Genomic DNA, 46,574 nt, shown 5'->3' with positions numbered 1-46,574 from the left:
ATGCGCAAGCTGCTGACTATCCTGAATGCGATGCTCAGAAAGAACGAAGAATGGAATGAATCGTATCATCACGTTGCTCCATAAAAATAACGTTCAAGACAGTTGCTTATTCCGTCCGCTACTGATGCCGGGCCAGACAGGGACGCCGCAAATCCCGGTCACCTTACCCACATGGGATGAGGTTATCGGCCCCGCCGTTCAGGCGCAGTCGTTCAATACCTGGATTATCTCCCGTATGTTGCAGGACAAAGGCACGCCGGTATATACCATCCATGCGGAAGTCGAAGGTATTGTCCATCAGCCGCTGTTTGAAGATTTGCTCGTTCGTGCACGTGACGCGGGGATCACCTTTTGTCCTCTGGGCGAACTGCTGCCGACATCGCCTGAGTCTCTGCCGTTGGGGCAAATTGTACGTGGGCACATCCCTGGCCGTGAAGGTTGGCTGGGGTGCCAACAGGCAGCGAGCGCCTCATGATGAAATCGATACGCTATTATCTGGCTTTCGCCGCATTTATCGCGCTCTACTATGTTATTCCTGTCAATAGCCGCCTGCTCTGGCAGCCGGATGAAACGCGCTATGCCGAAATAAGTCGGGAGATGCTGGCGTCTGGCGACTGGATCGTGCCGCATTTTCTGGGATTACGTTATTTTGAAAAACCGATAGCCGGTTACTGGATAAACAGTCTGGGTCAGTGGCTTTTTGGCGCTACCAATTTTGGCGTGCGGGCCGGCGCTATTTTAACGACATTGCTGGCCGCAGCGCTGGTGGCGTGGCTGACGTTCCGCTTATGGCGGGATAAACGTACCGCGTTGCTCGCCTCCGTTATCTTTCTCTCCCTCTTTGCCGTTTACAGTATCGGGACGTATGCGGTACTCGACCCGATGATCGCCCTTTGGCTTACGGCCGGGATGTGTTGTTTCTGGCAGGGGATGCAGGCCACGACCCGAACGGGCAAGATTGGGATGTTTTTGCTACTGGGCGCAACCTGCGGTCTGGGTGTATTAACTAAAGGCTTCCTCGCCCTGGCCGTACCGGTGGTGAGCGTGCTGCCGTGGGTCATTGTTCAGAAACGCTGGAAGGACTTTTTGCTTTACGGCTGGCTGGCGGTCTTGAGCTGCTTTGTGGTTGTCCTTCCCTGGGCGATCGCCATTGCGCGACGCGAAGCCGATTTCTGGCATTACTTTTTCTGGGTGGAGCATATCCAGCGATTCGCCATGAGCGATGCCCAGCATAAAGCCCCTTTCTGGTACTATCTGCCGGTACTGCTCGCGGGAAGTTTACCGTGGCTGGGGTTACTGCCTGGCGCGCTTAAACTGGGCTGGCGCGAGCGAAACGGCGCATTCTATTTGCTCGGATGGACGATCATGCCGCTTCTCTTTTTCAGCATTGCGAAAGGGAAACTGCCCACCTATGTTCTTTCCTGTTTCGCACCGATAGCGATACTCATGGCGCGCTTCGTCCTGCATAACGTAAAAGAAGGCGTCGCCGCGCTACGTGTCAACGGCGGGATCAACCTGGTGTTCGGGATAATCGGGATCGTCGCGGCGTTTGTCGTCTCCTCATGGGGCCCGCTGAAATCGCCGGTGTGGACGCATATCGAAACCTATAAAGTGTTTTGCGTCTGGGGCGTCTTTACTGTTTGGGCGTTTGTGGGCTGGTATAGCCTCTGTCATAGCCAACAATACCTATTACCCGCGTTTTGTCCGCTGGGACTGGCGCTGCTGTTCGGCTTTTCCATCCCCGACAGGGTGATGGAGTCCAAACAGCCCCAGTTTTTTGTCGAAATGACCCAGGCGCCTTTGGCATCAAGCCGCTATATTCTTGCCGACAACGTGGGCGTCGCCGCCGGGCTGGCCTGGAGTCTGAAACGAGACGATATTATGCTCTACGGACACGCGGGCGAACTCAGGTATGGCCTTAGCTATCCTGATGTGCAGGATAAATTCGTTAAAGCCGACGATTTTAACGCCTGGCTCAACCAGCATCGTCAGGAGGGCATTATTACGCTAGTACTTTCAATAGCCAAAGATGAAAACATCAGCGTTCTTTCCCTTCCCCCTGCGGACAATATTGATTATCAGGGGCGTCTGGTGTTAATTCAGTATCGGCCTAAATGATCGGCGTCGTTCTGGTGCTTGCCAGTCTGCTCAGCGTTGGCGGTCAGCTCTGCCAGAAGCAAGCGACACGGCCATTGACGACGGGCGGACGTCGCCGCCACCTGATGCTGTGGCTGGGCCTGGCGCTGATATGCATGGGCGCAGCGATGGTGCTGTGGCTGCTGGTGCTACAAACCCTGCCGGTGGGAATTGCTTACCCGATGTTGAGTCTGAATTTTGTCTGGGTCACGCTGGCGGCATGGAAAATCTGGCATGAACAGGTTCCGCCCCGCCACTGGTTGGGCGTCGCATTAATTATCAGCGGCATTATCATTCTGGGGAGTGCGGCATAATGGGCGTAATGTGGGGACTGATAAGCGTTGCGATTGCCTCCCTCGCCCAGTTGAGTTTAGGATTCGCCATGATGCGACTGCCATCGATAGCGCATCCACTGGCGTTTATTTCCGGGCTGGGCGCATTTAATGCCGCGACCCTGGCGCTATTCGCCGGTTTGGCGGGGTATCTGGTTTCCGTCTTCTGCTGGCAGAAAACATTACACACGCTCGCGCTCAGCAAAGCCTATGCGCTGCTGAGTCTCAGTTATGTGCTTGTCTGGGTAGCCTCAATGTTGTTACCCGGTTTGCAAGGCGCTTTCAGCCTAAAAGCGATGCTCGGCGTATTGTGCATTATGGCGGGGGTAATGCTGATTTTTCTGCCCGCCAGATCATGATGGCTTGCGCGTCAACCGCTGCCATTCGTCGCAGGAATAACAGCGTGCATCAACGATTTTTAAGGTCTGGTGTTTTTCCCGATTAATACAATACTGCGCATCCTGTAAAGGCGACAGGATATCGCCGGGACTCAGTAATATCATGGAATTCGCCTCGGCGATCATTTTTAGCGAACCGCCGCTATCGCACAGCACCAGAACATGGCACGCCCTCTTTTTGACATAATGCGATTTCTTAACCAACCATTCCATAGCGCCCCCGTTTCACGCTGATTGTTCATAACACGTTACACATCAACGGATAAACAAAACGGCAATAGCGATGGAATGGTTGTATATTAACCTAACATTAATTTTTACAGTTCTCACACACCCACTGCTGGAGCGCACGGCGAGATATTTTAATCCCTCCGTTTTTCAGTTCTGACGGCAGCGTCAACCAGCGAACCGGCTGCTGAAAACGCGCCAACTTATCGCGGACCCATTCAGCGAGGTTCACGTCTCCGGCCTGCGATGCATACTCCACAACCGCAACGGGACGATGGCCAAACTCTTTATCTTCTACCGGCACGACGAAGGCTTGTTGCACTAGCGGATGCGCATTAATAACGCGTTCGACTTCCTCCGGCTGAATGCCTTCGCCGCCGCTAAAGAACAGGTTGTCCAGCCGCCCGGCGATGGTTAGCCTGCCGTGGTTCAACTCGCCGCGATCGCGCGTGGCAAACCAGCCCTCGTCATTAACCAGCGGGATCAGTTTGCCATCACGCCAGTAACCTTCCGCCATACTGGCGGCGCGCAGCCAGACTTCATTATCGACGATTCTGATCTCTCTGCCGGGAAGCGGCGCGCCAACATCATCCGAACCATCGGCCTCTTTGGCGCATACCGTAGACGCGAACTCCGTGAGCCCATACCCGCACCAGCAGCGAATCCCTTGTTTGCTGGCCTGGTCGGTGAGTTCAACCGGAATCACCGCGCCGCCGAGCAAAACGGCTTTCAGCGTCACCGCCGCCCGATTCGCCAGCAGCCGCCACAGCTGCGTCGGCACCAGCGAAGCATGAGTACACCCTGCCAGCATCTGCTCCAGCGGTTGCTTATCGCGTACCGTCATGCGCGCCCCGGCGAAGAGCCAACGCCACATAATACCCTGCCCGGATACATGAAACAGCGGCAGCGATAGCAGCCAGTCATCCTGCGGGCCAAACGGCATTAGCGAAAGCACCCCCTGCGCGCTGGCAAGATGCGCCTGGCACGTATGTACAGCCGCTTTTGGCAATCCTGTGGAACCCGATGTCAGCGTCATGGAAACCAGACGCTGCGGTTGCCAGGCCACGGCATACGCCGCTGTGCTCTTTTGTATCTGCAACGCGGTTAATCCGGAAAACGCGTTTTCGCCTTCCAGTGTCAGCGCAAAACGCAGCGTTAACTTCGGCGCCAGCGCCTCCAGCAATGTCTGGGGCAACTGCGGATTGACGGGCAGAACCCGCGCGCCGCACTGCATCAGCGCAAGCCATGCCAACAGAGTGCGCGGCTGATTCCCGGCGCGCAGCAGGACACCGTCGCCCTCCCGTACGCCCTGCGCGGCAAACCCGTCCGCCAGCGCATCAATACGCTCACAAAGGGCGCGCCAGCTTAGCACTTCATCGTTCAGGCGCAGAGCGGGCGCCTGACTGCGAACCTGACGCCAGTGGCGCCACGGCCAATCCGTGAATGTCATAACAGTCGTTCCAGCTCCTCACGCTTCAGACAAGGCAACGCGCTACCGGGCCAGGGACAAACCTGTTGCGCCTGCATCAGATGCAAGGTATCCAGTCCGGGCAGCGTTCCCGGCGTCAACCAGGCGGCAATCCGCGCCAGTTGCGTCAGGCCGAGGCTGGACTCGATCGAAGAGCTGATGACCGCCGTCAGTCCCAACGCATGGGCGGCAGCGACTTGCTCACGCACTTTATCAAGCGATCCGGTCAGCGTAGGTTTGATAACCACAGCCCTGACGCCCTCTTCGGCTTCAAAGGTGAAATCCGCTTCGCGCAGACTTTCGTCCCAGGCAATCGCGATGCCGGTTTCACGGGCAAAGGCGCGGGAATCATCCCGCGTCTTACACGGTTCTTCGAGAAAGGCGATACGAGCGCGGTAATCCGGATTAACATACTTTGCGAACTGTTGGGCTTTTAGCGGCGTCCAGGCGCGATTCGCATCCAGACGCAGATGCAGATCCGGGATCGCCTCCAGCAGCAAATTAACCACCATGCCGTCGCGTACCGCTTCATAAAGACCCACTTTGACCTTAGCGATTTTCTCGCCGGGCATATCGGCAAGCCGCAGCACCAAATCGTCAGGATCGCCAGTGCATAACGGCGCAGCGCGATAGTCCGCCGCCTCCGGCAATACGCCTGTCAGTTCCGCCAGCGCGCAGCTTGCGCCAAACGCGACCGAAGGCATCTCCGGTAATCCCTCGCTCCCCTGAAGCCAGTCGTTCACCCACGTCAGGAGCGCCGTCTGCGCCTCTTCCCACGTTTCCTGACTGAAGCCCGGCAGCGGAGAGATCTCTCCCCATCCCTCACGCTCGCCGTCACGCAGACAAACATACAGCCCGTCGCGAGTTTTTAACCGCCTGTCGCGCAGAACCACCCCCGCGTCCATGGGGATCTGCCAGCGGTATACCTGCGCGCTACGCATTATGGGTTCCGTTTGAATTTGCTGAAGTCAGGCTGACGCTTCTGGTTAAAGGCGTTACGGCCTTCCTGCCCTTCTTCGGTCATGTAGAACAGCATGGTAGCGTTGCCCGCCAGCTCCTGCAGCCCGGCCTGACCGTCACAATCGGCATTCAGCGCCGCTTTCAGGCAACGCAGCGCCATCGGACTGTTTTGCAACATTTCGCGGCACCAGCGCACGGTCTCTTTTTCCAGATCCGCCAGCGGAACGACGGTGTTAACCAGCCCCATGTCCAGCGCCTGTTGCGCATCGTACTGGCGGCACAGGAACCAGATTTCACGCGCTTTCTTCTGACCAACGATACGCGCCATATACGAAGCGCCCCAACCGCCGTCAAAGGAGCCGACTTTCGGACCGGTCTGGCCGAAGATGGCGTTTTCCGCCGCGATGGTCAGGTCGCACATCATGTGCAGCACATGACCACCGCCGATGGAGTAACCCGCGACCATCGCGACAACCGGTTTTGGACAGGTGCGAATCTGGCGCTGGAAGTCCAGCACGTTCAGGTGATGCACGCCGGAGTCATCCTGATAACCGCCGTAATCGCCGCGCACCTTCTGGTCGCCGCCCGCGCAAAACGCTTTATCGCCTTCGCCGGTCAGAATAATCACGCCCACGTTGTCGTCGTAACGGGCATCCGCCAGCGCCTGAATCATCTCTTTGACGGTCAACGGACGAAATGCATTGCGCACCTGCGGACGATTAATAGTGATTTTTGCAATACCGTCGGTGGATTTTTCATAACGAATGTCGGTGTAACCCTCCGAGCAGTCGTGCCATTCTACCGGTGCGTAAAGCATTGTTTCATCAGGATAGATCATAGTGTGTCCTTTAGTCAGAGACGCAGAATCTGAGCCAGACTGTCTACCACGCCAGCGGGGTTTTCCCGATGCGCGTTGTGTCCGGCGTTACGAATAACATGGCATGTCGCCGCCACTTCCTGCGCCAGGGCGCGGAATTTGCTGTCGCGTTCGCCACATAAATAATAAAACGGAAATGCCAGCGCGTTGAGCGCCTCGCGTAAATCCGGCTGGACGGCAAGCGATGTCGCCTCCAGCATCGCAGCCAGCGTTTCGCCGTTATTCTGGCTACGCAGCGCCGTTAGCGCCTGCCTTTGCTGCGCCGTCAGCGAGGCGAACACCGGCTGCTGATACCAGTCGTGAAAAACCTCAGTCAGGGGTTCACGACGAAAACGCTCTGCCCAGCGCCCGTCGGACAATCGTCTTTCAACGCGCGCCTGTTCATTTTGCAGCCCCGGATGACCACCTTCGACCACCAGGCCGCACAGGCCTGGTATTCCCTGGCAGGCTGCCATCATCGCCACCCGGCCGCCAAGGGAGTATCCCACCAACCAAAACTTTAGTATGTTGTAACTAATTAACGTGGCGCGCAGTAATCTGATGACATCGGCAAATCCGCCGACCGGAATAGCCGCAGATCCGCCATGTCCCGGTAAGTCAATATAGAGCCGCGAACAGCCGTGAAACTGTTCGCCAACCGGCTGCCATTCGCGGCAATCGCCAGAAAAACCGTGCAGGAAAACCAGCGAGGGCGTCCCAGGCTGTCCGGGCATGTGCTGCGCGTGCAACATCATAGATGGCTTACCTGAGCCAAAAGTTGCTGCAACGTCTGCGCGCCGTCCGTATCGTTTACCACCAGCTCAATCACCGTTGTCGCCGGGGTTCGCCACGCGCCAGCCAGCGCAGACTCCAGCTCTTCCCAGTTTTCCGGGCAATGATAGCGCAGGTTAAACATGGCGGCCGCATGATCAAAATGGACGTTTTGCGGCATCAAATAAAAGCGCTCACGTTTGCTTTGCGGCGTCGGCAGCAGGGAAAAGATCTGCCCGCCGTTATTGTTGACCACAATCAACACAAACGGCGCGGATACCTGACGTAGTAACGCCAGCGCGTTAAGATCGTACAGCGCGGATAAATCGCCGACGATAGCCAACGTCGATTTGGCGCTGGCGCGCTGCACGCCCGCCGCTGTGGAAAGCAGGCCGTCAATGCCGCTCGCCCCGCGATTGCTGTATACCGGATAGCCAGCCGGCAACTGTGACAGCGCGTCGATCAGACGCACCACCAGACTATTGCCCACGAACAATTGCCCCTGCTCCGGCAGATAGTCGCGGATACGGTGCGCCAGCTGCGCTTCGCCAAAGGTGTCTCGCTGCGCGACCACCCGTTGCCACGCCAGTTCCGCCAGACGCGGGATCTCTACACACCACGGTTTACGTTTTTCCGCCGGATGCATCTCCAGCCAGTCGGCGATTTTCGCTACCAGTCTGCGTCCACGATGGTGCGCCGGGTCCAGACGACCTTCAATATTATCGATTACCCAGTACTCTTCCGGCTCGCAGGTTGCCTGCCATTGCAGTAAGCGTTTTCCGGTAAGGCTACTGCCAAACTGGACGACAATCTGCGCCTGCTGTAGTTCGGTAACCGCTTTGGCATTGCCGAGCCACAGGTCGGCGCACGGCAGCGGCTGCCCGGTTTGCGACAATACGTCGCCAATTAATGGCCATCCCAGAGTTTGCGCCCACTGCGCCACTTTTTTGCCTTCTTCCGCGCTCATACGCCCGGCGACGACAACGCCGCGTTTTTGTCGCCAGAAGAACCAGTCGCGCTGTTTGTCGCTTTCCAGTCGACGCGCTTCGCGCAGCCAGGGTTTTTCATCCTGCCACCAGTCGCCGAGACGCTGCTGCCAGACCAGACCTGTGTCATTCATATCGCCATACAGCGGTTCGGCAAAAGGACAGTTAATGTGCAGCGCGCCCGCATGAAGCATGGCGAGCGCATTGTCGATGGTCGACACCAGCCAGCGCGCCGGAATGTCCTGCGTGGGACGCGGCAACGACAAAGTTTGGGAGGGGTGCGAGGCAAACATCCCCGCCTGACGGATCGCCTGGTTGGCGCCGCAGTCAATCAGCTCTGGCGGGCGATCGGCGGTAAGTAAAATGAGCTTCTCGCCCGTCAGCCCCGCCTCAATCAACGCCGGATAGAGGTTCGCCACGGCGGTACCTGAAGTGACAATAACGGCAACCGGCTGTTGGCTGACTTTCGCCAGCCCTAACGCCAGATGACCAAGCCCACGCTCATCAAAGTGCGTATGGTGAATAAAAGCAGGATTCTCTGCCGCCGCCAACGTGAGCGGCGTGGAACGGGAACCAGGGGCGATACAAACATGCCTGACGCCATGACGGGTTAAGGCTTCCAGGATGACCGCCGCCCAGCGCCGGTTAAATGCACTTACTGACATGAGTTTGTCCGGTATCAATCATTGGGACTAAGTATAAAGAGCTGCAAAAATGGATTATTGATATGGGTCGGGAATATGTGACTCATTACGCATCCATCTGCAATAAGGTACGTAACCCGGCCGCTTTATTATCTATTTCCTGCCATTCCTGTTCCGGATCGGAGCCGCGGACGATTCCCGCGCCGGCATACAATCGCACCACATTGGCCGTCACTTTGGCTGAACGTAACGTCACGCAAAACTCACTTTGCCGCGTGGAGAGATAGCCTGCCGACCCGGCATACCATTCACGTTCGAACGGCTCATGTTGTTCTATAAAACAACGCGCGGGTTCACGAGGGATCCCGGCGACCGCTGCGGTAGGCTGTAACTGGTGCAGGCAGAGCGTGTCGTCCGCCTGATTAAGCGCCGTCCAGATACAGCGGCGCAAATGCTGTACCTTGCGCAGCCTGAGCACCTGCGGCGGCAGCACATCCAGCGAGTGGGTGCAGTTTTGCAGTCGCTGGCAGATGTCTTCGACAACCAGCATATTTTCTCGCTGGTTTTTATCGTCTTTCATTAACCATTCGCCAAGCTGCCAGGCTTTATGGTTATCCGGATGGTTCGCCACCGTCCCGGCCAGCGCTTCGGTACGCAGCGCCGTTTCACGCCGCCGCCAGAGCCGCTCCGGCGATGATCCCAGAAAGGCGGTATCGGCGGAAAAGGCCATAAAAAAGTGGTAGCAGTTGAGATTTAAACGACGACTGGACGCCATCATCGCGGCGGCATTGACCGGACGGGAGAATTGTAAGTCGGTGGCCCGCGCCAGCACAACTTTATCAAACGCCTCTTGCGCAATGGTGTGGGTGGCCTGCTGAATCAGCTTCACCCAACCGTCTTTGTCCGGCCAGTGTTGTTCGCTCGTGAGCGAAAGGCGTAGCGCCGGAACAGGCTTAATGCCGACCAGAGAAGCGAGAAACGCTTTCGCCTGGCGCGCATCATCGCGTAGCGAAACGTCACTGTGCAGATGTAAGCGTAAGGTCGCCGTACCACCGCTACGTCGCCACTCCAGCCGCGGCAGCAATAAGTAGCCCTCTTTCGGCTCGAACGCATTCAGCCCCCAAATACGCAGGTCAGGCTGCGCGTGCTGACGTAAAAACCGTTGCGCCAGATCGAGCGATGAAAATACGGTGATGGCCCCGAGAACGGCAGCTTCTTCGTCGCCATTGCGCTGTTGCCAGTAGAATTGCGGAAAGGATGACTGGCTGGCCAGCCAGCTCAATGCATCGAAGGCATCGTTTAAAGGGAAAGGCGCATCGAAAACGCAAAGCCCTGGCGTCGCCGGTATCTCTTGCGATAGCTGACGCGTCAGATTTTCCAGCGCAGTAGTAATAGAATGCACGCGGACCCTCCCTGTTAAAAACCCCACATTATACGGGGTACTGCCCTAAAAAAGCAGTACCTCATTTAGGGAGGGTTGCGATTCTGTTCAGTGGGAGGGATTTAGCGCCGCGCCAGCAGCAGTCCAAGCACCAGTCCTACCGCCGCGCCTACGCCAATACCCTGCCAGGGTTTTTCATGAACGTAGTCATCCGCTTTATAAACGGCCTGCTTTGCCCGGTAATAATAGCTATCCGACGCATGGCTTACGCGGTTTTTCACCTCTTCCAGCGCTTGTTCCGCGCGGGCTTTCAGCTCAATGTATTTTTGATCGGCGGGATCGCCTGAGGAACGTAAAACCTCTTCCAGCGTTTCGCTGAGCAAAGTCAGATCATCATCAACACGTGATTCACCAAATTGATATGACATTCTCATTCTCCGTTGTGTTAACACCTGCTCCTAACTATAGTCAACGGTTTCGGTTTATGCCTGATGAACCTCCCGCGCCATTCCCCGGTGCGGAATGCCGTCTTCGTCATAAACATCGGTGACGGGAATAAAACCAAACCGCGCATAAAAAGGTTGCAGATGCGCCTGCGCTCCCAGATATAGCGGCTTATCCGGCCAGTGCCGCCCACAAGATTCCAGCGTTTTCGCCATTAATTGCTGGCCCAGTTTCGCCCCTCGCCAAGCATCGCTGACGATCACCCGGCCAATAACAACCGGGTCTGATTCGTTATCGCTTTTCAGAATCCTCGCATACGCCACCAGCTCATCCTGATGCCAGCCCAAAATATGACGATTGTCGCCAACTAAATCATCGCCATCCACATCCAGGTAAGGACAGCGCTGTTCTACCACAAAGACCGCGCAGCGCAATTTGAGTAACGCGTAAAGTTGAGGAACGGTAAGTTCGCTATGGTGGAGATCCTGCCAGTCAATCATGATGCGCTCCTGTGTTGTGGTAATCTTGGGTTAAACGATAACCAAACGTGTATGGACAAGATGGAATTAATTTTTTTAGGTACGTCCGCAGGCGTTCCCACGCGCTCACGCAATGTAACGGCAATTTTATTACATCTGCAACATCCAACGCAGCCGGGAGTATGGCTTTTTGATTGCGGCGAAGGGACGCAGCATCAAATGCTTAATACCGCGTTTCATCCCGGTAAGCTTGAGCGCATTTTTATCAGCCATCTTCACGGCGATCATCTGTTTGGCCTGCCGGGTCTGCTATGCAGCCGGTCGATGGCGGGGAATCCCCATCCGCTAACCGTATACGGGCCTCAAGGCGTGCGTGAGTTTATTGCAACCACACTGCGCCTTAGCGGTTCATGGACCGATTTTCCGTTGCAAATTGAAGAAATTAGCGCAGGCGATATTCTTGACGACGGTCTGCGTAAAGTGACCGCGTTCAGGCTGGAGCATCCACTGGAGTGCTACGGATATCGCGTTGTTGAACATGACAAGCCTGGCGCGCTGAATGCCAGGGCGTTAAAAGCCGCAGGCGTTACGCCCGGCCCGCTGTTTCAGGCGTTGAAGGCAGGAAAAACCGTCACGCTTGCCGATGGAAGGCAGATCAATGGCGCCGACTACCTTGCTCCCGCCGTGGCCGGGAAATCAGTGGCGATTTTCGGCGATACCGCGCCCTGCGAGGCCGCCCTCGCGCTGGCGCAAGGCGTGGATGTGATGGTCCATGAAACCACGCTGGATGCGTCAATGGAGGAGAAAGCCAACGCTCGCGGACACAGCTCCACCCGTCAAACCGCGACGCTGGCGCGGGAAGCTGCCGTCGGTCGGCTGATCATGACCCATATTAGCTCACGCTATGACGATAAAGGCTGTCAGCGCTTACTGGCGGAATGCCGCGCTATTTTCCCGGCGACGGAGCTGGCTTACGATTTTTCTGTTTTCCCGGTTTAGCGCTCCATTTTTTGTCCTCATTGCCGATAACACTAAAAAAGGCAGGCTTTCATAATGAGGTTAGGATGGACAATTTTCAGAAAGATATTGATGACAGGGCCAATTTAACCCTGTCCAACCGTTTTGAGCTGCTGTTATTCCGTCTTGGTACATCGCTGCATGAACAGAAGTCAGAGCTGTTCGGTATCAATGTATTTAAGCTGCGCGAAATCGTACCAATGCCCGCCTTTACGCGCCCGGCAGGCATGAAAGCGCCGCTATTGGGCATGGTCAATATTCGGGATCAGGTCATTCCGGTGATTGATTTGCCAGCGGTAGCGGGCTGCAAGCCGGAAACCGGGCTGAATATTTTGCTGATCACCGAATATGCGCGCAGCGTACAGGCATTTGCCGTCGAGTCGGTGGAAAATATTATGCGTCTTGACTGGCAACAGGTGCATACCGCCGAGAAAGCCGTCAACGGTCGCTACATCACCAGTATTGCCTGCCTGGATGACAACAAAGAAACCAACAACCTGGCGCTGGTGCTCGATGTTGAGCAGATCCTTTATGATATTGTCCCCTCCAGCCACGATCTACGCGCCACCAATCTGAAGACCAATAAATTTTATATTACCCCCGGCGCGGTAGCCATTGTGGCGGAAGACTCCAAAGTCGCCCGCGCGATGCTGGAAAAAGGGCTGAACGCGATGGAAATTCCGCATCAGATGCATGTGACCGGCAAGGATGCCTGGGAGAGAATCCAGCAACTGGCGCAGGAAGCGGAGGCCGAAGGTAAGCCAATTAGCGAGAAAATCGCGCTAGTCCTGACAGACCTTGAGATGCCGGAGATGGATGGCTTTACGTTAACGCGTAAAATTAAAACCGATGAACGGCTGAAAAAGATCCCGGTTGTTATTCACTCTTCCCTTTCCGGCAGCGCCAACGAAGATCATGTGCGTAAGGTGAAAGCCGACGGCTACGTGGCCAAGTTTGAGATTAACGAACTCTCTTCAGTGATACAGGAAGTGATGGAACGCGCGGCGCAAAACATCAGCGGCCCGCTGGTAAGCCGGCAGTTGCTAAGTTAAATTCCGGTCGCTGAGACCTTACAGGCCGGATGGCGGCGCAAGCGCCTTATCCGGTCTACCGTCCTGAGTCATTTTAAAGAATGACATCAGGTAATAAAAAACCCGCTTCGTGAAGCGGGTTTTTCGTTTTTACTTATTGCTTACATCAACGGCGTCGCTAACTGCACAAGGCTAATCAGCGGCTGCGGCCAGACGCCCAGTACCAACACCAGCAACGCGGAGATCAGCACCACGATACCGCCTGCGCTGTACTGCCAGTTTGTCGGCGCGTCGCGTCCCGGTTGCTGCGGCGCGTGCAGGTAGAGACTCACCGCAACGCGCAGGTAGTAGTACAAACCAATCGCGGAACCCACCACCACGGCGGCGACCAGCCACCACAGGCTGGCCTGAACGCCGACCGCCAGCACGTAGAATTTGCCGATAAAGCCCAGCGTCATCGGAATACCTGCCAGCGACAGCATCATCACCGTCATCACCGCGGCAAGAACCGGACGGTGCCAGAACAGACCACGGTAAGAGTACAGGGAATCGGCATCCGGGCCGCGGAACGGGCTGGACATCAGGCTGACCACGCCAAACGCGCCGAGGCTGCTGAACAGATAACCGGCCAGATAAACGCCTACCGCTTCCATCGACATCTCGCCGCTCTGCAGGGCAATCAGCGCCACCAGCAGATAGCCGAGGTGAGAGATAGAAGAGTAACCGAGCAGACGTTTGATGTTGGTCTGGCTCAGCGCCATCAGGTTACCGAAGATGATAGAGGCAAAGGCGATAATGCCCAGCACCACGCGTACCGCTTCGCTGTCGCCTACCGGCGCATAGAGGAACAGACGCATTACCACGCCGAAGATAGCGATTTTGCTCGCCGTCGCCAGGAAGGTGGAAACCGGCGCAGGCGCGCCCTGGTAAACGTCTGGCGTCCACAGGTGGAACGGCACCAGAGAGAGTTTAAAGCCCAGACCGACAATCATCAGGCCAAAGCCCGCCAGCAGCAACGGCTCGTGCAGCATACCATCGCCGAGGCTCTTACCGAGCGCTTCGAAAGACAGGTTGCCGGACTGCGCATAGACCAGCGCCATCCCGAACAGCAGGAAAGACGAGGCGGCGGCGGAGAGGATGGTGTATTTGATACTGGCTTCCAGCGAGCGTTTCTGGCGGAAAGCATAACCAATCAGGCCGAACAGCGGCAGTGAGATTAGTTCGATACCGAGGAACAGCGCCGCCAGGTGGTTGGCGTTCGCCAGCAGAATTCCCCCCAGGCTGGCGATTAACACCAGCAGGTAAAACTCTTCCTGGTTATCGTTATAGCCTTCCAGCCACGGGTAGGCAAAGGTACAGGTGGCGAGGCTCGCCAGCAGCACCAGCCCGGTGTAGAGCATCGCAAAGCCGTCAACGCGCATCAGCGGCGTGACGTCCATTGCCCCGGCCTGGCCGACAAACCAAAGCGAAACCAGAGCAGCGTTAAGCCCAATGACCGACAGCGTGGCATTGAGGAAGTGATTGCGTCGCCACGCAATGGAGAGCATCACAACCACCACCGTCAAGCCGACGATCAGCAGCGGTAGCAGCGCAATCAGGTGTTGTGGAGTTATTGTCATGGCGATTTACGGCCTTGTAGTAGTAACGGAATTAACAAACCACTGCTGGATGTTGCTCATCGCAGAATGCGAGGTATCCAGAATCGGCTGCGGATAGAAGCCAAGCAGTACCAGAAGCACCACCAGCAACAGAATGATAAACAGCTCGCGCAGCGACATCCCTGGCAGTTCCTGGCTGGCAATCTGGCTCTTCGCTTTACCGAAGTAAGCGCGATGCAGCATCGCCAGCGAGTATACAGAGGCGAATACCAGCCCAAAGGTGGAGATCACGGTAATCATCGGCACCACCTGGTAGCTGCCGAACAGAATCATAAATTCGCCAACGAAGTTACCGGTGCCCGGCATCCCGAGCGTCGCCACCGCAAAGAACATGGACAGCGCAGGCAACCACTTCATCTTGCCCCACAGGCCGCCCATCATACGCATGTCACGCGTATGCAGACGTTCGTACAACTGGCCACACAGAATGAACAGACCCGCCGCGGACAAACCGTGCGCAATCATCTGAATCACCGCGCCCTGGTACGCCAGTTGGCTGCCGGTGTAGATAGCGATCAGCACGAAGCCCATGTGGGAAACGGAGGTATAAGCAATCAGACGCTTGATGTCGTATTGGGTAAAGGCCATCCACGCGCCGTAGAAAATGCCGATAACGCCAAGCCACATGGCGATAGGCGCAAACTCCGCCGACGCGTTCGGGAACAATGGCAGGGAGAAACGCAGCAGACCGTAAGCGGCGGTTTTCAGCAAGATACCGGCCAGGTCGACGGAACCGGCGGTCGGCGCCTGGGAGTGCGCATCCGGCAGCCAGCCATGCAGCGGAACCACCGGCATTTTCACCGCGAAGGCGATGAAGAAGCCCAGCATCAGCAGATATTCCACACCGTGGGACATCGGCGTATTCAGCAGCTCTTCATAGTTGAAGGTCCACACGCCGGTCGCGTTGTAGTGCACAAAGACCAGCGCCAGGATGGCAATCAGCATCACCAGACCACTCGCCTGGGTGTAGATGAAGAACTTGGTCGCCGCCGTGATACGCGTTTTCCCGTCAGAAGCTTTGTGGCCCCACAGCGCTATCAGGAAGTACATCGGCACCAGCATCATTTCCCAGAAGAAGAAGAACAGGAACATGTCGATGGCCAGGAACACGCCGATAACGCCGCCTAAGATCCACATCAGGTTCAGGTGGAAGAAGCCCTGATATTTTTCGATTTCTCGCCAGGAGCAAAGCACCGCCAGAACGCCGAGCAGGCCGGTCAGCACCACCATTAGCAGCGACAGTCCGTCGAGCGCCAGATGGATAGAGATGCCAAAACGCGGGATCCACGGCAGAACAAATTCAGATTGCCACTGCGGAATACCGGCGGATTGCGTCAGTGAATAGCCGCCCTGCAACCACAATTGCAGACCGAGCGCCAGCGTCAGCCCCATGGTAATCAGCGCTATCCAGCGCGGCACCTTCACGCCAAAGCGTTCGGTCTGCCAGCACAGAAAGCCGCCGATAAAGGGAATTAATATTAGCCAGGGTAGTAACATGGCGATTTTTATTCCTTGTTAAAGTCCCTAAGGGACCGATTTTCAATGAATTCGACTACATTCACGTTTGAGTGCGGTTTGTTGTGTCGGGTGGCGCTAATGCTTACCCGACCTACGTTCTCGTAGGCCCGGTAAGCATTAGCGCCACCGGGCAAAACCGAGCACTCAAATCAACGCAGTACCATCAACAGCGCCAGCACCACAACCGCGCCAATGCTCATTGATGCCACATACCAGCGCAAATAACCGTTCTCGCTCAGTACCAGGCCTTTGCCTGCAAAACGGGAAAGGATAGCCGGAATGTTCATCAACGCATTAAGCGGGTCGCGCTTCAGCAGCCAGGCGATACCGAGGAATGGCTTGACGAATACTTTGTCGTACAGCCAGTCAAAGCCCCAGGCGTTATACCACCAGGTGCCCAGCAGACGGCCCGGCGCGCTGTTGGCGATCGACGTCACCAGCGTGCGTTTACCCAGCCACAGCCATGCGGCAATCAGGATGCCCGCAATCGCCACTACGCCAGAGGTAATTTCCAGGGTCAACACACGACCATGCGCCAGTTCAGTTGTCTGCGGCAGCACCCCCTGCAGAGGCGGCACAATCAGCGCGCCAACAAAGGTAGACAGAATCATCAGGACAATCAGCGGCAGATGATGGGTAATCCCCTTCCCTGCATGAGCATGAATTTGTTCTTTCCCGTGGAATACGATAAAAATCATCCGGAAGGTGTACAGCGAGGTCATGAACGCGCCGACCAGACCCGCCACCATCAGATTGATATGACCGTTCGCCATCGCGCCAGCCAGGATCTCATCCTTACTGAAGAAGCCCGCAGTGACCAGCGGCAGCGCCGACAGCGCCGCGCCCCCCACCAGGAAGCAGGCATACACCAGTGGAATCGACTTACGCAGACCGCCCATCTTAAAGATGTTCTGTTCGTGATGGCAGGCCAGAATTACCGAGCCGGACGCCAGGAACAGCAGCGCTTTAAAGAAGGCGTGCGTCATCAGATGGAAAATCGCCGCATCCCACGCCTGCACGCCCAGCGCCAGGAACATGTAGCCAATCTGGCTCATGGTGGAATAGGCCAGCACGCGTTTGATGTCGGTCTGCACCAGCGCGGCGAAACCCGCCATGACCAGCGTAATCGCCCCGATAATGCCCACCAGATGCAGAATTTCCGGGGTCATCAGGAACAGGCCATGGGTACGAGCGATCAGGTAGACACCGGCGGTCACCATCGTCGCGGCGTGGATCAGCGCGGAGACCGGCGTCGGGCCGGCCATCGCGTCGGCAAGCCAGGTCTGCAACGGTAGCTGCGCAGATTTACCGACCGCGCCGCCCAGCAGCATCAGGGTTGCCCACATCAGCATGTTGTTGCCGTCAGCAAAGTGCGCTGGCGCCAGCTCGACCATTTCGCGGAAGTTCAGCGTGCCCAGTTCGTTGTAGAGGATGAACAGCGCGAAGGCGAGGAACACGTCACCGACACGGGTCACCACGAAGGCTTTCATTGCCGCTGCGCCATTCTTCGGATCGCTGTAATAGAAGCCGATCAACAGATAAGAGCACAGGCCCACGCCTTCCCAGCCGAGGTACATCAACAGCAGGTTATCGGACAGCACCAGAACAACCATGCTGGCGATAAACAGGTTGGTATAAGCGAAGAAGCGGGAGTAGCCCTCTTCCCCACGCATGTACCAGGACGCGAACATGTGGATCAGGAAGCCGACGCCGGTGACCACAGAGAGCATGGTCAGCGACAGGCCGTCCAGCACCAGGTTAAAACCGATGTTGAAGTTACCGACCGACATCCACGTCCACAGCGGCTGGCTGAACGCCTGTTTGCCGTTGGCGAAGAAATCCATCCCGACAAACGCTGTCACCAACGCCGCCAGACCAACGGAGCCCACGCCAATGGTCGCGGAGAGATTTTCCGACCAGCGTCCGCGAGAGAACGCCAGCAGTACAAAGCCAATCAATGGCAGAATAATGGTTAAGGCAAGCATGTTCATCCACGCATCTCACTTACTGAATCGATGTTCAGGTTCTGGCGACGGCGATGGAGTTGCAGCAACAGCGCAAGTCCAATACTCGCTTCCGCAGCCGCAAGGCTGATGGCGAGAATGTACATCACCTGACCATCGGTCTGGCCCCAGTAGCTCCCGGCGACCACAAAGGCCAGCGCGGAGGCATTAATCATGATTTCCAGCCCGATCAGCATAAACAGCAGATTGCGGCGGATAACCAGACCGGTTAAACCCAGGACGAATAAAATCGCAGCGAGGATCAGTCCGTGTGTTAAGGGGATCATGCGCGCTCCTCCGTTTTTCTTTTCGCGCGGTCATCGGCGCGGTTGCTTAGCACTTCACCCGCACGCTCTTCACGACCGACGTGGAACGCCACCACCAGGCCTGCCAGCAGCAGCATAGACGCCAGTTCGACCGCCAGAACATAAGGCCCGAACAGCGTAATGCCCACCGCTTTCGCGCTAATCGGCGTGCCGTCGATGCCCTGGTCGTTAACGCCCAGAATGGCGTACACAATGACCGCCAGCATAATGGCCGACAAAACCGCCGGACCAATCCACACCTGCGGCTTCAGCCACTGGCGTTCCTGTTCGATTTCGCTGCCGCCGAGGTTGAGCATCATCACCACGAACACAAACAGCACCATAATGGCACCCGCGTAGACGATAATTTCCAGCGCACCGGCAAAGTAAGCGCCCAGCGAAAAGAACACCCCGGAAATCGCCAGTAGCGATATCACCAGATACAACAGCGCGTGTACCGGATTGGTATGGGTGATCACTCGCAGGGTCGCGAGGATGGCTATCAGGCCACAGATATAAAAAGCGAATTCCATTGCCCTCTCCTTACGGTAACAGGCTCTTGACGTCGATAGGCTTGGCTTCGTTCTCTGCTTCGCCTTTATCTTTGCCGTCGATTGCCATACCCGCCATCCGGTAGAAGTTATATTCCGGGTATTTGCCCGGACCGGAAATCAGCAGATCCTCTTTTTCGTACACCAGATCCTGACGTTTGTATTCGCCCAGTTCGAAGTCCGGGGTCAACTGAATCGCCGTGGTCGGGCACGCTTCTTCGCACAGGCCGCAGAAGATGCAGCGTGAGAAGTTAATGCGGAAAAATTCCGGATACCAGCGGCCATCTTTGGTCTCCGCTTTTTGCAGAGAGATACAGCCTACCGGACAGGCTACCGCACACAGGTTACAGGCAACGCAGCGCTCTTCACCGTCCGGGTCGCGCGTGAGCACGATACGACCACGGTAACGGGGCGGTAAATAGACCGGCTCTTCCGGATACATCCGCGTTTCGCGTTTGGCGAACGCATGCAGGCCGATCATCCAGATACTGCGTACCTGAGTGCCGAAACCTACTAATAATTCTTTTAAGGTCATGGTCTTTGTGTCCCTTATTGCGCCTGCCACAGAATGACAGCCGCCGTTACCAGCAAGTTGATGAGCGTCAGCGGCAGGCAAACTTTCCAGCCGAAGGACATTACCTGGTCATAACGCGGACGCGGTAACGACGCACGAATCAAAATGAACATCATCATGAAGAACGCGGTTTTCAGCGCGAACCAGACGAATGGCGGTAAGAACGGGCCATGCCAGCCACCGAAGAACAACGTTACCATCAGCGCGGAAACGGTGACGATGCCGATGTACTCCCCCACGAAGAACAGACCGAATTTCATACCGGAATATTCGATGTGGTAACCGTCCGCCAGTTCCTGCTCGGCTTCCGGCTGGTCAAACGGGTGACGGTGACAGACCGCTACGCCCGCGATGGCGAAAGTAACAAACCCAAAGAATTGCGGAATCACGTTCCACAGATGCGCCTGGTTATTGACGATATCGGTCATATTAAATGAACCGGCCTGCGCCACCACGCCCATCAGGGAAAGACCAAGGAACACTTCATAGCTCACCGTCTGGGCAGACGCGCGCATCGCGCCGAGCAGCGAGTATTTGTTGTTGCTCGACCAACCGGCGAATAACACCGCGTAAACCGCCAGACCGGCCATCATCAGGAAGAACAAAATCCCGATGTTTAAATCGGCCACCACCCAATTAGGGCTAACCGGCACAATGGCGAAGGAGAGCAGCAGCGAAGTAAACGCGATCATCGGCGCCAGGGTAAAGATGACGCGATCCGAGAATTTCGGGATCCAGTCTTCTTTAAAGAACATCTTGATCATATCCGCGACCAGCTGGAGCGAGCCGCCCCAGCCAACGCGGTTTGGTCCATAACGGTTCTGGAACAGACCCAGCAGACGACGTTCGCCAAAGCTCATGAAAGCCCCGCAGGTGACGACCACCAGCAGAATCACCACCGCTTTGAGAATGCTCAGCAGGATCTCAATCAGATCCGGTGTAATCCAACTCATTGTTGCGCCTCCCGCAGATCCTCAAGACGCGCGCCAGCCAGAACCGGCGCGATGCCAGGCATACCCATCGGCAGCCCTACCTGCCCTGCCGCTAACCCTTCAGAGATTTCAACCGGCAGCGTCACCGTATTGCCATCGTAGCTAAAGGAGACGCGCGTCCCGGCATTGACGCCCAATTTCGCGGCATCCGCCGGGTTAAGTTTGATATACGGCTGCGGCATACGGCTCTGGAAGACCGGAGAACGCTGAGACAATTCGTCGCTGCCAAACAGGTGGTAATACGGCGCAATACGCCACTGACCGTCCTGCGCCTGGAAGCTTGCCGGCACGGTAGTGAAATAATCCAGACCGCCCTCAGTCGCTTCAATCAAACGCACGCCCGGATCGCCGTGACGCAGTTTGCCGCCCACTTCATCCTGGAATTTGTTCCACGCCTGCGGGGAGTTCCAGCCCGGCGCCCAGGCGAACGGAATTTCAGATCGCGGGGCAGTCGGTTGGTTATTCCCTTCCATCGAGAAGGCGAACATGGTGTCTTTATCCTGCGGCTGACGTGGTTCATGCACGCTGATATTGGCGCGCATCGCCGTACGACCGCTGTAACGATGCGGTTCGCGCGCCAGCTTCTGCCCACGAATGCGGAAGGTCGCATCCGGCGCGGCGTCTTTAATGCCGGCAAATTGCGGCATGGCGGCAATGACCGCGTCGATCACGTGGTCAAGCTGAGTCCAGTCCACTTCGCGGTTTTCGACGGTGCTGTGCAGCGAATGCAGCCAGCGCCAGCTTTCCAGCATAATCGTCTTGTTATCGTAGTAGGCCGGATCATAAACCTGGAAGAAGCGCTGCGCGCGGCCTTCGTTGTTGATGACCGTACCATCGCTTTCGGCGAAGCTTGCCGCGGAAAGCACCAGATGCGCGTTTTCCATAATCGCCGTGCGCTGATGGTCAACCACCATCACCAGCGGCGCTTTGGCGAGCGCGGCGTTCACGCGCGTAGCGCTTGCATGACGGTGGAGATCGTTTTCCAGCACCACCACCGCGTCCGCGCTGCCGGTTTCCAGCTCGCCCAACGCATCGTCAAGCGAACCGCCGCCCATCATACCCAGCCCCATGCTGTTCACGGAGCGGGCAATCATAGTAATACCGACGTCGGCGCCACGGCCTTTCAGCGCTTTCGCCACGTTGGCGGCCGCCTGAATCACCTCACTGCTACCGGCGTTAGTGCCGGAGATAATCAGCGGTTTTTTCGCGCCGGCCAACGCCTGCACAATGACATCAATTTTGTTTTGCAAGTCGCTGTCGATACCGTCAACCGCAGGCGCTGTATTGTCCAGCGCATGGGCAATCGCAAAGCCCAGGCGCGCCTGATCTTCTACCGGCGCGCGATAGGTCCAGGCGGCGATATCATCCAGACGGGTGTCGTCCACGTTGGTCACGAACAGCGGATGTTTGGCACGCTGGCCGATGTTAAGGATGGCCGCAATCTGCCAGTCGGCCACTTTCTGCGCCGCCGCCATTTCACGCGCTTTACCTTTCACCGCCTGGCGTACCGCCAGCGCAACGCGCGCGCCGGTCTGAGTGACATCCTCACCCAAGACCAGTACCGCGTCATAAGATTCGATCTCCCGCAGCGCCGGGGTGTAAATTCCGCCTTCACGCAGCACTTTCAGCGCCAGTTGCAGACGTTCCTGCTCGCCGCGCGCGATACCGGTGTAGAAGTTTTCCGCACCAACCAGCTCACGCAGCGCAAAGTTGCTCTCAATGCTGGCGCGTGGCGAACCGATACCGATCACTTTCTTCGACTGGCGCAGAATATCCGCCGCGCCCTGCATCGCCTGCTCGGCGTTGAGAGTAATAAAGTCATCGCCGCGGCGCTGAACCGGCTGACGCGGACGGTCTTTCAGGTTCACATAGCCATAGCCGAAACGACCGCGGTCGCAGAGGAAGTAGTGGTTAACGGTACCGTTGTAACGGTTTTCGATACGGCGTAATTCGCCATAGCGCTCGCCCGGGCTGATGTTACAGCCGATGGAACACTGCTGGCAGATGCTCGGCGCAAACTGCATGTCCCATTTACGGTTGTAACGCTCGGAGTGCGTTTTATCGGTGAATACGCCGGTCGGGCAAATCTCGACCAGGTTACCGGAGAATTCGCTTTCCAGCGTACCGTCTTCCGGACGCCCGAAGTAGACGTTGTCATGCGCGCCATAGACGCCCAGATCGGTGCCGTCGGCATAATCTTTGTAGTAACGCACACAACGGTAGCAGGCGATGCAGCGGTTCATTTCGTGCGAGATGAACGGCCCCAGATCCTGGTTGCGGTGGGTACGTTTGGTGAAACGGTAGCGGCGGAAACTGTGCCCCGTCATCACGGTCATATCCTGAAGATGGCAGTTACCGCCCTCTTCACAGACCGGACAGTCGTGCGGGTGGTTAGTCATCAGCCACTCCACCACGCTTTCACGGAACTGTTTCGCTTCTTCGTCGTCAATAGAGATAAAGGTACCGTCGGTGGCTGGCGTCATACAGGACATCACCAGGCGACCACGCGTATCTTCCGCGTTTTGGTATTGCTTCACCGCACACTGGCGGCAAGCACCGACGCTTCCCAGCGCCGGGTGCCAGCAAAAATACGGAATATCAAGGCCGAGGGACAGACATGCCTGTAGCAGGTTGTCCGCGCCGTTGACCTCGTATTCTTTGCCGTCTACATGAATCGTAGCCATTAGCATGCTTCCAAATTAAAAATCGTTAACTCACCAGCGCTCTTTGAGCAGGTTCGGCTGAATACCATTGATTAAATGGGTATTGCTGAACGGCTGCTTGATGCCAGCTTCGAATTCTTCGCGGAAATACTTAATTGCGCTTTGCAGTGGCTCAACCGCGCCCGGCGCATGCGCGCAGAAGGTTTTACCCGGTCCGAGGAAACGACACAGTTGCTCAAGTGTCTCGATATCCCCCGGCTGGCCTTCGCCACGCTCCAGCGCGCGCAGAATTTTCACGCTCCACGGCAGCCCGTCGCGGCATGGCGTACACCAGCCGCAGGATTCGCGGGCAAAGAACTCTTCCAGGTTACGCACCAGCGACACCATGCCGATTTCGTGGTCTACCGCCATCGCCAGCGCGGTGCCCAGACGGCTGCCTGCTTTACCGATGCTTTCGAACTCCATCGGCAGGTCAAGATGCGCCTCGGTCAGGAAGTCGGTTCCCGCCCCGCCCGGCTGCCAGGCTTTGAATTTCAGGCCATCGCGCATACCGCCGGCGTAGTCTTCAAGGATCTCGCGCGCGGTGGTGCCGAACGGTAATTCCCACAGGCCCGGATTCTTCACGCGGCCTGAGAAGCCCATCAGCTTGGTACCCGCATCTTTGCTTTTCGAAATGTTCTGGTACCACTCCACGCCGTTGGCGAGGATTGCCGGGACGTTGCACAACGTTTCGACGTTATTCACACAGGTCGGTTTGCCCCATACGCCGGAGGTCGCCGGGAAGGGCGGCTTGGAGCGCGGGTTCGCGCGGCGGCCTTCGAGGGAGTTAATCAGCGCCGTTTCTTCACCACAGATGTAACGCCCTGCCCCGGTGTGGACAAACAGTTCGAAGTCGAACCCGGTGCCCATGATATTTTTGCCAAGCAGCCCGGCCTCGGTTGCTTCCGCAATCGCGCGACGCAGGTGCTGCGCTGCTTCGATATATTCTCCACGCAGGAAGATGTAGCCGCGGTACGCTTTCAGCGCAAACGCGGAGATCAGCATGCCTTCCACCAGCAGGTGCGGCAGTTGTTCCATCAGCAGACGGTCTTTATAGGTGCCCGGTTCCATTTCATCGGCGTTACACAGCAGGTAACGGATGTTCATGGATTCATCTTTCGGCATCAGGCTCCACTTCAGACCGGTGGAAAAGCCCGCGCCGCCGCGCCCTTTCAGACCGGCGTCTTTTACCTGGCTGACGATTTCATCCGGAGACAGGCCGGTCAGCGCCTTACGCGCGCCTTCGTAGCCGTTTTTGCTACGATATTCATCCAGCCAGACCGGCTGTTTGTCATCGCGCAGACGCCAGGTCAGCGGATGGGTTTCGGGAGTACGGATAACGTTTTTCATTTATACCGCTCCAGTAGTTCAGGAATGGCTTCCGGGGTCAGATGGCTGTGAGTATCCTCATCAATCATCATGTTCGGCCCTTTATCGCAATTCCCCAGGCAGCAGGTCGGCAGCAGCGTAAAGCGACCATCAAAGGTCGTCTGCCCCGGTTTGATGTTGAGATTTTTTTCCAGCGCGGCCTGAATCCCCTGATAGCCGGTGATATGGCACACCACGCTGTCGCAGTAGCGAATCACGTGGCGACCGACCGGCTGACGGAAGATCTGGCTGTAGAATGTGGCGACGCCTTCGACGTCGCTCGCCGGAATACCCAGCACATCGGCAATAGCGTAGATCGCGCCGTCCGGCACCCAGCCACGCTGCTTCTGAACGATTTTCAGCGCTTCAATGGACGCCGCACGCGGGTCTTCGTAGTGGTGCTTCTCGTGCTCTATCGCTTCACGCTCTGCCGCACTCAGCTCAAAAGCCTCGGTTTGTGGTTGTTGATTCTCGTGCATAATTAGCGGTCCACATCTGACATAACAAAATCGATACTACCCAGATAGACAATCAGGTCGGAGACCAGGCTACCGCGGATCGCCGAGGGAATCTGCTGCAGGTGCGCAAAGCTCGGCGTGCGCACGCGGGTACGGTAGCTCATAGTGCTACCGTCGCTGGTCAGGTAGTAACTGTTAATCCCCTTCGTCGCTTCCACCATCTGGAAGGACTCCTGCGCCGGCATCACCGGGCCCCAGGAGACCTGCAGGAAGTGGGTGATCAGGGTTTCGATATGTTGCAGCGTGCGCTCTTTCGGCGGCGGCGTGGTCAGCGGGTGATCCGCTTTGAACGGCCCTTCCGGCATGTTATCGAGGCACTGCTGAAGAATGCGCAGACTCTGGCGCAGCTCTTCCACTTTCAGCATCACGCGGGTATAGCAGTCGGAAACGCCGCCGCCCACCGGCACTTCAAAGTCAAAGTTTTCGTAGCCAGAGTATGGACGCCATTTACGTACGTCGAAGTCGATCCCGGTCGCGCGCAGCCCTGCGCCGGTGGTGCCCCACTCCAGCGCCTCTTTCGCGCCGTAAGCGGCAACGCCCTGCGAACGCCCTTTCAGAATAGTGTTACGCAGCGCGGCTTTCTCGTAAGAATCCAGACGCTTCGGCATCCACTCAAGGAACTCTCGCAGCAGGCGATCCCAACCGCGCGGCAAGTCGTGCGCGACGCCGCCGATACGGAACCAGGCCGGGTGCATACGGAAACCGGTAATGGCTTCCACCAGGTCATAAATTTTCTGCCGGTCGGTAAAGGCAAAGAAGACCGGGGTCATCGCGCCGACGTCCTGAATAAAGGTCGAGATGTACAGCAGATGACTGTTAATGCGGAACAGTTCGGAGAGCATCACGCGGATGACGTTCACACGATCCGGGACGGTGATCCCTGCCAACTTTTCTACCGCCAGCACGTACGGCATTTCATTGACGCAACCACCGAGGTATTCGATACGGTCGGTATAGGGAATGTAGCTATGCCAGGACTGGCGCTCGCCCATTTTTTCGGCGCCGCGGTGGTGATAGCCGATATCCGGCACGCAGTCGACGATTTCTTCACCGTCAAGTTGCAGGATAATACGAAACGCACCGTGCGCAGACGGGTGGTTCGGGCCGAGGTTGAGGAACATAAAGTCCTCGTTGTCAGTCCCGCGCTTCATCCCCCAGTCTTCCGGCTTAAAGGTCAGCGCTTCCATTTCCAGATCCTGCTTGGCTTTGGTCAGCTCAAACGGGTCGAATTCGGTCGCGCGCGCCGGATAATCTTTACGCAGCGGATGGCCTTCCCAGGTTTGCGGCATCATGATGCGCGTCAGGTGCGGGTGGCCTTCGATATCAATACCAAACATCTCCCAGGTCTCACGCTCGTACCAGTTGGCGTTAGGGAAAAGTTTAGTGAAGGTCGGCACGCGCAGGTCGTTTTCAGACAACGCCACCTTGAGCATGATATCGCGATTACGCTCAATGGAAATCAGGTGGTAGAAAACGGAAAAATCCGCGGCGGGTAACCCGTCACGGTGCGTACGCAGGCGTTCATCCATGCCGTGTAAGTCAAACAGCATGACGTAAGGTTTCGGCAGTTTCTTTAAGAAATCGCCAACCTCCAGTAGTTGTTCACGCTTGACCCAAACAACGGGGATACCGGTGCGGGTCGCCTGAACGGTAAAGGCATCCGGCCCAAAACGGTTGCGCAGTTCGCCGATAACCGGATCATCAAGATGATCGCGGGTACTCCATGCAGCGTCTTGCGCGGTTAAGTCGGTCATATTGTTCACCATTGCAAATGGTCCGTGGTGGTCGGCAGTGCTTCGCGCTATTAAAATAGTGGTTAGCGAAGTGAAGTGCTGCTGCCGACAGGCGCAAATTAAATCTCGTCCGGGGTACGCAGGTTCGTGACGGCAATACGCTCGCCGCGTTTACGTTCGCGTTCTGGCTGCATATTGGCGCGATACACGCCCTGATCGCCCACCACCCATGAGAGCGGACGGCGCTCTTTGCCAATCGATTCTTGCAGCAGCATCAACGCCTGCATATACGCTTCCGGACGCGGCGGACAGCCAGGGATATACACATCCACCGGGATGAACTTATCAACGCCCTGCACTACCGAATAAATATCGTACATGCCGCCGGAGTTGGCGCAGGCGCCCATAGAAATGACCCATTTTGGCTCCAGCATTTGGTCATACAGACGCTGAATAACCGGGGCCATTTTGGTAAAGCAGGTACCGGCCACCACCATCAGGTCAGCCTGACGTGGCGACGCACGCAGCACTTCCGCGCCGAAACGGGCAACGTCATGCACTGCGGTAAAAGAGGTCACCATCTCTACATAGCAGCAAGAAAGGCCGAAGTTGTAGGGCCAAATTGAGTTTTTACGGCCCCAGTTAACCATGTCATGCAGTTTGCCCATGAACACGTTTTTGTTAACTTCCTGCTCCAGGGGGTCGGTTACGATCTCCTGTTTTTGCAGGGGGTAACGGTCATTCTCACCGTTAGGATCTATGCGGGTGAGCGTATAATCCATCTTAATGCCTCGCGGTTAGCGTTGACGATTAGCGATACTGTTCGTTTCCGGGTTCATACGCTCGCGGCGTGAACGCGCGGGCGTCCAGTCCAACGCGCCAATACGCGCCAGATAAACCAGACCAGCCAGTAACACAAAAATAAAAATTGCAGCTTCCACAAAGCCAACCCAGCCGCTTTCGCGGATAGAAGTCGACCATGCGAACAGATACAGCGCTTCAACGTCGAAGATAACGAAGAACATGGCTACCAGGTAAAACTTGGCAGACAGGCGTAAGCGGGCGGTGCCGACCGAGTCGATACCTGATTCAAACGGAACGTTCTTGTGCCTCGCGCGTGCGCGACCGCCCAAAAACCAACCGCCTACCAGCATCAGGCAGCACAGGCCAATGGCAACGATAAGAAAGATAGCGAATGCCCAGTGATGAGCGATGACTTCAGTGGATGTTGACATACTCATTGCTTACTCATCAAAAGTAGCGCCAGTTCCTCTGCTCTTTACGGCAGATGGACGCCACATCGATTCATGGGGAGGAATAAAAAAAACCCTACAATTACTGTAGAAAATGATAAAAACAGCTAATTGATGTGGTTTTTTACTCCTTTCTATAACCTTTTGTCAACTTTAACAAAAGTTCCTTCACATTAATTTACATCAATTCATCATCATTAACATTAAGTGCCATCCTGGAGAAAATGACTCTTCGACCAGGGGGGATTTTATGTTGTTGAATCGTGTCCGTTGTGAAGCAAAAGAAATAACACACACCTATTTTGACAGGAATTTGTGAAGATGCCTCCCCCTAAATGGGAGTATTTTCTTGATCTGTGACACGCTTTTGTTAATTCACCCCCTAAAACAGCAACAATTTCTCTAGTTTTTTAACATGCAAATTCATAAAATGGATGTTCTGGTTATTTTTTGCCCACATTGAACTGCGAATTGCTACTGGCTGATTTACCGCAACTTTTACAATTTGTGCGGTTAAGCGCGTACAGATGGGCACAAAAAAAGAGCCACTGAGCGTTTTTTCATCGCCAGCGGCTCTTTTTTACATTTACGACTTAGCGCCTTTTGCCTGCGAGCTACTCAAAACCCCCTTCCACCATCAGCGGATCATCTCCGCCCTCTGCAGAAAACTGGTTGTAATGCCATGGGTTTTGGTAGCTTTCCATCGCATGGAAAATCACCATCGCCAGCTCGTTCTGGCTATTGGGATCGCGGCACAACAGATATTCCGTATCCGGCAAAGGCGGTAATCCGTCTGCGGCGCCCAGCACGCGAAGGTCGGGACTCATCATTTCGACAGGTCGAGCCGTTACGCCAAGACCGGCTTTAACGGCCGCGCGTACCGCCGGTAAAGTAGACGCCACATAGGCCAGCCGCCAGGGAATACCCGCTGCATTTAGCGTCTCCAGCACCATATCGCGGAATGGGCTGGGATCGTCCAGCAGGACTAGTGGTACGGGCTCTCCCCTTTGCAAAACATACTCAGCCGCACAATACCAATGGGTGGGCGAGGTCCGCAAATTCAGACAGTCCAGCGAATGAGGTTGGTTAGTCGTCACCACCAAATCTACTTCCTGCGATTTAACCATGTCCACCATATAGGCGTTGCGTTTTACCCGTACATCAAGCGCGAGTTTCGGATAAACCGAGCTGATTCGGCTAAGCAAAAAAGGCAGGATAGTATCAGCTGATTCATCAGAAGCGCCGATTGTTAACACTCCCTGAAGATTACTGAACATTAATGATGAACACGCCTCATCATTAAAACGCAGGATTTTTCTGGCGTACCCCAGAAGCTGGATACCGTGTTCGGTCAAAAGTTTGTTACGGCCATGGCGGGCGAACAATTCCTTTCCCACGAGTTGCTCAAGACGCTGCATTTGCTGACTGACCGCAGACTGAGTACGACATACCGCCGCCGCCGCCGCGGCGAAGGTGTTCAGATCGGCAACGGCCACGAACGTTCTCAGCAGATCGAGATCGAGGTTAATTATCGGACGATTTGCATTTATCATAATTTTTCACTTACTGGCGGGTCATATCGGGCTGACCTGGTTAATGCTGTGCATTCAGAAACAAGCAATTCCATTTGTAATGTGCATCCTTCGCAGTACCGCCTGGTTACCCAGGTAAATGTTAGAATGTAATTGAAAATACGACCAAAACACTTCTCTTACTTACTGATATAATACCAAATGCAACCGATCTGGATATATCAAAGAGAATGTGTCATACCTTTAGGCGTCTACAGATTTCTGCTAATGATGGACGTGTAAATCTTGTAACAGCGTCAAATAGTTTACCGAGACGCACAGATACAAAAACAATATATTGAACAATAGGTTATGTATAAAATCGCGTCATGATAATTAGCAGACAACGCAGACTACGCCCCCGTTTCGGATCATTATCTTAACCTAAAACCGCTATATTTATAAGTATTATTACGAATAATCTTAACCTGGGATATGTTATACTAATCGGACCAGAAAGATATTATTACGACTTTAGTAAATGCTTTTTAAATATTAAATAATAATTAATTAAGATTTCTACCATTCATTAATTATACTTAACAATAGTTTCACACCCCCCGCCGCCGGAAAGGTCTAACCTTCTCATTTTACCTTTAATACTCAGTATTTCCGAAATAGCCAGCGCGACACTAATGATGAATGCTTATCTCTCATAAAACAGATAATTTCTGACAACATAAAAAACCACATTACACGCAATCACATAGAACAAAACACTATACATACAGACAAAAATAGAAAATGCATCTAACCAAATGATTTTATGAAGTTTTAAACAGTACGAAAGCGCGTTAAAAATAAACAAAATCTTCTTCTGTTCACTCTTCAAAACTCACCGTCGTGGGAGTACATTGTTTCGTGCTGACTTCCACGGCAGGGAGTGGCAATAACAGCTAAAAGGTCAAGATTCATGTCCCCCATTGAAAAATCCAGCAAACTCGAAAATGTCTGTTATGACATTCGTGGCCCCGTTCTGAAAGAAGCGAAACGCCTTGAGGAAGAAGGTAATAAAGTTCTTAAACTGAATATCGGCAACCCCGCCCCCTTCGGATTCGAAGCGCCGGACGAAATTCTGGTCGATGTCATTCGTAATTTGCCGACGGCGCAAGGATATTGCGACTCGAAAGGGCTTTATTCCGCCCGTAAAGCGATTATGCAGCATTATCAGGCCCGTGGAATGCGCGATGTAACCGTGGAAGATATCTATATCGGTAACGGCGTTTCCGAGCTGATCGTTCAGGCGATGCAGGCGTTGCTTAACAGTGGCGATGAAATGCTGGTTCCCGCGCCCGATTATCCGTTATGGACAGCGGCGGTATCGCTCTCCAGCGGCAAGGCGGTACATTATCTTTGCGATGAATCTTCCGACTGGTTCCCGGACCTTGACGATATCCGCGCCAAAATCACCCCACGTACGCGTGGTATTGTCATTATTAATCCAAACAACCCTACTGGCGCCGTCTATTCTAAAGAATTGTTGATGGAAATTGTCAACATTGCGCGCGAGCATAATCTCATCATCTTCGCCGATGAAATTTATGACAAGATTCTCTATGACGATGCCGAGCATCACTCTATCGCCGCACTGGCGCCTGATCTGCTGACCATCACCTTTAATGGTTTGTCTAAAACCTATCGCGTCGCCGGCTTCCGCCAGGGCTGGATGGTGCTGAACGGGCCGAAAAAACATGCGAAAGGCTATATTGAAGGGCTGGAGATGTTAGCCTCAATGCGCCTGTGCGCCAACGTCCCGGCGCAACATGCTATTCAGACCGCGCTCGGCGGCTATCAAAGCATTAGCGAATTTATTCTGCCGGGCGGTCGACTGTATGAACAGCGTAACCGCGCCTGGGAGTTGATTAACGATATTCCCGGCGTTTCCTGCGTAAAACCGCGCGGCGCGTTGTACATGTTCCCCAGGATCGACGCTAAACGTTTTAATATTCACGACGACCAGAAGATGGTGCTGGACTTCCTGCTACAGGAAAAGGTGCTGCTGGTGCAAGGTACCGCCTTTAACTGGCCGTGGCCGGATCACTTCCGCATTGTGACGCTACCGCGTGAAGATGACCTGGAGATGGCCATCAACCGTTTTGGGCGTTTCCTCTCAGGTTACCATCAATAATCTTAAATTCAGGCTACTTCGGTAGCCTGAATTGCATCTTCATCTCCCTCCCCGCACAATGAAGTCTGCCGCAGTGAAAACAAAAGGTAATCTATGAAGCAGAGCCATTTTTTCGCCCATCTCTCCCGCATGAAGTTGATTAACCGCTGGCCGCTGATGCGTAACGTGCGTACGGAAAACGTCTCCGAACATAGTCTGCAGGTGGCGATGGTCGCCCATGCATTGGCGGCGATAAAAAACCGTAAATTTGGCGGTCAGCTCAATGCTGAACGCATCGCACTTCTGGCGATGTATCATGATGCCTCGGAAGTACTGACCGGCGATCTGCCGACGCCGGTAAAATATTTTAATTCCCAGATAGCCCAGGAATATAAAGCGATCGAAAAAATCGCCCAGCAAAAGCTGGTTGATATGGCGCCGGATGAATTACGCGATATTTTCGCACCACTTATTGATGAGAATGCCTGGAGCGAAGAAGAACAGGCAATCGTAAAACAGGCCGATGCGCTTTGCGCCTACCTGAAATGCCTGGAGGAGCTCTCAGCGGGAAACAATGAGTTTGGACTGGCAAAAACGCGGCTGGAAAAAACGCTGGAATTACGTCGCAGCCAGGAGATGGACTATTTTATGGCGGTGTTCGTACCAAGCTTCCATCTCTCTCTGGATGAAATTAGCCAGGATTCACCGCTTTAGTTGCCGGATGGCGGCTAACGCCTTATCCGGCCTACCGTTCTTCCCGTAGGCCTGATAAGCGTAGCGCCATCGGGCCTTTTCCAGCCTGGGTTAAAACGGAAATAACATCGGAATCATCACAATACAAACCGCCATCACAATAAGCGTGAACGGCACGCCAAGCTTCACAAAATCGCTAAAGCTATAGTTTCCCGGCCCCAGAACCAGAGTATTCACCGGCGATGAAACCGGCGTCATAAAGGCGGCGGATGCCGCCATCGCCACCGCCATCGCAAACGGATAGGGCGACACCCCCATCGATTTCGCCGCCGCCAGCGCAATCGGCGCCATCAGCACCGCCGTTGCCGTGTTAGAAATGAACAGTCCTATGACGGCACACAGCACGAACAGGCATCCCAGCATCATATACGGCCCATAGCCGCCGCCGATATCCATTAATCCTTGCACGACCAGAGAGACGCCGCCGGTTTTTTGCAACGCCAGCGCAAACGGCATCATACCCACAATCAAGATAATACTCGGCCAGTGGATCGCTTTATACGCGCTTTCAGCATCAATACAGCGAAATTTCCCCATCAGCAGGCAGGCGATAATCGCCGCGATCGGGTTGGGAATTTCATCGGTCAACATCAGCGCCACCATCAGTACCAGGCAGAAAATGGCGTGCGGCGCCTGGCTGTGCGCAGGAGAGGCTTCGCTGACCTCGACCGGCATATTCAGCACCACAAAGTCGCGGCCTTTTTGCCCCAGCAGGCTGATTAACTTCCAGTTCCCCACAACCAGAATGATATCGCCCATCAATAACGGTTCATCGGCCAGCGATCCTTCCAGCGCGACGCCGTCGCGTTTCAGGCCGACCACATTCAGCCCGTAACGTGTACGGAAGGCGATTTCACGCACCGACTTGCCTATCAGTTCAGACTCCGGAATAAGCGAAATTTCCGCCATCCCGACATCCAACGCCTGATCGGAAAAATATTCTCCACGCAATACCATCGGTTCCAGCAGTTGCTCGGCGCAGAACTCTCTGAGGTCAACCTCCGCCGCCGACATATCAATCAGCAGAACGTCGCGAGCGCGAAACTCCGATACGCCGTTCACATTGACGATAACCCGCCGAAAGCGCCGCCAGCGTTCAACGCCGATGACATTGGCGCCGTAACGTTCGCGCAGTTTAAGGTCGTCCAGCCGCTGTCCCACCATCGGCGAACCGGGGCGAATCGCCAGACGCCGAGCGCGCCCCGTCAGACGGTACTCGCGGATAAGATCGCGGAAAGTGCGACGCTTACCGGCCTGTTGTCCGGGCGCATCGCCTTTTAGCATGAAGCGCATCACCAGCATATAAACAATGCCGAGCGCCAACACCACTATCCCCAGCGGCGTCACGCTAAAAAAGTTGAACCCGTGCAGGCCTTCACGCAGCAGTTCACTGTTAACCACCAGGTTCGGCGGCGTCGCCACCAGCGTCATCATTCCGCTGATAAGCCCGGCAAAACTCAGCGGCATCATCAGGCGCGAAGGCGAGGTCTGCATATGCATAGAAACGCTAAGAACAACGGGGATAAAAATCGCCACCACGCCGGTTGAACTCATGAAAGCGCCAAGTCCGGCGACGGTGATCATCAGTAAAACCAGCATTTTGATTTCACTGCTGCCCGCCATTTTAACCAGCCAGGTACCGACCACCGTCGCAACGCCGGTGCGCACGAGGCCGTCGCCAATAATAAATAAGGCGGCGATAAGAATGACATTCGGATCGCTAAAGCCGGAGAAGGCTTCCGGAAGGGTCAAGGTACCGCTAAGGACAAAAGCAACAATGACGAATAAAGCCACCGCATCCATACGTACTTTGCCCGTCGCAAACAACACGACGGCAATCGCCAGTAAAGAGAGAACCCAAATCAATTCACCGTTCACAACATATCCTTGTCAGATGAGAAGATAACGCGATTCTGCCATAAATATGCCCCGCCAAAGCGGGGCGATATCATGATCAGGTCTTTCTTAACACCACCACATCGCCGTTTGGTTGTTTAGCGACCGATAATTGCGTCAGGCTATCCAACGCAAAATCAACATCCGCCAGACGCGGCGTGTCGGCCGGCGCATTGACCGCAATGACGTGGCAGCCCGCAGCCAGTCCGGACAGCACGCCAGCCGGGGCATCTTCTACTACGACGCACTCCTGAGGGGCCAGGCCAAGCAGTTGTGCGCCCAGCAAATACGCATCCGGCTCCGGTTTGCCGCGTTTGACTCGTTCGGCGGTGACAAACACCTCTGGCGCTGGAAGGCCCGCGACCTGATGGCGCGCACGCGCGACCGGCATTGAACCAGAGGTGACGATAGCCCACGGAATGCCCGCTTTATTCAGGTGATTGAGTAAATCGACTGCCCCCGGCAACGCGGTGATCCCTGCGGTTTCAGTGGCTTCTATTTGCTCCAGGCGCGTAAACTCAGCGGCAATTTCCGCCTCCGATTTACCCGCCATAAAATGCCGCAACGAGGTGATCGCCTGTTTGCCATGAATAAAGCCCAGCACCTCATCATGAGCAAGGTTAAAACGATCGGCCCAGCTACACCACGCGCGTTCGACGGCAGGTAATGAGTCAACCAACGTTCCATCCAGATCAAACAGAAAACCTTTACACTGCACGCGAGCCTCCTCAGGCATTAATGATTTGATTGATTTCATTCGCGCTCAGGTGGTACTGACGCGGGCAGGCATGCCAGACATTCAACATCCGCTGGTATTTTTCCCACATCGGCGTCTGGGCATTAAAGCCGTGCGTCCCGGCGTCAAAGTGAGTGTAGCGTCCTTCTATATTCACCATAAAACGGACATAGCCGAGGTAACGCGCTTCCGTCGCGGCGTCAAACCCCAGGAAGGTGACGCGACGTTCGTCGATGGCTTGCGTATCTTTGAGGTTGGTCCAGGAGACGTGCAGCGCATGGTACATCTCCATAATATCGATGATGGTACGACAGGTCTCTTCCGTCAGCTCGCCAAACTCGCGATCCAGCTCGCGCATCTGCAGGCCGTAGCCGCGTTCAATAATTGTTTGTAAGCGACGGTAACGCTCGGCGTTGGTGGGATCGAGCATCGTCATCATTTTGTACTGGTTAGACAAAATCAGACGTTGCGCGTTGGTCATTTCCATTTTGAACTCCTGTATCACGCTATAGCGATGAAAAAAAGAAGGCATTGGTATGCCTTCTTTTATATGCGTAATCCGGGGTCAATTACAAATCATCCAGGAAAGTTTTATCCAGTTGTTTGAAGGCGCGCTTAAGCGTGTCAGCTAATGCCTGGTAATCCGGCTTTCCTTCTACCGGCGCCAGCGCTTGTCCAGCCTCCTGCAATTTACCGCGAACTTCGTAAAACCAGTTAAGGATTGAAGGCGGCAATGGCGTCACAGAACGTTTCCCTAACCACCATAATCCCTGCATAGGCAAGCTCAGGGCGAACAGGGCGGTCGCCACGGCCGGACCTAACTGACCGCCCAGCGCTATCTGCCAGCATAATGTAAAGACGGCGACAGGCGGCATAAATCGTATGGCATAGCGCGTCATACGAATGACGCGGTTTTCGACGAAAACGGGCGCCAGCCGCTTTTCCATCGGCCACGTCTTCGCGTAGTGCTGCCCCCGGCGAAATAAGCTAAAAAAATTTACGGAGCGATTATCCGGTGTCGACATGGCCTACCTCAACTTCACATATAAAATTTAAAAAATTTGTGCAAAACAACAACTGCGAGGGACAACGTTCAAAACATTTTGTCTTCGATACCCACTATCAGGTATCCTGTGTCGGCCTGTCAAAGGCCGGTAGTTTAAAATCATTGAGTCGTCAATATTACACATAGTATGCCATTGGCTGAAAAATACGCAAAATGGCATAGACTCAAAGGTATTTCTTCCATCATGCCCAAAAAAACTCCTGCGCATGATGTTAATCATAAATGTCAGGGCTATCATGCGCTACGCTCTATGGCTCACTGACGTTTTTTTAGCCACGTATCATAAATAGGTACTTCCATGTCGAGTAAGTTAGTACTGGTTCTGAACTGCGGTAGTTCTTCACTGAAATTTGCAATTATTGATGCAGTTAATGGTGATGAATACCTTTCTGGTTTAGCCGAATGTTTCCATCTGCCAGAAGCACGCATCAAATGGAAAATGGACGGCAGTAAACAAGAAGCGGCTTTAGGTGCAGGCGCCGCTCACAGTGAAGCGCTGAACTTTATCGTTAACACTATTCTGGCACAAAAACCAGAACTGTCTGCGCAGTTAACTGCAATTGGTCACCGTATCGTACACGGCGGCGAGAAGTATACCAGCTCCGTAGTCATTGATGAGTCCGTCATTCAGGGCATCAAAGATTCCGCCTCTTTCGCACCGCTGCATAACCCGGCTCACCTGATTGGTATCGCCGAAGCGCTGAAATCTTTCCCGCAGCTGAAAGATAAAAACGTTGCCGTGTTCGACACCGCGTTCCATCAGACCATGCCGGAAGAATCTTACCTGTATGCCCTGCCGTACAGCCTGTATAAAGAACACGGCGTTCGTCGCTATGGCGCACACGGCACCAGCCACTTCTATGTAACTCAGGAAGCGGCAAAAATGCTGAACAAGCCGGTAGAGGAACTGAACATTATCACCTGCCACTTGGGCAACGGCGGTTCTGTTTCCGCTATCCGTAACGGTAAATGCGTGGATACCTCTATGGGTCTGACCCCGCTGGAAGGCCTGGTCATGGGTACCCGTTCCGGCGATATCGACCCTGCGATTATCTTCCACCTGCACGACACTCTGGGCATGAGCGTGGATCAGATCAACAAAATGCTGACCAAAGAGTCCGGTCTGCTGGGTCTGACTGAAGTGACCAGCGACTGCCGTTATGTTGAAGACAACTACGCCACCAAAGAAGACGCAAAACGTGCGATGGACGTTTACTGCCACCGCCTGGCGAAGTACATCGGTTCTTACACCGCTCTGATGGACGGTCGTCTGGATGCAGTCGTGTTCACCGGCGGTATCGGTGAAAACGCCGCGATGGTTCGCGAACTGTCTCTGGGTAAACTGGGCGTACTGGGCTTTGAAGTCGACCACGAACGTAACCTGGCGGCCCGCTTCGGCAAATCTGGTTTCATCAACAAAGAAGGTACCCGTCCGGCGGTGGTGATCCCAACCAACGAAGAACTGGTTATCGCGCAGGACGCGAGCCGTCTGACTGCCTGATTTCACACCGCCAGCCTCGCTGGCGGTGCTGTTTTGTAACCCGTCCCCAAAAGACGGTAACGAAAGAGGATAAACCGTGTCCCGTATTATTATGCTGATCCCTACCGGAACCAGCGTCGGCCTGACCAGCGTCAGCCTCGGCGTCATCCGTGCTATGGAACGCAAAGGCGTTCGTCTGAGCGTCTTTAAGCCTATCGCCCAGCCTCGCGCTGGCGGCGATGCGCCTGACCAGACCACCACTATCGTTCGCGCGAACTCTACCCTGCCGGCGGCTGAACCGCTGAAGATGAGCCACGTTGAATCTCTGCTCTCCAGCAACCAGAAAGACGTGCTGATGGAAGAGATCATCGCGAACTACCATGCGAATACCAAAGACGCGGAAGTGGTGCTGGTTGAAGGTCTGGTTCCGACCCGTAAACATCAGTTCGCTCAGTCTCTGAACTATGAAATCGCGAAAACGCTGAATGCGGAAATCGTTTTTGTCATGTCTCAGGGTACCGACACGCCAGAACAGTTAAACGAGCGTATCGAACTGACGCGCAGCAGCTTCGGCGGCGCGAAAAACACCAACATCACCGGCGTTATCATCAACAAACTGAATGCGCCGGTTGATGAACAAGGCCGTACTCGCCCGGATCTGTCGGAGATTTTTGACGACTCTTCCAAAGCGCAGGTGATCAAAATCGATCCTGCTAAACTGCAGGAATCCAGCCCGCTGCCGGTTCTGGGCGCGGTGCCGTGGAGCTTCGATCTGATTGCGACCCGCGCTATCGATATGGCGCGTCACCTGAACGCCACCATCATTAACGAAGGCGATATCAAAACCCGCCGCGTTAAATCCGTTACGTTCTGCGCGCGTAGTATTCCGCATATGCTGGAACATTTCCGCGCAGGATCGTTGTTAGTGACCTCCGCTGACCGTCCGGACGTGCTGGTCGCAGCTTGCCTGGCCGCGATGAACGGCGTAGAAATCGGCGCCCTGCTGCTGACCGGCGGCTATGAAATGGACGCGCGCATTTCTAAACTGTGCGAACGCGCATTCGCCACCGGTCTGCCGGTCTTTATGGTGAACACCAACACCTGGCAGACTTCGCTGAGCCTGCAAAGCTTCAATCTGGAAGTCCCGGTTGATGACCATGAGCGCATCGAGAAAGTTCAGGAATACGTCGCGAACTACGTTAACGCTGAGTGGATCGAGTCGCTGACCGCCACTTCCGAGCGTAGCCGTCGTCTCTCTCCGCCGGCGTTCCGCTACCAACTGACCGAGCTGGCGCGTAAAGCCGGTAAACGCGTAGTGCTGCCGGAAGGCGACGAACCGCGTACCGTCAAAGCGGCGGCAATCTGCGCTGAACGCGGCATCGCCACTTGCGTACTGCTGGGCAACCCGGATGAAATCAACCGCGTCGCGGCATCTCAGGGCGTTGAGCTGGGCGCAGGTATTGAAATCGTCGATCCGGAAGTGGTGCGTGAAAGCTATGTCGCTCGCCTGGTTGAGCTGCGTAAGAGCAAAGGCATGACCGAACCGGTTGCCCGCGAACAGCTGGAAGACAACGTGGTGCTCGGCACGCTGATGCTGGAGCAAGACGAAGTCGACGGCCTGGTTTCCGGCGCGGTTCATACCACCGCCAACACCATCCGTCCGCCGCTGCAGCTTATTAAAACGGCGCCGGGTAGCTCCCTGGTCTCTTCTGTGTTCTTTATGCTACTGCCGGAGCAGGTTTACGTTTACGGCGACTGCGCAATCAACCCAGACCCGACTGCAGAGCAGCTGGCAGAAATCGCGATTCAGTCTGCGGATTCCGCCATTGCCTTCGGCATCGAACCGCGTGTGGCAATGCTCTCCTACTCCACCGGCACCTCTGGCGCGGGCAGCGACGTAGAGAAAGTACGTGAAGCGACGCGTCTGGCGCAGGAAAAACGTCCTGACCTGATGATCGACGGTCCGTTGCAGTACGACGCCGCGGTCATGGCTGACGTAGCGAAATCCAAAGCGCCGAACTCGCCGGTTGCGGGTCGCGCTACCGTGTTCATTTTCCCGGATCTGAACACCGGTAACACCACCTACAAAGCGGTACAGCGTTCTGCCGACCTGATCTCCATCGGGCCGATGCTGCAGGGTATGCGCAAGCCGGTGAACGACCTGTCCCGTGGCGCGCTGGTTGACGATATCGTCTATACCATCGCCCTGACGGCGATCCAGGCTTCCCAACAGCAGCAGTAACAGTAAAAGCTAATGCCGGATGGCGGCGTGAACGCCTTGTCCGGCCTACAGGTGAGATACCGTTGTAGGCCGGATAAGACGCGTTAGCATCGCCATCCGGCATTCTGCTATTTACCCTGCAAAGCGGAATTTTTTGCTTAACTGCGCTGCATCAATGAATAACTATTCCCTTCTTCTCATACTTAGCCTCTTTGCTTTGCAACAGGGATAGTCTGTCATGTCTGTCGTTACAGAATCAAAAACAGCCAGAAAATGGGCAATGCCCGATACGCTGGTCATCATCTTTTTTGTCGCCATTTTAACCAGTATCGCCACCTGGGTCGTACCCGTTGGGATGTTTGATAGCCAGGAAGTGCAGTATCAGGTCGATGGTCAGACAAAAACCCGCAAAGTCGTCGACCCGCACTCTTTTCGCATTGTGACCAATGAGGCCGGGGAAGCGCAGTATCATCGCGTACAATTTTTCACTACCGGCGATGAAAGACCAGGGCTGATGAATTTTCCGTTTGAAGGGTTAACATCCGGATCGAAATTCGGCACTGCCGTCGGCATCATTATGTTTATGTTGGTGATTGGCGGCGCATTCGGCATCGTGATGCGTACCGGCACCGTGGATAACGGCATTCTGGCGCTTATTCGCCACACGCGGGGCAACGAAGTCCTGTTTATTCCGGTGCTATTTGTCCTCTTTTCGTTAGGGGGCGCCGTATTTGGCATGGGCGAAGAGGCGGTCGCCTTTGCAATTATCATAGCCCCGCTGATGGTCAGGCTGGGCTATGACAGCATTACCACCGTCCTGGTGACCTATATCGCCACCCAAATTGGCTTTGCCAGTTCGTGGATGAACCCTTTCTGCGTAGTCGTCGCCCAGGGGATTGCCGGCGTGCCGGTACTTTCCGGCTCCGGGCTGCGTATTGTGGTCTGGGTTGTCGCCACGCTGATTGGGCTGGTTTTTACGCTGGTCTACGCCTCACGCGTGAAAAAGAATCCGCTGCTGTCCCGCGTCCACGAATCCGATCGCTATTTCCGCGAACAGCAGGATGAAGTCGTCCAGCGCCCTTTCACCTTCGGTGACTGGCTGGTACTGCTGGTCCTGACCGGCGTAATGATTTGGGTCGTCTGGGGCGTGATTGTCCACGCCTGGTTTATTCCGGAGATCGCCAGCCAGTTTTTCACCATGGGCGTGGTGATCGGCCTCATCGGCGTTATCTTCCGCCTCAACGGTATGACGGTCAACGTGATGGCGTCCTCATTCACCGAAGGGGCGAGGATGATGATCGCACCCGCCTTGCTGGTGGGTTTTGCCAAAGGCATTCTGCTGCTGGTCGGCAACGGCGAAGCCGGGGAACCCAGCGTGCTCAATACGTTGCTTAACAGTATCGCGCATGGCATCAGCGGGCTTAATAATGCTATCGCCGCCTGGTTTATGCTGCTCTTCCAGGCGGTATTTAATTTCTTTGTCACGTCCGGTTCGGGTCAGGCGGCGTTAACCATGCCATTACTGGCGCCGCTCGGCGATCTGGTCGGCGTTAACCGTCAGGTGACTGTTCTGGCCTTCCAGTTTGGCGATGGCTTCAGCCATATTATCTATCCGACATCGGCCTCGCTGATGGCCACGCTGGGCGTGTGCCGGGTCGATTTTCGCAACTGGCTGAAAGTGGGGGCGTCGCTGCTGGGACTATTGTTTATTATGTCCAGCGTGGTCGTCATTGGCGCGCAGATGATGGGATATCATTGATCCAAAATGCCGGATGAGCACCAGCGCCATCCGGCAATATCTCCATGATTAAAGCAGTGATTTCGCGGCTTCTACAATCGCTTCGGCGGTGAGTCCGTACTCTTGTTGTAAGAAATCCTGCGTTCCTACCTGCCCATAACGCTCTTTGACGCCAACACGGCGCATCGGCACCGGGCAGTTTTCCACCAGCACTTCCGCCACCGCTGACCCCAGTCCATTATGGATGCTGTGGTTTTCACACGTGACGATACGCCGCGTTTTTTCCGCGTAGTTTTTCACCAACATGCGATCGATAGGCTTTAAGGTGAACATATCAATGACCGCGGCGCTCACACCTTCCTGCTCCAGTTGGCGCGCCGCCTCCAGCGCCTCCGCCACCATAATGCCGTTGGCGATAAGCGTAATATCATCGCCCTCGCGCAGTACGTTGCCCTTGCCAATGGTAAAGGTAGAGCCTGGCGCATAGATACTCCGCGCCTGCTTACGGATGGTACGCAGCCAGTAAAAACCGTCCAGGTCCATTAGCTGGCGTAAAATATCCGCGAACATCACCGCATCCGTCACCTCCAGTACTACGGAGTGCGCCAGCCCGCGAACAATCCCCATATCTTCAAAAGACATATGGGTGCCGCCATTATGGCACGCCGTCACTCCGGCATCGGAAGCGATCACTTTGACGTTGTTACGCTGATAATCCAGCGCCATGAAGAGCTGATCAAAACAGCGACGGCTGGCAAAAGCGGTAAAGGTATGCACAAACGGTTTACGACCGGTCAGCGCCAGCCCCGCCGCAGTGCCAATCACATTCGCCTCCATAATACCGCAGTTAATGACATGCTGCGGGTAGTCACGCGCCACGCTGTCCATCGCCATTGAGCTCATTAAATCAGCCTCAAGCGCAATAATTGGGCTTCCGGCCTCAATCTGCCCGGCGATAAAACCGGCGTAAACTTTGCGCATTTCGATATCGTCTTTAAGCCCTGCGGGCGCAAGCTTAATCATGCATGACCTCCAGTTGATGAATGGCCTCATTGAGCGTCTGCTTCATGCCATCCGTCAGGCGTAAGTGGTGAGAATTCGTTAACTGCTCCAGGTATGGCACCCCCTGCCCTTTAATGCTGTCAAGGATCACAACCCGTGGCCGGGCATCAGCGGGCAGCACAGGCTGAACCACCGCCAGTAGTCCGGCGATATCATCGCCTTTGACGGTGACGACATCGAAACCAAACGCACGGAATTTCCCTTCCAGATCGAATGGATTGATAATCTCCTCCAGCTCGCCGTCAAGCTGCTGTTTATTCCAGTCAATGAAAACGGTCAGATTATTCAGGCGGTGGTGGGCAATAAACTGAAACGCCTCCCAGCACTGCCCTTCATTGAGCTCGCCATCGCCGACAATGCAAAATACCCGGTTGGGTCGCCGCGCCAGTTTATGCGACAACGCCATTCCGCCCGCAATAGAGATGCCCTGTCCCAGTGAGCCGGTCGTGGCGTCCACGCCGCGCGTTTTTAGCCGATCCGGATGGCTGGGAAGACGGGTGCCGTTCTGGTTAAGCGTATTCAGCTCTTCGCGCGGGAAATAGCCTTTAATCGCCAGGGTACTGTACAACGCGGGGCCCGCATGGCCTTTCGACAGTACGAAGTAATCGCGTTCCGGCCAGTCCGGGTCGGCAGGGTCGATTTTCATCACCGCGCCGTACAGAACCGCCAGAGTCTCCACTACCGACATGCTGCCGCCATAGTGACCAAAGCCAAGATGGTTTAAGGATTTGAGCGTGGCGACGCGAATATCGCGCGCCAGTTGGGTGATTTCGGTTACGTTCATTCTTTCGCTCCGCTATTTTCCTGCACTTCGGCAGTCGCTTTTTTGTTTTTGGCCAACACGTTGTACGCCACCAGTAGCGCGAATAGCGCCACCACCAGCCCCGTGATAGCCATCGGCGACAGATAACGCGCCAGGTTGCCCAGCAAAATACCGATTACGCCAAAGTCAGCATCCGAGAACGTGGTATTGGCGAAGCCGATCGCGCCGAGAACCGGCAGTAACAGCACTGGCAGGAAAGTGATTAATAGACCATTAGCAAATGCGCCGATCATCGCCCCGCGGCGACCGCCGGTGGCATTGCCAAAGACGCCTGCGGTCGCGCCGGTAAAGAAGTGCGGCACAACGCCTGGCAGGATTAACACAAGCTTCATCTGTCCAAGCAGGAACAGCCCCACCAGCCCACCGAGAAAACTGAACAGGAAGCCAATCAGTACCGCGTTAGGGGCATAGGGATACACCACCGGGCAGTCCAGCGCCGGACGCGCGTTTGGCACCAGTTTTTCTGAAAAGCCGGTAAAGGCCGGAACAATTTCCGCCAGAATCAGACGGACGCCTTGCAGAATGATGAATACGCCGGCGGCGAAGGTGATTGCCATGATGATGGCGTACACCAGATAGTTTTGCCCGCCGCTAAACGTCGCTTCGACATACTCACGCCCTGCGCTGACTGCCATAATCAGATAGATAATCATCATGGTCAGCGAAATCGAGATAGAACTGTCGCGTAAAAAACTGAGGTTTTTCGGCAGGTTCATCTCTTCCGTGGAGCGGGAGCCTTTACCACACAGGCTGCCAATCCAGCCGGAAAGCACATATCCCAGGGTACCGAAGTGACCAAACGCAATGTCATCGGTACCGGTAATCCGCCTCATATAACGTTGGGCCAACGCCGGGAAGAAGGCCATCACCAGCCCCAGGATCAGCGATCCGGTGAAGACCAGCCCTACGCCCTCAAACCCCGCCACGGTCAGGATTACGCCAATCATACAGGCCATGTAAAAGGTGTGATGCCCGGTCAAAAAGATATATTTAAGACGCGTAAAGCGCGCCACGACAATATTGGCCACCATACCAAATGCCATAATTAACGCCGTGGACGCGCCATATTTTTCCAGCGCGATTGAGACTATCGCTTCATTATTAGGAATAATGCCCTGAATATTAAAAGCGTGTTCAAACATCCCCCCTAGCGGGTTTAATGAACCCACCAGTACGGTTGCGCCGCCACCAAGCACAATAAAACCTAAAATGGTTTTAATCGTGCCTTTCACCACATCGGAAAACGCTTTTTTCTGCGCCACCAGACCAATCAGCGCAATTAACCCTACAAGCACCGAGGGCACTTTTAAAATATCAACAACAAAATTCAGCGTTTCAAGGATAAACATATCCACCTCGCCAGCAATAATTATTGTTTAGCGAACCATGCGCGCAGCTGCGTTTCCAGTTCGTTGATGTCGATGATGTTATTGATCACCACCAGTTGGCTTTCCGGTACGCTGGCGCTGGCCGCAATATCTTTGGCCATTACAAAAAGATCGGCAGCCCCGGGCGTGGCCGATGAAAGATCGGAGTGTTCCACCTCGGCGTCAATATTGAGTTTCTTTAATACTTTTTTAATGTTCATTTCTACCATAAAACTACTACCCAGGCCGGAACCGCAAATTGCCATGATTTTCATTATTGTCACCTTTTAAAAGTAGAGTTGGTCTGCATCACGCACGGGCGTAATGTTATTTACCGCAAGAAAATGGAATAAAATCAGAAACGGTCAATAATCGTTTTAATGTCCTCCAGGTTTTTTGCCTGATGTAATTTTTCCATATCTACATCACTGGAAAATAATTCCGCCAGCGCCGATATCATTTCGATATGACTGTGCTTATCAGGCGCCGCCAGCATAATAATGATGTCAACCGGATCAAATTCGTCTGCGCCAAATGAAACGCCGCGCTGTAGTTTCAGTAACGATAAACCTAACCCTTTCGCCCCCTCTTCCGGCCTCGCATGCGGCATCGCTAACCCTGGCGCTAATACATAATATGGCCCAAGCTTTTGGTGCTGCTGAACAATCGCCGTAATGTATTCCGGTGCGATAACACCTGCGTCCAGCAGGGGTTTGCCGCAAATTTCCAGCGCCTGCGGCCACGTTTCTACGCTCTCCTGTAGCGTGATGGTTGCGTCAGATAACCAGGTTCCCAGCATGTTATTCGCCCCCACGGTGTATGAAATTATGAACAAACTTTATTCAAGCCATTCGATATTAGCTGCGATCGTTATCACAAAGATAGCGCTACCAGCGACTATTACTCAGAATTGTGATAGCGCTATCAAATTAAAATCATAGTGTGAAATCACAGCAAAAAAGCGGATTTAAGGCGTATACTGCCAGTCATGCGAAGCAAAGAACGACAATAAAAAAGCATCTCAACATGTTGTAATGACGCAGGAATTTGTATGTCGATACCCCGTAAACGGCGCAGTACCGGTAAAGTGACTATCGCCGATGTAGCCCAACTTGCCGGTGTAGGCACGATGACCGTATCACGAGCCTTACGCACGCCGGAACAGGTCTCTGATAAACTCCGGGAAAAAATCGAAGCGGCAGTGCATGAGCTGGGCTATATGCCTAATCTCGCCGCCAGCGCGCTGGCGTCTGCCTCCTCGCACACCATAGCGATGGTCGTACCGAACCTTGCGGAAGCGGGGTGTTCTGAAATGTTCGCCGGGCTGCAACAAATTTTACAGCCCGCAGGCTACCAGATAATGCTGGCGGAATCGCAGCATCGCGTGGAACAAGAGGAGAAGCTGCTCGAAACGCTGCTGGCCTCCAACATTGCCGCGGCGATTCTGC

At 54.9% G+C, this 46,574-nt stretch carries 44 protein-coding genes and 1 pseudogene (1 of these 45 only partly in view); 12 read left to right on the top strand and 33 right to left on the bottom strand.

Annotation, left to right across the window (positions count from 1 at the left end; all coding sequences use genetic code 11):
* Window positions 1-103: 103 nt before the first annotated feature.
* From HV477_RS09425 to arnF, 4 genes and pseudogenes are all read left to right on the top strand, one after another.
* Window positions 104-475 (top strand): annotated as a pseudogene (locus HV477_RS09425) (4-deoxy-4-formamido-L-arabinose-phosphoundecaprenol deformylase); the annotation flags it as partial.
* On the top strand, window positions 472-2,118 hold the full coding sequence (gene arnT / locus HV477_RS09420) for a lipid IV(A) 4-amino-4-deoxy-L-arabinosyltransferase (protein ID WP_079899012.1): 1,647 nt from the start codon (window positions 472-474) through the stop codon (window positions 2,116-2,118). The pseudogene HV477_RS09425 and the gene arnT, both read left to right, overlap by 4 nt.
* Window positions 2,115-2,450, top strand: coding sequence for a 4-amino-4-deoxy-L-arabinose-phosphoundecaprenol flippase subunit ArnE (gene arnE, locus HV477_RS09415; RefSeq protein WP_000580688.1), 336 nt, complete (start codon window positions 2,115-2,117; stop codon window positions 2,448-2,450). Before arnT ends, arnE begins: the two co-directional genes overlap by 4 nt.
* A complete protein-coding gene (gene arnF, locus HV477_RS09410; RefSeq protein ID WP_000538694.1) occupies window positions 2,450-2,827 on the top strand; it encodes a 4-amino-4-deoxy-L-arabinose-phosphoundecaprenol flippase subunit ArnF in 378 nt (125 codons plus the stop codon). Before arnE ends, arnF begins: the two co-directional genes overlap by 1 nt.
* Here arnF and pmrD read toward each other — a convergent pair.
* The 9 genes from pmrD to HV477_RS09365 form a co-directional block, all read right to left on the bottom strand.
* Window positions 2,822-3,079 carry a signal transduction protein PmrD gene (gene pmrD, locus HV477_RS09405; protein ID WP_000455132.1) on the bottom strand — a complete coding sequence of 86 codons (258 nt, stop codon included), beginning with the start codon at window positions 3,077-3,079 and terminating at the stop codon, window positions 2,822-2,824. The two genes, arnF and pmrD, sit on opposite strands and share 6 nt — an antisense overlap.
* Before the next feature lie 97 nt (window positions 3,080-3,176).
* Window positions 3,177-4,544, bottom strand: a complete 1,368-nt coding sequence (gene menE, locus HV477_RS09400) for an o-succinylbenzoate--CoA ligase (RefSeq protein ID WP_079899011.1) — start codon at window positions 4,542-4,544, stop codon at window positions 3,177-3,179.
* Window positions 4,541-5,503 (bottom strand): o-succinylbenzoate synthase, encoded by a 963-nt coding sequence (gene menC, locus HV477_RS09395; protein ID WP_079899010.1) that lies wholly within the window; start codon window positions 5,501-5,503, stop codon window positions 4,541-4,543. Before menC ends, menE begins: the two co-directional genes overlap by 4 nt.
* Complete coding sequence (gene menB / locus HV477_RS09390; RefSeq protein WP_000640013.1) at window positions 5,503-6,360, bottom strand: 1,4-dihydroxy-2-naphthoyl-CoA synthase; 858 nt, start codon at window positions 6,358-6,360, stop codon at window positions 5,503-5,505. Before menB ends, menC begins: the two co-directional genes overlap by 1 nt.
* Window positions 6,361-6,374: 14 nt before the next feature.
* Window positions 6,375-7,133, bottom strand: coding sequence for a 2-succinyl-6-hydroxy-2,4-cyclohexadiene-1-carboxylate synthase (gene menH / locus HV477_RS09385; protein ID WP_079899009.1), 759 nt, complete (start codon window positions 7,131-7,133; stop codon window positions 6,375-6,377).
* Window positions 7,130-8,800, bottom strand: coding sequence for a 2-succinyl-5-enolpyruvyl-6-hydroxy-3-cyclohexene-1-carboxylic-acid synthase (menD, locus tag HV477_RS09380; RefSeq protein WP_079899008.1), 1,671 nt, complete (start codon window positions 8,798-8,800; stop codon window positions 7,130-7,132). Before menD ends, menH begins: the two co-directional genes overlap by 4 nt.
* 85 nt (window positions 8,801-8,885) lie before the next feature.
* Window positions 8,886-10,181: an isochorismate synthase MenF gene (menF, locus tag HV477_RS09375; RefSeq protein WP_000555674.1), complete on the bottom strand. Its 1,296-nt coding sequence runs from the start codon at window positions 10,179-10,181 to the stop codon at window positions 8,886-8,888.
* Window positions 10,182-10,282: 101 nt separating this feature from the next.
* Window positions 10,283-10,588: a stress response protein ElaB gene (gene elaB, locus HV477_RS09370; RefSeq protein ID WP_001522308.1), complete on the bottom strand. Its 306-nt coding sequence runs from the start codon at window positions 10,586-10,588 to the stop codon at window positions 10,283-10,285.
* Window positions 10,589-10,642: 54 nt separating this feature from the next.
* Window positions 10,643-11,104 (bottom strand): GNAT family N-acetyltransferase, encoded by a 462-nt coding sequence (locus HV477_RS09365; RefSeq protein WP_000568155.1) that lies wholly within the window; start codon window positions 11,102-11,104, stop codon window positions 10,643-10,645.
* A 60-nt stretch (window positions 11,105-11,164) separates the two neighbouring features.
* On the opposite strand from HV477_RS09365, the gene rbn reads away from it, so the two are divergent.
* A complete protein-coding gene (gene rbn / locus HV477_RS09360; RefSeq protein ID WP_000419093.1) occupies window positions 11,165-12,082 on the top strand; it encodes a ribonuclease BN in 918 nt (305 codons plus the stop codon).
* 65 nt (window positions 12,083-12,147) lie between these two features.
* On the top strand, window positions 12,148-13,152 hold the full coding sequence (locus tag HV477_RS09355; protein ID WP_000368554.1) for a chemotaxis protein: 1,005 nt from the start codon (window positions 12,148-12,150) through the stop codon (window positions 13,150-13,152).
* 140 nt (window positions 13,153-13,292) lie between these two features.
* Here the strand turns inward: HV477_RS09355 and nuoN are convergent, their stop codons facing one another.
* The 15 genes from nuoN to lrhA form a co-directional block, all read right to left on the bottom strand.
* A complete protein-coding gene (gene nuoN, locus HV477_RS09350; protein WP_000156669.1) occupies window positions 13,293-14,750 on the bottom strand; it encodes an NADH-quinone oxidoreductase subunit NuoN in 1,458 nt (485 codons plus the stop codon).
* A 6-nt stretch (window positions 14,751-14,756) separates the two neighbouring features.
* Window positions 14,757-16,286 carry an NADH-quinone oxidoreductase subunit M gene (gene nuoM, locus HV477_RS09345; RefSeq protein ID WP_000926428.1) on the bottom strand — a complete coding sequence of 510 codons (1,530 nt, stop codon included), beginning with the start codon at window positions 16,284-16,286 and terminating at the stop codon, window positions 14,757-14,759.
* Window positions 16,287-16,456: 170 nt separating this feature from the next.
* Window positions 16,457-18,298 (bottom strand): NADH-quinone oxidoreductase subunit L, encoded by a 1,842-nt coding sequence (gene nuoL, locus HV477_RS09340; protein WP_001056577.1) that lies wholly within the window; start codon window positions 18,296-18,298, stop codon window positions 16,457-16,459.
* Window positions 18,295-18,597 (bottom strand): NADH-quinone oxidoreductase subunit NuoK, encoded by a 303-nt coding sequence (nuoK, locus tag HV477_RS09335; protein ID WP_000612687.1) that lies wholly within the window; start codon window positions 18,595-18,597, stop codon window positions 18,295-18,297. The genes nuoL and nuoK overlap by 4 nt, the downstream gene beginning before the upstream one ends.
* A complete protein-coding gene (gene nuoJ / locus HV477_RS09330) occupies window positions 18,594-19,148 on the bottom strand; it encodes an NADH-quinone oxidoreductase subunit J (RefSeq protein ID WP_000393522.1) in 555 nt (184 codons plus the stop codon). Before nuoJ ends, nuoK begins: the two co-directional genes overlap by 4 nt.
* A gap of 10 nt (window positions 19,149-19,158) precedes the next feature.
* The gene (nuoI, locus tag HV477_RS09325; RefSeq protein ID WP_000172747.1) at window positions 19,159-19,701 is read right to left on the bottom strand and encodes an NADH-quinone oxidoreductase subunit NuoI; all 543 of its coding nucleotides are present in this window, start codon (window positions 19,699-19,701) and stop codon (window positions 19,159-19,161) included.
* 14 nt (window positions 19,702-19,715) lie between these two features.
* Complete coding sequence (gene nuoH, locus HV477_RS09320; RefSeq protein WP_000118515.1) at window positions 19,716-20,693, bottom strand: NADH-quinone oxidoreductase subunit NuoH; 978 nt, start codon at window positions 20,691-20,693, stop codon at window positions 19,716-19,718.
* A complete protein-coding gene (gene nuoG / locus HV477_RS09315; RefSeq protein ID WP_001518099.1) occupies window positions 20,690-23,416 on the bottom strand; it encodes an NADH-quinone oxidoreductase subunit NuoG in 2,727 nt (908 codons plus the stop codon). Before nuoG ends, nuoH begins: the two co-directional genes overlap by 4 nt.
* A gap of 30 nt (window positions 23,417-23,446) precedes the next feature.
* The gene (gene nuoF / locus HV477_RS09310) at window positions 23,447-24,784 is read right to left on the bottom strand and encodes an NADH-quinone oxidoreductase subunit NuoF (RefSeq protein WP_001581300.1); all 1,338 of its coding nucleotides are present in this window, start codon (window positions 24,782-24,784) and stop codon (window positions 23,447-23,449) included.
* Window positions 24,781-25,281 carry an NADH-quinone oxidoreductase subunit NuoE gene (gene nuoE / locus HV477_RS09305; RefSeq protein WP_000545038.1) on the bottom strand — a complete coding sequence of 167 codons (501 nt, stop codon included), beginning with the start codon at window positions 25,279-25,281 and terminating at the stop codon, window positions 24,781-24,783. The genes nuoF and nuoE overlap by 4 nt, the downstream gene beginning before the upstream one ends.
* Before the next feature lie 2 nt (window positions 25,282-25,283).
* Window positions 25,284-27,086, bottom strand: coding sequence for an NADH-quinone oxidoreductase subunit C/D (gene nuoC, locus HV477_RS09300; protein ID WP_000247855.1), 1,803 nt, complete (start codon window positions 27,084-27,086; stop codon window positions 25,284-25,286).
* A gap of 86 nt (window positions 27,087-27,172) precedes the next feature.
* A complete protein-coding gene (gene nuoB, locus HV477_RS09295; protein WP_000386728.1) occupies window positions 27,173-27,835 on the bottom strand; it encodes an NADH-quinone oxidoreductase subunit NuoB in 663 nt (220 codons plus the stop codon).
* Between the two features lie 15 nt (window positions 27,836-27,850).
* Complete coding sequence (gene nuoA / locus HV477_RS09290; protein WP_000062993.1) at window positions 27,851-28,294, bottom strand: NADH-quinone oxidoreductase subunit NuoA; 444 nt, start codon at window positions 28,292-28,294, stop codon at window positions 27,851-27,853.
* Window positions 28,295-28,688: 394 nt separating this feature from the next.
* Window positions 28,689-28,841 (bottom strand): hypothetical protein, encoded by a 153-nt coding sequence (locus HV477_RS09285; protein ID WP_001522276.1) that lies wholly within the window; start codon window positions 28,839-28,841, stop codon window positions 28,689-28,691.
* A gap of 79 nt (window positions 28,842-28,920) precedes the next feature.
* Window positions 28,921-29,859: a transcriptional regulator LrhA gene (lrhA, locus tag HV477_RS09280; protein ID WP_000606288.1), complete on the bottom strand. Its 939-nt coding sequence runs from the start codon at window positions 29,857-29,859 to the stop codon at window positions 28,921-28,923.
* A 931-nt stretch (window positions 29,860-30,790) separates the two neighbouring features.
* Here lrhA and alaA point away from each other — a divergent pair.
* Both alaA and yfbR read left to right on the top strand, forming a co-directional pair.
* Window positions 30,791-32,005, top strand: a complete 1,215-nt coding sequence (gene alaA / locus HV477_RS09275; RefSeq protein ID WP_000074540.1) for an alanine transaminase AlaA — start codon at window positions 30,791-30,793, stop codon at window positions 32,003-32,005.
* Between the two features lie 93 nt (window positions 32,006-32,098).
* Complete coding sequence (yfbR, locus tag HV477_RS09270; protein ID WP_000813882.1) at window positions 32,099-32,698, top strand: 5'-deoxynucleotidase; 600 nt, start codon at window positions 32,099-32,101, stop codon at window positions 32,696-32,698.
* A 90-nt stretch (window positions 32,699-32,788) separates the two neighbouring features.
* Here the strand turns inward: yfbR and HV477_RS09265 are convergent, their stop codons facing one another.
* The 4 genes from HV477_RS09265 to yfbV form a co-directional block, all read right to left on the bottom strand.
* Window positions 32,789-34,615, bottom strand: coding sequence for an SLC13 family permease (locus HV477_RS09265; RefSeq protein ID WP_001012856.1), 1,827 nt, complete (start codon window positions 34,613-34,615; stop codon window positions 32,789-32,791).
* A gap of 76 nt (window positions 34,616-34,691) precedes the next feature.
* Entirely contained in the window at window positions 34,692-35,369 is a 678-nt protein-coding gene (locus HV477_RS09260; protein WP_001555201.1) for a sugar phosphatase, read from the bottom strand.
* Complete coding sequence (locus tag HV477_RS09255) at window positions 35,362-35,856, bottom strand: YfbU family protein (RefSeq protein WP_000426135.1); 495 nt, start codon at window positions 35,854-35,856, stop codon at window positions 35,362-35,364. Before HV477_RS09255 ends, HV477_RS09260 begins: the two co-directional genes overlap by 8 nt.
* Before the next feature lie 82 nt (window positions 35,857-35,938).
* The gene (yfbV, locus tag HV477_RS09250; protein ID WP_000106617.1) at window positions 35,939-36,394 is read right to left on the bottom strand and encodes a terminus macrodomain insulation protein YfbV; all 456 of its coding nucleotides are present in this window, start codon (window positions 36,392-36,394) and stop codon (window positions 35,939-35,941) included.
* 339 nt (window positions 36,395-36,733) lie between these two features.
* Between yfbV and ackA the strand changes: the two genes are divergently transcribed.
* The 3 genes from ackA (at window position 36,734) to yfcC (ending at window position 41,895) form a co-directional block, all read left to right on the top strand.
* Window positions 36,734-37,936, top strand: coding sequence for an acetate kinase (ackA, locus tag HV477_RS09245; protein ID WP_000095689.1), 1,203 nt, complete (start codon window positions 36,734-36,736; stop codon window positions 37,934-37,936).
* Window positions 37,937-38,012: 76 nt separating this feature from the next.
* Entirely contained in the window at window positions 38,013-40,157 is a 2,145-nt protein-coding gene (pta, locus tag HV477_RS09240; RefSeq protein WP_000086692.1) for a phosphate acetyltransferase, read from the top strand.
* A gap of 217 nt (window positions 40,158-40,374) precedes the next feature.
* On the top strand, window positions 40,375-41,895 hold the full coding sequence (yfcC, locus tag HV477_RS09235; RefSeq protein WP_021000557.1) for a putative basic amino acid antiporter YfcC: 1,521 nt from the start codon (window positions 40,375-40,377) through the stop codon (window positions 41,893-41,895).
* 48 nt (window positions 41,896-41,943) lie between these two features.
* Here yfcC and HV477_RS09230 read toward each other — a convergent pair whose 3' ends face one another.
* The 5 genes from HV477_RS09230 to HV477_RS09210 form a co-directional block, all read right to left on the bottom strand.
* Window positions 41,944-42,897, bottom strand: coding sequence for a transketolase family protein (locus HV477_RS09230; protein ID WP_000593017.1), 954 nt, complete (start codon window positions 42,895-42,897; stop codon window positions 41,944-41,946).
* Window positions 42,890-43,720, bottom strand: a complete 831-nt coding sequence (locus HV477_RS09225; protein ID WP_001103262.1) for a transketolase — start codon at window positions 43,718-43,720, stop codon at window positions 42,890-42,892. Before HV477_RS09225 ends, HV477_RS09230 begins: the two co-directional genes overlap by 8 nt.
* The gene (locus HV477_RS09220) at window positions 43,717-45,108 is read right to left on the bottom strand and encodes a PTS ascorbate transporter subunit IIC (protein ID WP_001522266.1); all 1,392 of its coding nucleotides are present in this window, start codon (window positions 45,106-45,108) and stop codon (window positions 43,717-43,719) included. The genes HV477_RS09225 and HV477_RS09220 overlap by 4 nt, the downstream gene beginning before the upstream one ends.
* 20 nt (window positions 45,109-45,128) lie before the next feature.
* The gene (locus HV477_RS09215; protein WP_000699818.1) at window positions 45,129-45,401 is read right to left on the bottom strand and encodes a PTS sugar transporter subunit IIB; all 273 of its coding nucleotides are present in this window, start codon (window positions 45,399-45,401) and stop codon (window positions 45,129-45,131) included.
* 80 nt (window positions 45,402-45,481) lie between these two features.
* Window positions 45,482-45,925, bottom strand: a complete 444-nt coding sequence (locus tag HV477_RS09210; RefSeq protein ID WP_000901810.1) for a PTS sugar transporter subunit IIA — start codon at window positions 45,923-45,925, stop codon at window positions 45,482-45,484.
* A gap of 252 nt (window positions 45,926-46,177) precedes the next feature.
* Between HV477_RS09210 and HV477_RS09205 the strand changes: the two genes are divergently transcribed.
* Window positions 46,178-46,574, top strand: the 5' end (the start) of a protein-coding gene (locus tag HV477_RS09205) for a LacI family DNA-binding transcriptional regulator (RefSeq protein ID WP_000026949.1). It continues 623 nt past the right edge of the window; the window shows 397 of its 1,020 coding nt (coding positions 1-397); its start codon is at window positions 46,178-46,180; the stop codon falls past the right edge of the window.

Source organism: Salmonella sp. SG203, from assembly GCF_013350575.1.
GTDB classification, from domain to species: domain Bacteria; phylum Pseudomonadota; class Gammaproteobacteria; order Enterobacterales; family Enterobacteriaceae; genus Salmonella; species Salmonella enterica.
Note: the sequence above shows the minus strand (reverse complement) of the source record. Positions and strands in the feature narration are given on the sequence as shown.

Bases quoted from the DNA above. Each gene is read 5' to 3' on its own strand.
- arnT (WP_079899012.1), top strand. From the start codon at position 472: ATGATGAAATCGATACGCTATTATCTGGCTTTCGCCGCATTTATCGCG.
- arnE (WP_000580688.1), top strand. From the start codon at position 2,115: ATGATCGGCGTCGTTCTGGTGCTTGCCAGTCTGCTCAGCGTTGGCGGT.
- arnF (WP_000538694.1), top strand. From the start codon at position 2,450: ATGGGCGTAATGTGGGGACTGATAAGCGTTGCGATTGCCTCCCTCGCC.
- pmrD (WP_000455132.1), bottom strand. From the start codon at position 3,079: ATGGAATGGTTGGTTAAGAAATCGCATTATGTCAAAAAGAGGGCGTGC.
- menE (WP_079899011.1), bottom strand. From the start codon at position 4,544: ATGACATTCACGGATTGGCCGTGGCGCCACTGGCGTCAGGTTCGCAGT.
- menC (WP_079899010.1), bottom strand. From the start codon at position 5,503: ATGCGTAGCGCGCAGGTATACCGCTGGCAGATCCCCATGGACGCGGGG.
- menB (WP_000640013.1), bottom strand. From the start codon at position 6,360: ATGATCTATCCTGATGAAACAATGCTTTACGCACCGGTAGAATGGCAC.
- menH (WP_079899009.1), bottom strand. From the start codon at position 7,133: ATGATGTTGCACGCGCAGCACATGCCCGGACAGCCTGGGACGCCCTCG.
- menD (WP_079899008.1), bottom strand. From the start codon at position 8,800: ATGTCAGTAAGTGCATTTAACCGGCGCTGGGCGGCGGTCATCCTGGAA.
- elaB (WP_001522308.1), bottom strand. From the start codon at position 10,588: ATGTCATATCAATTTGGTGAATCACGTGTTGATGATGATCTGACTTTG.
- HV477_RS09365 (WP_000568155.1), bottom strand. From the start codon at position 11,104: ATGATTGACTGGCAGGATCTCCACCATAGCGAACTTACCGTTCCTCAA.
- rbn (WP_000419093.1), top strand. From the start codon at position 11,165: ATGGAATTAATTTTTTTAGGTACGTCCGCAGGCGTTCCCACGCGCTCA.
- HV477_RS09355 (WP_000368554.1), top strand. From the start codon at position 12,148: ATGGACAATTTTCAGAAAGATATTGATGACAGGGCCAATTTAACCCTG.
- nuoN (WP_000156669.1), bottom strand. From the start codon at position 14,750: ATGACAATAACTCCACAACACCTGATTGCGCTGCTACCGCTGCTGATC.
- nuoM (WP_000926428.1), bottom strand. From the start codon at position 16,286: ATGTTACTACCCTGGCTAATATTAATTCCCTTTATCGGCGGCTTTCTG.
- nuoL (WP_001056577.1), bottom strand. From the start codon at position 18,298: ATGAACATGCTTGCCTTAACCATTATTCTGCCATTGATTGGCTTTGTA.
- nuoK (WP_000612687.1), bottom strand. From the start codon at position 18,597: ATGATCCCCTTAACACACGGACTGATCCTCGCTGCGATTTTATTCGTC.
- nuoJ (WP_000393522.1), bottom strand. From the start codon at position 19,148: ATGGAATTCGCTTTTTATATCTGTGGCCTGATAGCCATCCTCGCGACC.
- nuoI (WP_000172747.1), bottom strand. From the start codon at position 19,701: ATGACCTTAAAAGAATTATTAGTAGGTTTCGGCACTCAGGTACGCAGT.
- nuoH (WP_000118515.1), bottom strand. From the start codon at position 20,693: ATGAGTTGGATTACACCGGATCTGATTGAGATCCTGCTGAGCATTCTC.
- nuoG (WP_001518099.1), bottom strand. From the start codon at position 23,416: ATGGCTACGATTCATGTAGACGGCAAAGAATACGAGGTCAACGGCGCG.
- nuoF (WP_001581300.1), bottom strand. From the start codon at position 24,784: ATGAAAAACGTTATCCGTACTCCCGAAACCCATCCGCTGACCTGGCGT.
- nuoE (WP_000545038.1), bottom strand. From the start codon at position 25,281: ATGCACGAGAATCAACAACCACAAACCGAGGCTTTTGAGCTGAGTGCG.
- nuoC (WP_000247855.1), bottom strand. From the start codon at position 27,086: ATGGTGAACAATATGACCGACTTAACCGCGCAAGACGCTGCATGGAGT.
- nuoB (WP_000386728.1), bottom strand. From the start codon at position 27,835: ATGGATTATACGCTCACCCGCATAGATCCTAACGGTGAGAATGACCGT.
- nuoA (WP_000062993.1), bottom strand. From the start codon at position 28,294: ATGAGTATGTCAACATCCACTGAAGTCATCGCTCATCACTGGGCATTC.
- lrhA (WP_000606288.1), bottom strand. From the start codon at position 29,859: ATGATAAATGCAAATCGTCCGATAATTAACCTCGATCTCGATCTGCTG.
- alaA (WP_000074540.1), top strand. From the start codon at position 30,791: ATGTCCCCCATTGAAAAATCCAGCAAACTCGAAAATGTCTGTTATGAC.
- yfbR (WP_000813882.1), top strand. From the start codon at position 32,099: ATGAAGCAGAGCCATTTTTTCGCCCATCTCTCCCGCATGAAGTTGATT.
- HV477_RS09260 (WP_001555201.1), bottom strand. From the start codon at position 35,369: ATGCCTGAGGAGGCTCGCGTGCAGTGTAAAGGTTTTCTGTTTGATCTG.
- HV477_RS09255 (WP_000426135.1), bottom strand. From the start codon at position 35,856: ATGGAAATGACCAACGCGCAACGTCTGATTTTGTCTAACCAGTACAAA.
- yfbV (WP_000106617.1), bottom strand. From the start codon at position 36,394: ATGTCGACACCGGATAATCGCTCCGTAAATTTTTTTAGCTTATTTCGC.
- ackA (WP_000095689.1), top strand. From the start codon at position 36,734: ATGTCGAGTAAGTTAGTACTGGTTCTGAACTGCGGTAGTTCTTCACTG.
- yfcC (WP_021000557.1), top strand. From the start codon at position 40,375: ATGTCTGTCGTTACAGAATCAAAAACAGCCAGAAAATGGGCAATGCCC.
- HV477_RS09230 (WP_000593017.1), bottom strand. From the start codon at position 42,897: ATGATTAAGCTTGCGCCCGCAGGGCTTAAAGACGATATCGAAATGCGC.
- HV477_RS09225 (WP_001103262.1), bottom strand. From the start codon at position 43,720: ATGAACGTAACCGAAATCACCCAACTGGCGCGCGATATTCGCGTCGCC.
- HV477_RS09220 (WP_001522266.1), bottom strand. From the start codon at position 45,108: ATGTTTATCCTTGAAACGCTGAATTTTGTTGTTGATATTTTAAAAGTG.
- HV477_RS09215 (WP_000699818.1), bottom strand. From the start codon at position 45,401: ATGAAAATCATGGCAATTTGCGGTTCCGGCCTGGGTAGTAGTTTTATG.
- HV477_RS09210 (WP_000901810.1), bottom strand. From the start codon at position 45,925: ATGCTGGGAACCTGGTTATCTGACGCAACCATCACGCTACAGGAGAGC.